Below are 57,399 nucleotides of genomic sequence, written 5' to 3'. Positions count from 1 at the left end.
GCATGCCGTAGCAGATGCCGAGAACCGGCACGCCGGCCTCGACGACGGCATCGGCGACGGTGGGCGCACCGGTACCGGCGGCGGAATCGGGACCGCCCGAAAGGATGATCCCCGCGGGCCGGAACGACGCGATCGCATCGTCCGACACGTCGTGCGCATAGATCTCGCTGTAGACGCCCGCCTCGCGCACGCGGCGCGCGATCAGCTGGGTGTACTGCGAGCCGTAGTCGAGGATCAGAATCCTACATTCCATCGCCGTCCCAAACCGGAAAAGGTGTCAGACACCTTTTTGCTGCGAAAAAAGGTGTCTGACACCTCTTTCGGGCACCCTTTTCGCGGATACCGCCGCGGCCTATTCGACGCGGTAGTTCGGCGCTTCCTTCGTGATCGCGACGTCGTGGACGTGGCTCTCGCGCCGCCCGGCGGCCGTGATACGCACGAAGCGCGGGCGCGTGCGCATCTCCTCGATGTTGCCGCACCCCGTGTAGCCCATCGCGGCGCGCAACCCGCCGATCAGCTGGTGCACGATCGCGACGAGGCTGCCCTTGTACGGCACGCGCCCTTCGATGCCCTCCGGCACGAGCTTCTGAAGCTCCTCGCTCGCATCCTGGAAGTAGCGGTCCGACGAGCCGTGGCGCTGCGACATCGCGCCGAGCGAGCCCATGCCCCGATAGGACTTGTAGGAGCGCCCCTGGTAGAGCTCGACGTCGCCGGGAGATTCCTCGGTGCCGGCGAACAGGCTGCCGATCATCGTCGTGTGGGCGCCCGCGGCGATCGCTTTCGCGATGTCGCCGGAGTAGCGAATGCCGCCGTCGGAGACCACCGGCACGCCGAGATCGGCGACCGCGGCGGCGACCTCGGCGACGGCCGACACCTGCGGCACGCCCACGCCTGCGACGACGCGCGTCGTGCAGATCGACCCCGGCCCGATGCCGACCTTCACGCCGTCCGCGCCGGCCTCCGCCAGGGCCCTCGCGGCCTCGGCCGTGACGATGTTGCCGGCGATGAGCTGCAAGTCGGGATAGCTGCTCTTGATCTCGCGGACGCGATCGATGACGCCCACGTGATGACCGTGAGCGGTGTCCACGATCACCACGTCGACGCCCGCTTCGACCAGCCGTGACACGCGCTCCTCGGTATCGATCCCGGTGCCGACGGCCGCGCCGACCCGCAACGCCCCGTTCACATCCTTGCACGCGTAGGGGTAGTCCTTCGCCTTCTGGAAATCCTTCGCGGTGATCATGCCGCGCAGATTGAACGACCCGTCGATCACGAGCACCTTCTCGATGCGATGACGGTGCAGCAGCGTCAGCACCTCGTCCTTGCTCGCGCCTTCGCGCACCGTGACGAGCCGCTCTTTCGGCGTCATGACGGAGGACACGGGCGCGTCGAGCTGCGTTTCGAAACGCAGATCGCGGTGCGTGACGATGCCGACGAGCTCCTCGCCCTCGACGACAGGAACGCCGGAAATGTTCTTCGCCCGCGTGAGGTCGATGACTTCCTTGATCGTCGCCGTGGGGCTCACCGTGATCGGATCGTTGATGATCCCGCTTTCGAACTTCTTCACGCGCCGCACTTGCGCCGCCTGCTCGCGCGGCGACATGTTCTTGTGAATGATGCCGATGCCGCCTTCCTGTGCGAGCGTGATCGCGAGCCGCGCCTCGGTGACCGTGTCCATTGCCGCCGAGACGATCGGAATGTTCAGCGTGAGCGAGCGCGTCAGCGTCGTGCGCAGATCGACCTCGCGGGGCAGGATCTCGGAGTACGCGGGCTCCAGGAGGACGTCGTCGAAAGTGAGCGCCTCGTGACTGATCCGCATAGGGGCTCCATCCGGGGTGGTGGATGAGGCGGGCAGTTTAATGCCCGCAGGAGGCCCGGTAAATGGCCGGTGGCAGCCCTTATACTTGCGCCATGCAAAGCGGAGAGAACCTCGAGCTCGCGTTCGACGAGCAGCGCCGGATCCTGACGGTATCGGCGCTCAATCGCGACGCGCGCCTGCTCGTGGAGCGCACCTTCGGCACGATATGGGTCGAGGGCGAGGTGTCGAACCTGTCGCGCCCGTCGTCGGGGCATCTGTACTGGTCGCTGAAGGATGCGCACGCGCAGGTGCGATGCGCGATGTTCCGTCTCGCCGCGCGCGGGCTCGACTTTCCGCTCGACAACGGCCTGCACGTGCTCGTGCGGGCGCGTGTGAGCTTCTACGAGGCGCGCGGCGAGTTCCAGCTGATCGTCGACTACGTCGAGGAGGCGGGCGAGGGGCTGCTGCGCCGGCGGTTCGAAGCGCTGAAGCGCCGCCTCGCGGCCGAAGGCTTGTTCGACCCGGCCCGCAAGCGCAAGCCGCCGCGCGTGCCGCGCCGGATCGGCGTCGTCACGTCGCCGACAGGGGCCGCGCTCCGCGACGTGCTGACCGCACTGCGGCGGCGCTTCCCGGCCGTCGACGTCCTGATCTATCCGACCAGCGTGCAAGGCAACGGCGCCGCACAGGAGATCGTGCGCACGCTCGAGCTCGCCGATCGCCGCCGCGAATGCGACGTGCTGATCCTGACGCGCGGCGGCGGCTCGCTCGAGGACCTCTGGGCGTTCAACGAGGAGATCGTGGCCCGCGCGGTCGCCGCGGTCGGCATTCCGATCATCGTCGGCGTCGGTCACGAGACGGATTTCACGATCGCCGATTTCGCCGCGGATCTGCGCGCGCCGACGCCGTCACAGGCCGCGGAGCTCGCCGTGCCGGATTGTACGGAGTGGCGGAGGCGCCTCGCGCGGATCGCGGCGCATCTCGAGCGCGGGGCGCGGCGGCGCGTGCAATCCGACGCGCAGCGCCTGGCCGCGCTCGCTCACCGGCTCTACCGCTGCCACCCCGGCGTGCCGCTGCGTCAGCTGGCACAGCGCGGGGACGAGCTCGAGACGCGGTTGCGGCGCGCCCTCGAGCGGGCGCTCGCCGAGCGGCAGGCGCGCGTCGCGCGGCTCGCCGCCGCCGTTGCCGCCGCGAATCCGAAGCATCGCGTGGCGGCCGCCGCGCAGCGCCGGCGCTTCGCGACCGAGCGCCTCGAGCGGGCGATCGGGCGCCGGATCGAGCGCCTCTCCCACCGCCTCGCGATCACGGAGCGGACGCTGCGCTCGTTGAGCCCGCTCGCGACGCTCGATCGCGGCTACGCGATCGTCTCGCGCCGCGACGACGGCTCGCTGATCACGCAGAGCGCGCTCGTCGAGCCCGGCACGGAGATCCTCGTTCGGCTCGCCCGCGGCCGCCTCGGCGCGACGGTGAGCTCCGCCGAGCCCGAGGCGGACGAGTCGTCCACGACGGCTCCGGACGCGTCACCGTAGACCGAGCGCGAGCGAGTCAGGCGAAGAAGCGCGCGATCAGCGGGCGGTAGTTGTCCATGTCCACGAGGAACGAGTCGTGGCCCTGGAGCGAGTCGAGCTGCACGAACTCGACTTCGCGGCCGTTGCCCGAAAGCCCTTGCGCGAGCTCCCGCTGCTGGTGGATCGGAAACAGAAAATCCGTGGTGACGCCGATGATCATGATCCGCCGCGCCTTGATTCTCGAGAGCCCGGCGGCGACGCTGCCGCCGTGGTCGGCCACGTCGAAGAGATCGCTCGCGCGCGACAGGTACAGGTAGCAATTCGGATCGAACTGCCCGGTGAACTTGTTCGCGTGGTGCTCGAGGTAGGACTCGACCTCGAAGACGATGCCGAACGGATCGCCGTTCGACGGGCCCACCGCCGCCGACACCCGCTCGCGCCCGAACCGCACTCGCCATTCCTCCGCCGAGCGGTACGTGATCATCCCGAGCTTGCGGGCGAGGCGCATGCCGGTCAGCGGCATCGCATCGGGAGTGTAGTTCCCGTCGCGCCAGTTCGGATCGCGCCGAATCATCTCCCGCTGCAACGACCGCAGCGCGATCGAGAACGGCAGCGAGCGCGACCCGGTCGACATCAGGAGCAGACCTTCGGACATGCCCGGGAACATCAGCTCGAAGGCGAGCGCCGTCATGCCGCCCATGGACGGCCCGACGACGGCGTGCACGTGCTCGATCCCGAGATGGCGCAGCAGCTCGAATCCGGCGCGCGCAACGTCCTCGAGCGAGAGCACCGGGAACCGGAGGCGATAGCGCTCGCCGGTCCGCGGATCGATCGACGCCGGGCCCGTCGAGCCGAAGCAGCTCCCGAGCGAGTTCATGCAGATCACGTAGTATCGGCGCGTGTCGATCGGCCGGCCGGGGCCGACGATCTCCTCCCACCAGCCGGGCGACGGGTCGAGCACGCTCGACGCGGCGTGCGCCGACGGGGACATCCCGGTGAAGATCAGAACGGCGTTGCGGCGCTCGGCATCGAGCTCGCCCCAGGTCTCGTACGCGATCGTCGGCTCGAGCAGAGTGCCGCCGCGGTACATCGGGAATTCGCCGGGAACGGTGACGTGTCGGCGTGCTTCGCCCAACGCGGAACCTCCGTTCGGGATGAGAGCGGGAGTGTAAGACCCGGGAACTGCCCGGTCTCGAACTTCTCGTTATGAGATTAGTGCCTAAAGGACGAACCCGGGTCAGCGGCGGCGCGAGTGATCGATCACGCGACGCCTCCGCGCGCGCTGGCGCGGCGTGAGGGTGTTCCGGCGGCCGGCGAACGGGTTTTCGCCGCTTTTCAGCTCGATCCGGATCGGCGTGCCCTCGAGGCGCAGGGCGGCGCGGAACGCGTTCTCGAGGTAGCGGCGGTAGTGCTCCGGCGTGCGCTCCGCCTGCGTCCCGTGCACGACGATGATCGGCGGGAAGCGCCCGCCCTGGTGCGCGTAGCGCAGCCGGATCGGTCGGCCGCGGACGACCGGCGGCGCGTGTGCCCGAGTCATGTCCCGCAGCAGCTCGTTCAGGCGCGGCGTCGGCAGGTCGGCGCCGGCGGCGTCGTACGCGGCCAGGGCCGACCGGACGAGCTCGGCGATCCCGCTGCCGTGCAGGGCCGAGACGTAATGCACCTTCGCGTAGGCGACGAAGTCGAGGTTGCGCTCGACCTCCGCCTCGACGCGGCTGCGCTGCGCCGCGCCGAGACCGTCCCACTTGTTCACCCCGACGACCAATGCGCGGCCGCGATTCACGGCGAGGCCGACGAGGTGCAAATCCTGCTCCGTCACGCCTTCGCGCGCGTCGAGCAGCACGATGACGACGTGCGCTTCCTCGATCGACTTCAGGGTCTGCACGATGCTGAGCTTCTCGACGCCCTCGCTCACCCGCGTACGCCGCCGGATGCCGGCGGTATCGACCAGCGCGAAGCGCCGGCCGTCGCGCTCGCAGGGCACGACGATGCTGTCGCGGGTCGTGCCCGGCTCGGGCGACGTGACGAGACGCTCGTCGCCGAGCAGGCGGTTGATGAGCGTCGACTTCCCGACGTTCGGCCGCCCGATCACGGCGAGCCTCGGACCGAGATCTTCCGTCCTCTCGGGCGCCGCTTCGGGCTCGCCGAACGGCGCGAGCACGGCCGCCATCAACGTCGAGACGCCCTGCCCGTGCAGCGCCGCGATGCGGAACGGGCGGCCGAAGCCGAGGCCGAAAAACTCGGCCTCGGCGATCTCGGCCGGCGCGCCCTCGGCCTTGTTCACGGCGACCGTCACCGGCTTTCCGGAGCGGCGCAGGCGCTCCGCGATCCGCTGGTCCTCGGGCGTGAGCCCGTCGCGGTGATCGACGACGAGCACGACGGCATCGGCCTGCGCCAGCGCCGCGTCCACCTGCCGCTCGATCAGCGTGCGCAGGTCGCCGCCCGCGCCGAGCCCGCCGGTATCGATCACGAGGTAAGCGCGCCCGTCCTGCTCCGCGTATCCGTAGCGGCGGTCGCGCGTGACGCCCGGGTAGTCCGCGACGAGCGCGTCGCGGGTCTGCGTCAGGCGGTTGAACAACGTGGACTTGCCGACGTTCGGACGGCCGATCAGCGCAACGGCGGGAAGCATCGGCTCAACGTGATACGCGCCGCAACGCGGGCTGCGCGGCTCAGTCCTCCTCTTCCTCCTGCTCCTCGACCGTCGTGAACGCCGCGATGCGGCCGTCGCCCGATTGTACGACCAGGCTCGAGCCGACGACGATCGGCGCCTCCGGAATCCGCGCCGACCCGGCACGCACCCGCGCGACGAAGCTGCCGTCGTCCAAGTCGAGCCAATGCAGGTAACCCTCGAAATCGCCGACGACGACCGCGGGGCCGAAGCGCGTCGGCGCCGTCACGTCGCGCAGGCGCAGCCCCTCCTGAGTCCATTGCACGTTGCCGTTCGCCCGGCTCAGCGCGACGACGTAGCCGACGTCGTTCGTGACGTAGACACGGCTGAGATCGACGTCGAGGCCGGCCAGCGACGACATGTCCTGCCGCCAGAGCACGAGCCCGGTGTTCAAGTCGGCCGACACCAGGCTCCCTTGATAGCCGACCGCGAAGACGTCGTTGCCGAGGATCAGCAAGTCGCCGCTCACGTCGACGAGGCGGTCGAGCTCCGTGCGCCCGGTGGGGTTCCCGATCGCGAGCTCCCACAGCGCCACGCCCGTATCGAGCCGGTAGGCGCCGATGCGGCCGTTGTCGAAGCCCGCGACGACGATCTGCCCGGCGATCTCGGGCTCCGTGTCGCCGCGTACGATCAGCGGCGGGGGGCTTTGCTCGACGGTCCAGAGCTCCTCGCCGTTGACGATCGAGAAGCCGCGCAGCCGCCCGTCCGTGCTGCGCAAGGCCACGACGTCGGAGCCGATCGCCGGCGCGGCGAGCACCTCGCTGCCGACTTGCACACGCCAGCGTTCCTCGCCGGTCTCGGCATCGAGCAGCACGAGCTGACCGTCCGTGGTGCCGAAGGCGAGCAGGCCGGCGGCGTAACCGGGCCCGGCCGACAGCGGCAGATCCGTGCGCACGGACCAGATCTCGCGGCCGGTCTCCGCATCGAGCGCCGCGGCCCGGCCGTCGTGCGTCCCGGCGTACACACGCATGCCGTCCGTGGTCGGCCGCAGCCCGAGCCGCAGGTCCTCGGACGAGCCGCCGACGCGCGTGCTCCAGAGCTCGCGCACCTCGAGCGACGCCTCGAAGTCCTGAAGCTCCGCGGGCGGCTCGCCGGTGTTGCGGTCCCGGCCGAACAACGAGCAGCCGCCGGCGAGCGCCGCCGCGGCGACCACGGCGGCCCGCGCGGCGCTCGTCACGCGCCGGACTCCGCGTCGTCGGCCGGCGGCTCCAGCGCCCCGAGCTTCATCTCCACGAAATTTCGGTTCAGCCATTCGGCCCCGGGCGCCGTCAGCGCTTCCGCATAGGCCGTGCGGGCGGCGTCGGCGTCGCCGAGCGCATAGTGCGCGTCGCCGCGGGCCTCCGCGTACTGCGCGGCGAACGCGCCGACGTCGGTCACGTTCAGCAGCTCGAGGGCTTCCTCGTGGGACTCCTGATACATCAGCACGCGGGCGAGGCGCAGCCGCGCGATCAGCGAGAGCTCCCGGTCGTCCGTGCTCTCCATCACGCGGCGCAGCTCCTCGGCCGCCCGGCCCGGCTCGCGCGCGACGTACGCGCTCGCGACCAGCAGCCCGGCCTGGTCGGTATAAGGGCTCGACGGATACTCTTCCCGCAGCTCCGTGAGCAGCGCGTCCGCCGCCTCGCGGTCGTTCTCCTCGAGCTCCTGCTGGAGGTCGAGGTAGAGCGCCGCGGCCTCCTCGGCGCGGTCGGCCTTGTAGGCGCGGTACTGGTTGATCCCGACGATCGCGACGACGCCGAGCGCAACGCCGGCTACGATGAACCAGCCGTTCTCGCGCCACCACTCGCGGATCTGCTCGATTTGCTCCTTTTCGGATAAGAATTCGTCCACGCGTCCTCCGACCGCTTGTCGGCCTGCCCGGCGCCGGGCTCGGGGTGCCTATTCTCGCCGCTCCAGGGCAGATGACAACCTTCGCACGAGCTCTTCCAGGTCGACGGCCTCCTGCGCCTCGTCGCTTCGCAGCGGCTTGAGCCCGAGCCGGCCCGCCGCGACCTCCTCCTCGCCGATGATGACGGCGAAGCGCGCGCCGCTCTTGTCCGCGCGCCGCATCTGCGCCTTCAAGCCGGCCGACGGCGCGCCGATCGATACGCTGATGCCCGGCACGCGCGTGCGAAGCGCCTCCGCGGCCGCGAAGCCGGCACGCCGGCCCGCGTCTCCCGCGCTCACGACGAAGACGTCCGGGGCGCGGGCGACAGGCGCATCCTCCGCGAGGCGCATCAGCTCCACGACCCGCTCCATACCGAGCGCGTAGCCGACGGCCGGCGCGTCGCGGCCGCCGAGCTGCCCGACGAGCCCGTCGTAACGGCCGCCGGCACAGATCGCGCTCTGCGCCCCGAGCCGGTCCGTGAGCCATTCGAAGACCGTGTGCGTGTAATAGTCGAGCCCGCGCACGAGCCGCGGGTTGATCTCGAAGCCGATCCCGGCGTCGCGAAGCAGATCCTGGACGCGCTCGAAATGCGCGCGCGAGGCGTCGTCGAGGTATTCGGTGATGAGCGGTGCCCCGGCGATCACGTCCGCCATCTCCGGATTCTTGCTGTCGAGAATGCGCAGCGGATTGCGCTCGAGCCGCCTCAAGCTGTCGGCGTCGAGCCGGTCGCGACGGGCCGAGAAGTAGCGCACGAGCACGTCCCGATACGCGGCTCTCGACTCCGGCGTGCCGATCGAGTTGATCTCGAGCGAGACGTCCGTCAGCCCGAGACCGCGCCACAGTCGCGACGACATCGCGATCAGCTCCGCGTCGATCTCCGGCTCCGGATAGCCGAGCGCCTCGACGCTGAGCTGATGGAACTGGCGGTAGCGTCCCTTCTGCGGCTTCTCGCGCCGGAACATCGGCCCGCTGCACCAGAGCTTCTGCTGGCGGTTGTGCAGCAATCCGTGAGTAAGGCACGCGCGGACGATGCCGGCGGTCGCCTCCGGCCGCAGCGTCACGATGTCGCCGCCGCGATCCTCGAAGGTGTACATCTCCTTCTCGACGATGTCCGTCAGCTCGCCGATCGATCGCTTGAAGAGCTCGGTGCGCTCGAGGACCGGAATTCGGATGCGGCGATAATCGTAGGCACGAAACAGCGCCTCCGCCGTCGTCTCGAGCTTCTCCCAGAGGGCTTCGTCCTCCGGAAGCACGTCGTTCATGCCGCGGACCGGCTGTATCGGTGAGGCCATCGGGGGCTAGTCCCGAGCGGGAGACAACGTGAACTGCGCGATGTCGCCGCGCCGGCTCCCCGGCGGATACGCGTACGGCTCGCCGTTCACCCGGATCTCGACGCCTTCGGCGTTGCCGAGCAATACCCTGACCGCGGTGCTCGCGCTGATGCGCTCCTGGTCACCCGCGCGTCCGAGACCGTAGTAAAGCCGCTCGTCGTCCGCGCCGGTGATCGTGGTCCACGAATCCTCGAGAAAACGCAGCTCGATCTCGAGCGGGGCGGCGACCGGTGCCGCCTCGGCAACCGAAACCTCCGCGGCCGGAGCGGCCCCACCGGTGAGCCCCGCGACGACGGCCGGCGCGGCCTCCGGCGGTCGCAAGCCCTGATCGCCGGGCTCGGCCGCGGCCGGCGGCACGGCGGCGGAATCGAGCGCGGGCGCCGGTGCGCGAACGGCGCCGGCGTCGGACCCCGCGGCCGGCTCGGCCGCTGTATCGGCGATCGTCTCGTTCGCCGGGCCGTCGGTGGCCGCCTCGACCGCCGGCGCCGCAATCGACCCGCTCGCCGCAGCGTCTGTCGATTTCAGCGCCGCAGCGTCGGTCGACCCGATCACCGCCGCGTCGGCCGCGTCGATCGCCGGCGCGAAGGAAGCCTCGATCGCCGGCGCGTCGGCGGCTGCATCGATCGCCGTTGCGTCCGGCGCCGTCTCGATCGCCGTCGCGTCCGTGGCCGCCTCGATCGCCGTCGTGTCCGCGACCGTCTCGATCACCGCCTCGTCGGGAGCGGCCGGGGAGCCGATTCGGCCGAGCAGGCCCGGAGGCGCCCGCCACAAAAACAGACCGAGCAGCGCGACGGCCGCGGCTCCGAGCAGGAGCGGCGCAATCGGGCGCTCCGGCGCGCGGCCGATCGAGCGCCGCGCCTGCACGATCGGCTCGACCTTGCCGATCCGGTCCGCGTGCGCGTCGAGCAAGCGGGTCGAATCGAGCCCGAGCAGCTCGCAGTAGTGCCTCAGGTATCCCTTGACGAAGACCGGCGGCCCGATTGCGTCGAAGCGCTCTTCCTCGAGCGCGACGAGAAACCTAGCGTCGATCCGCAGCAGCTCGGAAACCTGGTCGAGCGACAGGCGCTGCGCCTCGCGTGCGGCGCGAAGCGTGCCGCCGAGCGGAACCGTCTCGGTCGGCGCGTCCGCCGCGGGCGCGGGCCCGTCCTCACTGACCATCGCGCTCGAGCTCGCGGAGTTGCGCGAGCTCCGCGGACTCCGGGTACTCCTCGCGCAGCCGCGCGGCGCAGCGCTCGGCGGCATCCCGATCGCCCAGCTCGCTCTCGATGTTGAAGCACAGCAGCAACACCCCGGGAGTCGCCGGCCGGACGTCGAGGTAGCGCTGCATGAACGCGCGCGCCTGGAGGTAGCTCTTCTCCCGATAAGAAAGCTCCATCATCCCGGCGAGCGCGTCCGCAAACTCCGGATCGTGGGACAACGCCTCGCGAAAGTGCTCCTCCGCTGCCTCGAGATCCCCGGCGTTGGCCGCGCAAACGCCGGCGTTCGCAAGCGCGGCGGCGGGCGTCCCGTAGCTCGGGTTGTTCGCCGCGCGCTCGAAGTAGGGCTCCGCGTCGCGCCAGCGGTTCTGTCGGCACAGGAACACGGCGTAGCTGTTCGCGATTATCGGATCGGCGGGCGCGAGCTCGACGGCGCGGCGATGGTGGCGTTCCGCCTCGGACGTGTCCCCCAGCTGATCGTACGCGAGCGCGATCGCGCTGTGCGCCGGCGCGAGCCTCGAGTCCTGATCGAGAGCGCGATCGAGGTTCTCGATCGCGAGATCCGGACGGCCTTGGCGAAGGTATGCGATGCCGAGGTTCAGGTTCGCCTGCGCGGCCTCCGCATCCGACAACGTGCCGCTCGTGCCGCCGCACGCCTCGAGCAGCCCGACGGTCACGAGCACGAAAACCGAGCGCAGGACGGTGGTGGGCGCGTTCATGGCGTTCGCTCCGATCTCCGGTCAGCTTCGCTTCTCGCCGAGGCGCACGCGGCGCCGGTCGCGCACGCGGCCCGCGAGCTGGCCGCACGCGGCGGCGATGTCGTCTCCCCGCGGCCGGCGGATCGTGGCGACGATCCCGGCCGCCCGCAGAGTCTGCCAGAAACGGTCGATCGCTTCAGGGCCCGAGCACACGAAACCGGAATCGGGGAACGGGTTGAACGGAATCAGGTTGACCTTCGCGGGCCGCCCGCGCAGCAGCGCGACGAGGCGGCGCGCCTCGGCGACGCCGTCGTTGACACCGGCGAGCATCACGTACTCGAAGGTGATCTGCCGGCTCGCCAAGCACTCGGCGTACTGCCAGCAGGCGTCGAGCAGCTCCGCGATTGGGTGGATTCGGTTGATCGGCACGAGCTCGTCGCGGAGCTCGTCGGTCGGCGCATGGAGCGACACCGCGAGCGCCGTGTTGCAGTCGCCGGCGAGCTTGCGGATCTGCGGCACGAGACCCGCCGTGCTGATCGTGACCCGGCGGCGCGACAGGCCGAATGCATGATCGTCGAGCAGCAGCTTGGCGACGGGCACCACGTTCCGGTAGTTCGCGAGCGGCTCGCCCATGCCCATGAAGACGACGTTCGTGATCTCGACGGGTGCGAGCGCGCGGCTCGCGAGGACGACCTGGCCGAGGATCTCGGCCGACGTCAAATTGCGATTGAATCCCTGCCGGCCGGTCGCGCAGAACGCGCAGTCGAGGGCACAGCCCGCCTGCGAGGAGATGCACAGCGTGGCGCGGCTCGGCTCCGGAATGAATACCGTCTCCACCGCCTGCCCCGCGCCGACGTCGAGCAGCCATTTGCGCGTGCCGTCCGCGGAACGCTCCTCCGACAGCACGGCCGGCGTGCAAAGCTCCGCGACGGCGGCGAGCCGCTCGCGAAGCGCGACGCTGAGATCCGTCATTGCCGCGAAATCGAGCACGCGGCGGCGATAGATCCAGTGCATGATCTGCCGCGCGCGATAGGGCTTCTCGCCGAGCCCCGCGAAGAGCTCGACGAGGCGCTCGGGCGGCATCCCGAGCAGATTCGTCTTGCCCGGGCTTTCCGCCGAGACCGTCAGCGCGTGCGCGGGCAAACCTCGGCCTCGCCGAAGAAGAAGCGGATCTCGGCCGCGGCCGTCTCCGGCCCGTCGGACCCGTGCACGACGTTTTCCTCGATGGACTTCGCGAAGTCCGCGCGAATGGTGCCGGGCGCAGCGTCCGCCGGGTTCGTGGCGCCCATCAGCTCGCGGTTCTTCTGAATCGCGCCCTCGCCCTCCAGGACTTGCACCATGACGGGCCCCGAGGTCATGTACCGGACGAGGTCGTTGAAGAACGGGCGGTCGCGGTGCACCGCGTAGAACCCTTCGGCCTGATCCTGCCGCAGCCGCAGCATCCGGGCGGCGATGATGCGCAGGCCGGCCTGCTCGAAACGGCGATAAATTTCCCCGATCAGGTTCTTTTCCACGCCGTCGGGCTTGATGATGGACAGAGTGCGCTCAATCGACATCGCTCACCTTGAGTGTTGGCTGAGATTTTTCCCTTTCGCGCGCCGGCCGCGCGCGGCGACGGCCCGCAGCGCGTCGCCCTTCAGACGCTGAAGCTTTCGCCGCAACCGCACTCGCCCTTGACGTTCGGGTTGCGAAACTTGAAGGCTTCGTTCAGGCCGTCCTTTACGAAATCCACTTCCGTACCGTCGATCAGCGCGAGGCTCTTGCTGTCGACGACGACCTTGACGCCGGCGTCGTCGAATACGACGTCGTTCGCGTCGATCTCGTCGGCGTAATCGATCTGATACGCCCAGCCGGAGCAGCCGGTGCGTTTCACTCCGATGCGCAAGCCGACTCCGTGCCCGCGGCGCTCCAGGTAACTCTTGACCCTTCGGGCCGCGCTTTCCGTCAACGACACCGCCATTCCGTCATTCCTTCGATCTTTACCGTTCGGGCGACCTCGGCCCGGAGACGCCGAGCCTCTCCGCGCAAGCCGCGAGCGCGTCCTCGATCCGAAGCAGCTTGCCGAGCTTCTCGACGGGCACATCGAGCTCGCGCTCGAGGCGCCGGAGATCCACCTCCGTCAACGCCTCCGGCGGCTTGCCGTGCAGCCGATCCGCGATCCAGCTCGCCGCCGCGATCGTATGCGGGCAGCCGTATACCTGAAACCGGACGGCGCGAATCGTGCCGTGAAGCATTTGGACCTGAAAGCGGACCCAGACGTTCAGGGTCCGATCCTCGGCCTCGCCCGTAGCCACCGTGCCGGACGCTTCCGGGACGAGATCCGCAAGCCCTTCGGCCGATGCGAAGCGCCGCTCGACCTCCGGCCCGTAATCCATAACCGACTCAGTAGTTTAGCCGAAAAGGACCAAGCTGTGGGGCGCGCCCGTTCAAGCTCGGCACCAGGCCGGGGCGGAACGCGCGAGGCGGCGCAGCCGGGTCGCCTCCTCCGCGACGCGCGCCGCGGCCGTCCGGATCTCTTCCGGCGTCGTGAACCGCCCGACGCTGAAGCGGATGGAGCTGCCCGCGGCGGCATCTCCGAGGCCCATCGCTTTGAGCACGTGCGAAGGCTCCGGGCTGTCGGCCATGCATGCGGAGCCCGCGGAGACCGCGATCTCGCGGATCGCGAAGCGCAGGCTCTCGCCGTCCACGCCGGGGAACGCGACGCTCAGAATGTGGGGCGCCGCTCGGGCGGGATCGCCGTTGACCCGCGCGCCCTCTATTCCCTCGAGGAGCGCCCGCAGCTCGTCCCGCAGCGCCGCGAGCCGCGGTCCTTCGTCGGCCGGATCGGCGAGCGCGTAGGCGTGTGCCATGCCGACGATCTGGTGCGTGGGCAGGGTTCCCGGGCGCAGCCCCCCCTGCTGCTCGCCGCCGTGCAGCAACGGCTCGATGCTCGAGCCCGGCCGGACGTACAGCGCGCCGATGCCCTTCGGGCCGCACACCTTGTGCGCGGTGAGCGAGCAGAAGCCGATGCCGCTGCGGCCCACGTCGAGCGGCACCTTGCCGACGCTCTGCGCGGCGTCGACATGAAACGGCACGCCGTGCGCCTTGCAGACGCCCGCGATCTCGAGGATCGGCTGAATCGCGCCGGTCTCGTTGTTCACGTGCATCACGGACACGAGGGCGGTGTCGGGCCGGAGCGCGGCCGCGATCCGCTCCGCCGAAACGACGCCGTCCGCGCCGCACGGGACGTAGGTCACGTCGAAGCCCGCGGCCTCGAGCGCCGCGGCCGTGTCGAGGACCGACTTGTGCTCGATGCGCGTCGTGACGAGATGTCGAGCGCCGTCCGGCGCGGCGGCGAGGACGCCGCGCAGCGCGAGGTTGTTCGCCTCGGTCGCGCCCGACGTGAACACGATACCTTCCGCCTCGCCGCCGATCCGCGCCGCGATCGTCGTTCGCGCCCGGTCGACGAGGCGGCGCGCCTCGGCGCCCATCAGGTGAGCCGAGGAGGGGTTCGCGAACGTCCCGTCCGCCGTGAGGCAGCGGCTCATCTCGGCCGCGACCCGCGGATCGACCGGGCTCGTGGCCGCGTAGTCGAGATAGATCGCCCGCCGCGTCATCCGTCCTCCCCGCGCGCCGAGCGCCTCGCCGGATCGAGCGCCGTGAGCACGCCGCGCAGAATGTTGACCTCGTTTCGGTCGAGGGCCGCGCGCTGGAAGATGCGGCGAAGCTTGAGCTTCAACTGGTGCGGATGATCCGAGCGCAGGAATCCTGCCTGGATCAGCACGCGTTCCAGATGCTCGTGAAAGCCGTCGAGCTCCGCCGCCGTGGCAAGCGGCTCGTGCCTCGGTGCGGCCCGCGCACCGTCGTGCCGGTCCGGCCGCAAGCGGGCCATCCGCAGCTCGTAGCACAGCACCTGCACGGCCATCGCGAGGTTCAGCGATCCGAACCCCGGGGCCGTCGGAATGTGCACCAGCTGCCCGCAGCGTGCGAGCTGCTCGTTCGTCAGCCCCGACCGCTCCGGCCCGAACACGATCGCCGCGCGCGCGCCGTCGTCGACGGCCTGCCAGACGCTCTTCGCGCATTCGCGCGGATCGGCGCTCGGCCACTCCACGGAGCGCGAGCGCGCGCTCGCGCCGGCAACGAATCCGCAGTCGGCGAGCGCGTCGACGAGCGAGTCGAACACGCGCGCACGCGCGAGCACGTCCGCGGCGCCGGACGCGCGGGCGTCGGCCTCCTCGCTCGGGAACGTCTTCGGCCGGACGAGCGCGAGGTCGGTCAGGCCCATCGTCTTCATCGCACGCGCGCTCGCGCCGATGTTGCCGGGATGGGAAGTTTCGACCAGAACGATGCGGACCGGAATTTGCATGAGTGTCGCGACTCGATACGCCCGACGATTTGTCACCGACGCCCGACTATTCTACGCTGCGCCCCGAAATGCACGGCATGGTCAACATCGGCATACGCGCCGCACGGCGAGCGGGCGAGGTGATGATCCGCCAATGGAATCAGCTCGACGCGCTGCAAATCACGGACAAGGGCCGCCACGACTACGTGACGCAGGTGGATCTGATGGCGGAGGAAGCGATCATCGACGTGATTCGCGATCATTACCCGGATCACGCGATCCTCGCCGAGGAACGGGGAGCCGAAGGCGAGCACGAGTTCACGTGGATCATCGATCCCCTCGACGGCACGACGAACTACCTGCACGGCTTTCCGGTGTTCGCCGTCTCGATCGCGATCATGCACCGCAACGAGCTCCAGCACGCCGTCGTCTACGATCCGATGCGCCAGGAGATTTTCACGGCGACGCGCGGCGAAGGCGCGCAGCTCGACGGGCGGCGCATCCGAGTGAGCAAGCGGCAGCAGCTGTCCGGCAGCTTGATCGCCACCGGCTTCCCATTCCGCGGGAATCTGGTTTACGTCGACCGCTACCTCGAGATGCTGCGCGCGGTGATGATCGAGACCTCCGGCGTCCGGCGCCCCGGCGCGGCGGCGCTCGATCTCTGCTACGTCGCCGCGGGCCGGGTGGACGGCTTCTGGGAGCTCGGCCTGAGCAAATGGGACATCGCGGCCGGCGCGTTGCTGATCCGCGAAGCCGGCGGCCGCATCAGCGACTTCCGCGGCACCGACCGCTACCTCGAGACCGGTCACGTCGTCGCCGGCAACCCGAAGGTCTACGCGGCGCTCTCGAAGCTCCTCGCGCCGCACGCCCGGGATATCGAGTAGTCAGACGGGAAAAAGGTGTCAGACACCCTTTTTCAGTAAGGACCTACGGCAGCGCGTCGACCTCCTCGCGCTTCGGCGGCAGCATGTCGGCCGGGGTGACGTTCAGGTGGAGGACCGACGCGCCGCCGATGTAGATCGACGAGTACGTGCCCACCAGAATGCCGACGATCAACGCAATCGAGAAGGCGTAGAGGGTCTCTCCGCCGAGGAAGAGAAGCGCGAACAGCACGAGCAGCGAGGTGGGGCCCGTGATCAACGTTCGCGCCAACGTCTGGTTCAGCGACGCATTCACGATCTCGGCCGTCGTGCTGCGGCGCATTGCGCGGAAGTTCTCGCGGATGCGGTCGTAGATGACGACGGTGTCGTTCAGCGAGTAGCCGATCACCGCGAGGATCGCCGCGAGCGCGGAAAGGTCGACCGTGAGGCCGAACCACGAGAAGAAGCCGACCGTGATGACGATGTCGTGCACGAGCGCGGCGATCGCTCCGACCGAGAACTTCCAGCGGAAGCGGAGCATGACGTAGGCGAAGATCATGATCGCGGCGAATAGCATCGCGAGCGCGCCCTGCTCGGCCAGATCCTCTCCGACCTGCGGACCGATGAACTCGTTGCGCCGCAGCTGAACCGACGAATCCTTGGCCCGCAGAGCGCTCATCACCGCGTTGCCGAGCTGCGTGCTCTCCTCGGCATTCTCCACCGGAGGCAGCCGGATCAGCACGTCCGACGCCGTGCCGAAGGTCTGCACTTGCGTGTCGGTGTAGCCCGCCTCCTCGAGCGTGGCGCGCACCTCGTCGAGCTCGACCGGGCCCCCGTAGGACACCTCGAGCAGCACGCCGCCGGTGAAGTCGAGCCCGAAGTTCAGCCCTCGGACGACGAGGGAGCCGACGGAGGTCGCCACGACGATCGCCGAAAGCACGAGGGCCGGGCGCATGTGCCGGACCCAGTCGATAGTCGGGACCTTGTCAAGTAGCTGCATGGGGAGCACCGATGCCGATCGGCAGGCGCTTGACCTGCGTGCGCCGGCCGTAAATCAAATTCACGATCACTCGCGTGCCGACGATCGCCGTGAACATCGACGTGACGATGCCGAGCGACAGCGTGACGGCGAAGCCTTTGATCGGGCCCGTGCCGAACGCGAACAGCACGATGCCCGCGATCAGCGTCGTGATGTTGCCGTCGGCGATGCTCGAGAAGGCCTTTTCGTACCCCGCGCGAATGCTCGCCTGCGGAGAGTTGCCGTTCTTCAGCTCCTCGCGAATGCGCTCGTTGATGAGCACGTTCGCGTCGACCGCCATGCCGAGCGTCAGCACGATGCCCGCGATGCCGGGCAACGTCAGCGTGGCCTGGAGCAGCGACATCAGGGCGACGAGCATGACGAGGTTCATGAGCAGCGCGATGTCCGCGATCACGCCGAAGACCCGATAGATCAGGATCATGAAGCCGACGACGAGCAGGAAGCCGACGATGACGGCGTTGCGGCCCCGCTCGATGTTGTCCTGCCCGAGGCTCGGCCCGATGGTTCGCTCCTGGACCTTGAAGATCGGCGTGGCCAGCGCCCCGGAGCGAAGCAGCAGCGCGAGATCCTGGGCCTCGAACGGCGTGAGCCCGGTGATCTCGAAGTTGGTGGAGAAGACGCCGCGAATCGTGGCGATGCTGATGACCCGCTCCTCGGTCGTGGTGCGGATCACCTCCTCCCCGCCGCGCACGACGATCTCCGGCGTCTCCTCGACCAGCAGCACGGCCATTGGCCGGTTCAGGTTCTCCTGGGTCGTCTCGAGCATGCGCCGGCCGCCTTGCGAGCTCAGGCGCACGCTCACCGCGGGCTGGCCCTGAGAGTACGTCGAGATCGCATCCACGAGCTGGTCGCCCGACACGATCACCTCGCGGCGGAGCAGCGTCATCCGCCCCCCCTCTCCAGGTGCGCAGTAGGGGGAGTCGGCGATTTGGTCAGCGCACGGCAAAAGCTCCGAGCCGATCGGCGCGCGCCCCTCCCGTGCAGCCGTGAAAACGTCGTTCGTCGTGTCGACGAGCCGGAACTCGAGCGTGGCGGTGGCACCGAGCACGCGCTCGGCCTGCGACGGGTCTTGGATGCCGGGAAGCTCGACCAGAATGCGATCCAGGCCCTGCCGCTGCACGATCGGCTCGGCGACGCCGAGCTCGTCGATGCGGTTGCGCAGCGTGACGATGTTCTGCTCGATCGCGAACCCCTGCCGCTCGCGGACCAGCTCTTCCGTCGGCGTTACGCGGAACCCGGGCCGGCCGTTGATCTGCGTGCGCTCGACGATCAGGCGGTCGGCAAGCGTCACCTGACCGGTATCGTCGAGAGTGCGGATGATTTGCTCGGCGCGGTCGAGGTCGGCCGCGTCCTGGAGCGCGACGGACAGCCCCCTGCCGGTGACGCTCACCTGGTTGCGTATGCCGGCTTCGCGGAGCTGCGTGCGGAGATCCGATTGATATGCCTCGAGCAGCTGCTCCACGGCCGCATCGACGTCCACTTGATAGAGGAAATGCACGCCGCCGCGAAGATCGAGCCCGAGCGCCATGGGCTTCAGCCCGATCGCCGCGAGCCAGGCCGGCGTACGCGCCGCGAGGGTCAGCGCGATCACGTTGTCGGGAAAGGCTTCCTGCAGGATGTCGTTCGCCCGAAGCTGCTCCGCGACCGTCGGGAAGCGAATCAGCGCGGCGCCCGAATCGTCGATCTCCGTGGACAGCGTGTCGATGTCGGCGCTCTCGAGCTTCATGCGAATCTCGTCGAGCCTTGCGGCCTGCACGGGCGCGCCGTCGGGCCGGGACACGTGCAACGCCGGATCGTCACCGAAGAAATTCGGCAGCGCCAACAGCACGCTCGCCAGGGTAACGACGAGCACCAGCACGTTGACCCACATGGGATAGCGGTTCATGGTCGGCTACTGCAGCTCAAGCATTCTTGATCGTGCCCTTGGGAAGCACGGCGCTGATCGTGTTCTTCTGCACCTTCATCGTGACGTTGTCGGCGAACTCGACGGTGACGTACTGCTCGCCGACCTCCTTGATTTTGCCGAGCAGGCCTCCGCCGGTGACGACCTCGTCGCCGCTCCCGAGCGCCTCGATCATCTGGCGATGCTCCTTTTGGCGCTTGCTCTGCGGCCGGATCAGCAGGAAGTAGAACACGACGATGATCAGGAGCAGCGGCAGGAAGCTTATCAGCGGATCGGGCTGGGCGGCCTGGCCTTGCGTTTGCGCCCACGCGCTCTCGATGAAGAAGCTCGTCAGAAATTCCATTCTCGTCCTACCGGGCTGCGCCGGCGCGGCGGCCGGCGGAAAGGGCAGCATTATGACATAGCCCGCCGGCGGGTCGGACAGGAGGACCTGGGGCGGCCTCGGGCCGGCGAGCCGGCAGCGGGCGGCTCGGAGCCTGCCCGGACAGGCTCCTGGAGTCCGAGAGGCGCCGCTCAAGAGCCATCGGGCGCCGTTTCGTCGGAGATATTCGCGGCTTCCCGGGCGAGCGCCGCCAGCTCGCCGCGCTCGATCGCGCCGCGAATCCGCTCCATCCAGTCACCGTAGTATCGAAGGTTGTGGATCGTCGCGAGCCGTGCGCCGAGAATCTCGTTGCACTGCTGCAGGTGGCGCAGGTAGGCGCGCGAGTAGTTTCGGCAGGCGTAGCAGCCGCAGCGCGGATCGATCGGACCGGTGTCCGTGCGAAAGCGGCTGTTGCGGATGTTCAGCACGCCTTCGCTCGTGAAAAGCTGACCGTTGCGGGCGTGCCGGGTCGGGATCACGCAATCGAACATGTCCATGCCGCGCGCGACGCTCGCGACGAGATCGGCCGGCGTGCCGACGCCCATCAGGTAGCGCGGCCGATCCGCCGGCAGATGCGGCTCGAGCGCGTCGAGGACTGCGAGGCGCTCGTCCTCGGGCTCGCCGACGGCGAGCCCGCCGACCGCGTAGCCGTCGAAGCCGACCGCCGCGAGCCCTTCGAGCGATGCGCGCCGCAGGTCCGCGTGCACGCCGCCCTGGACGATGCCGAAGAGCGCCGCGTCGCCGGCGCCGCCCTTCAAGGCGTCGAACGCGCGCCGGGAGCGCACGGCCCAGCGCAGCGAGAGCTCCATCGATGCCCGCGCCTCCGAATGCGTCGCCGGATACGGCGTGCACTCGTCGAAGACCATCGCGACGTCGGCGTCGAGCGCGTGCTGCACCTCGATCGACGACTCCGGCGTCAGCGTGACCGGGGAGCCGTCGACCGGCGACCGGAACTCGACGCCGGATTCGCTCACCCGACGCAGCTTCTCGAGGCTCCAGACCTGAAAGCCGCCGGAGTCGGTCAGAATCGGCCGCTCCCAGTGAGTGAACCCGTGCAGCCCGCCGTGCGCACGCACGACCTCGACGCCGGGCCGCAGCATCAGATGGAACGTGTTGCCGAGGATCATCTGCGCGCCCGCGGCTTCGAGCTCCTCGGGCGTCATCGCCTTCACCGTCCCGTACGTGCCGACCGGCATGAAGGCCGGCGTATCGACGACGCCGCGGCCGAAGATCATCCGGCCGCGCCGCGCGGCGCCGTCCGTCGCGATTACTTCGAAACGCACGTTGTCGCCTTCCCGTCGCCGCCGTTCATGTCGCCCTCCTCCGCGGCTCGCCGCGCCCGCGTGACCGCGCGTCGCCGCCGCCCGACCGCGCCTCGCCGTTGCCCCACCGGGCGTTGCCGCTGCCCGACCGCGCGTCGGCGCGGCCCGGCGGCGCGTCGTCGCCCGCGCCCGGCCGCGCCTCGCCGCCCGCGCCCGGCCGCGCCTCGCCGCCCGCGCTCCGCGGCGCGGCCGGCGTCACGAGCATCGCGTCCCCGTACGAGAAGAATCGGTAGCGCTGCTCGACGGCGTGGCGGTAAGCCGCGAGCGTTCGCTCGCGGCCCGCGAACGCGGCGACGAGCATCAGCAGCGACGACTCCGGCAGATGAAAGTTCGTCACGATCGCATCCGCGACGCGGAAGCGGTAGCCCGGGTAGATGAAGAGCTCGGTCTCGCCCTCGAACGGCTCGAGCCGTCCGCCGGATGCGGCCGTCTCGAGCGCGCGGACCGCCGTCGTGCCCACGGCGATGACGCGGCCCCCCGACGAGCGCGCCCGCTCGACCGCCGCGCAGGCTTCCGGCGGAACGCGCACCCATTCCGCGTGCAGCCGGTGGTCCTCGATCCGCTCCGTTCGGACCGGCGCGAACGTCCCGGCGCCGACGTGCAGCGTCAGGAACGCGCGCTCGACGCCCCGCTCGTCGAGCCGCGCGAGGAGCGTGTCGTCGAAGTGCAGACCCGCGGTCGGCGCGGCGACCGCTCCGGGCGCCCGCGCATAAACGGTCTGATAGCGGCTGCGGTCGGCGTCCTCCGGCGCCCGCTCGATATAGGGCGGAAGCGGGACCTGGCCGTACGCGGCGAAGTAGGGCTCGACTTCGCGGTCGAATCCGAGCACGAAGAGATCGTCCTCGCGCGCCTCGACCACGGCCCGCACGCCGCCCGGCAGCTCGAGCTCGCCGCCCGGCCGAGGGCTGCGGCTCGCGCGAAGCTGCACGACGGCGCGGCGCGGCGCCGTAATGCGCTCGAGCAGGATCTCGACCCGGCCGCCGGTGGCCTTGCGGCCGAGGAGCCGGGCCGGCAGCACTCGCGTGTCGTTCAGCACGAGGAGGTCGCCCGGCGCGAGCAGCTCGATCAGATCGGCGAAGCGGCGGTCCTCGATCCGCCCGCTCGCGCCGTCGAGCACGAGCAGCCGGCTCGCGCTGCGCTCCGGCAGCGGAGCCTGCGCGATCAGCTCCGGCGGCAGGTCGAACGCGAAGTCGCGGCGGTCCATCGGGGCCGCATTCTAGCCTTGCGGCGCTTCGCTTTGCGGCGCGGACGCCGCGCTGTTGTATCCTTATGCGCGCCCCGCGGCCGGGATGGCGGAACTGGTAGACGCGCTGGACTCAAAATCCAGTGGGGTAAAACCCGTGTCGGTTCGATCCCGACTCCCGGCACCATCGCCCCGAGCGCCGGTCGTTCTCTCGAACGGGTCGGCCCCGTCGGCTGCTCCCGCGCCCGAGCAAGGTCACTTCGCCGTCCGCTCGGCGACGTCCTCCGCTATCGTCGGCGGGCGCTTGTGCAGCTGGACCGGCCGCCGCTCCCGCCGGCGCAACCTCAGGTTCAGCATCTCCACCACGACCGAGAAGAACATCGCGAAGTAGATGTAACCCTTCGGGATGTGGAAATCGATGCCTTCCGCGATCAGCACGACGCCGATCAGCACGAGGAAGCTCAGCGCGAGCATCTTCACGGTGGGGTGCGCGTCCACGAAGCGGCCGATCGCGCCCGCCGCGAACATCATGACGCCGACCGCGGCCACGATCGCGATGATCATCACGGCCACGTCCTCGGCCATGCCGACGGCCGTGATCACGGAATCGAGCGAGAACACGATGTCGATGAGCGCGATTTGAACCAGGACCGCGACGAAATTCGCGGCCTTCACCGCATGCCCCTCGCCTGCCACGCCTTCGAGGCTGTCGTGAATCTCGAGAGTGGCCTTGCCGAGCAGGAACAGCCCGCCGGCGATCAGAATCAGATCGCGGCCCGAGATGCCGACGTCGAGCACGTCGAAGAGGTCCGCCTGAAGACGCATCACCCACGTGATCACGAGCAAGAGCAGGATGCGCGTGCCCATCGCGAGGCCGAGCCCCAAGATGCGGGCGCGCTGCCGCTGGGCTTCCGGGAGCCGCCCGACGAGGACGGAGATGAAGACGATGTTGTCGACGCCGAGGACGATCTCGAGCAGCGTCAACGTGGCGAGCGCCGCCCACGCTTCGGGAGACGCGATCCAATCCATGCCGGGCCGGTACGTTTACCGCCGGGAAGGAGCCGCTTGGACGATGGCTATTCCGAGGCTTCGTCGAGCGCCTTGGCGAGCGCCTGCGGCGTCAGGTATCCGCCGAGCAGCTCGCCGTTCTCGGCGAACATGGCGGGCGTGCCCCGCACGCCGATGCGCTGGCCGAGATCGTAATGCTCGGCGACGGGCGTGTCCCCGCACTCGGCATCCGGCACCTCGCCGCCGAGCTTCGCGCGCGTGAGCGCGGTGTTGCGGTCCTTCGCGCACCAGACCTTCTCGGCCTTGAACCACGACTCGGTGTCGGGCCCGGTTCGCGGATAGAAGAGGTAATGGACCTCGATGCCCATCGCCGTGACCTTGTCGATCTCGCGATGGAACTGCCGGCAGTAGCCGCAATCGATGTCCGTGAAGATCGTGACCGTATGCTTGACCTCGCCGCTCTCGGGGCTGAAGACGATCATGTCGTCGGCGTCGACGCCGTTCAGCAGCTCGACGCGGGCCTTGGAACGCGTCTTCTCGGTGACGTTCTCGCGAGTCTGCAGATCGTAGACCTCGCCCTCGATGAAATAGCGGCCGTCCGCGGTGACATAGCCGACGTTCGAGCCCACGGACACCTGATAGACGCCCTCGATCGGCGACTCGGTGATGTCGCCGGCATCGACGCCGTTCAGCTTCGCAGCGAGCTCTTCCTTGGTGAGTGCGGCGGGCTCGTCGGCGACGGCGGCCGACAGTGCGAGCCCAAGCGGCAGGATGATCCACGTCGTCTTCACGGCTTCTCCCGACCTCGAGCGGCGGCTCGAGCTGAACGGACCGATTCTAGCAAAAACCCGCGCCGCCGCTATGCCGCCCGCCGGTCCGTGGACCGCGGCCGCCGGGGCCTCAGCCGCGGGGATGGTGCCGGCTGTGGAGCTCCTTCATGCGCTCGCGGGCGACGTGCGTGTAAATTTGGGTCGTCGACACGTCGCTGTGCCCGAGCAACAGCTGCACCACGCGAAGGTCGGCGCCGTTGTTCAGCAAGTGAGTCGCGAACGCGTGCCGGACCGTGTGCGGAGACAGCTTCTTGTGAATGCCGGCCTTCTTCGCGTAGCGCTTGATGATGTGCCAGAAGGCCTGGCGAGTCATGCGGTCGCCTCGGCGCGTGGGGAACAAGTAGTCGGTCTGCCGCTCGAGCAGGATCTCGCTGCGGGGGCCGGCGATGAACTCGCGCAGCCAATCCTGCGCTTCGTCGCCGAGCGGTATCAGGCGCTCGCGGTCGCCCTTGCCGACGATCCGCAGCACGCCTTGATTGAGGTTGACCTGCCCCATCTTCAGGTTGATCAGCTCCGAGACGCGCACGCCGGTCGCATAGAGCACCTCCAGCATCGCGCGGTCGCGGTGGCCGAGCGGCTCGGTCACGTTCGGGGCGGCGAGCAGGGCCTCGACCTCGTCCTCGGTCAACGACTGCGGGAGCGCGCGCCCGATCTTCGGCATCGCGATCTGTGCCGTCGGGTCCTCGCCGATCAACCCTTCCCGGAGGAGATAGCGATAGAAGCGCCTGAAGCTCGAGAGCTGCCGCGCCGTGGACCGCGGTTTTGCGCCGCCCTCGACGCGCCACGCGATGTACTCGAGCACGTCGGCCCGGCGCGCCCGGCTCAGCTCGACCGCGCGCTCCTCGAGCCTTTGATTCAACGCGAGGAGGTCGGCGCGGTAGGCACCCAAGGTGTTCTCCGAAAGGCCGCGCTCCATCCAAATGGCGTCGAGGAACCGATCGATCAGGGTTTTCGGATCCCTGGCCAGCTTGCTTCCCGCCTCCGCCGGTTCTGTCTGGTAGAAGTTGTGCGCCATCTCGGTCGGTTGCTTCTCGCCGCGGTCCCTTCGCCGAGCGCAGATCGTCGTTACACTCCGGGAGCACGCAGCCGCCGGCGAGGGTCGAGCCCGTTCTTCGTGAAATTCGAGAACGCGATGAAATTCAACGCATTACGAGAAAGCTCCAGGCCTCGGTCCTCGGCTCCAGGGTGCCGATCGAGTATGGTGAGGCCGGCGCGCGCGGTGCGTGACCCCCGTCACAAAACCCCCCGTCGCGTTAACATAAAGAGAAATGTGTCACAGAAAAACGATCCCGCCCCGTTCAGCCTTCGGCGCGCCGCTGAAGCGCCTTTGACATAACCGTGATGGGAACCGCAATTGCGGGCAGGGCTGCCCGCTTCGTCTACGGCTGCCACGCTTGGGCGTCCCTGCTCTTGATCTCGGCCTCGCTCGCCTGCGCGCTCGCGGTCACGCCCGGAGTGGACCGCCGGCGCCGCCTCGCCCGCGCGGCCGCGCGACTGTTCTTTTTCGTGATCGGGAGCCCGGTCAGAGTCGACGGCGCGGTGCCGCCGTCGCAGGCGTGCGTCGTGGTCGCGAACCACTCGAGCTATCTCGACGGCGTCGTGCTGACCGCGGCGCTGCCCCCGCGCTTCACGTTCCTGATCAAGCGCGAGATGACCGCCGTGCCGCTCGCCGGATTCATTCTGAAGCGCCTCGGCTCGAAGTTCGTCGATCGCGGCGACGCCCGCCACCGGAAGGTCACCGCGCGCGATCTCGTGGCGTCGGCCGCGAACGGCGACGCGCTCGCGCTCTTCCCCGAGGGCACGTTCGATCGGGCGCCGGGCCTCAAGCCGTTTCAAACCGGAGCTTTCGCGGCCGCGTGGCGCGCGACGCTTCCGGTCGTCCCGGCCGTCGTGCTCGGCGCGCGGCACAAGCTTCCCTCCGGCGCCTTCCTGCCCGCGCCCGGACCGCTCCGGGTGCGCCTCTGCGAGCCGCTCGACTCCGCCGGATACCGGTCGTCCCGCGAGCTGATGCGGGCGACCCGGGCGGCGATGCTCGCGCATCTCGGCGAGCCCGACCTGGACACGGCGGACGCCGGCGGACGCGCGGACGACGGCACGGCCGCCGAGGACGACGCTCCCGTCCGAGCGGAAACGCCGGCCGCGAGCACGGCCGAGCCTGACTTCCCCGGTCGCGGGGCCTCGGCGCCCGCGGCCTGTCACATTCCGGAGTAGTTCGGGCCGCTGCCGCCTTCGGGCGGGACCCACGTGATGTTCTGGGCGGGGTCCTTGATCTCGCAGGCCTTGCAGTGAATGCAGTTCGCCGCGTTGATCTGGAAGCGGGGCGCGCCGGCGGCATCCGTGACGATCTCGTACACCGCGGCCGGGCAGTAGCGCTGCGCCGGCTCGTCGTACACCGGCAAATTCCGCTCGATCGGGACCGTCGGGTCCGCGAGCTTCAGGTGGCAGGGCTGGTCCTCGTCGTGCTCGGTATTCGACAAATACACCGAGGACAGCCGATCGAACGTGATCGTACCGTCCGGCGGCGGGTACTCGATGCGCTTCGCGGCGTCGGCCGGTCGGAGCCGCGCATGATCCGGGCGCGGATCGCGCAGCGTGAACGGGGTCCGTCCCCGGAGCACGTTCTGCTCGAGAAACGCGAGCGCGCCGCCGCCGAGGCGGCCGAGGCGCGCGAAGCCGGCGCTGAAGTTGCGCGCTCGCGTGAGCTCCGCCCAGACCCAGGACCCGCGCACGCGCTCCGGATAATCGGTGAGCTCGCGCCCGCCGCCGGCGCCGTCGCGAAGGGCCGCGAAAACGCTTTCGGCCGCGAGCATCCCCGTCTTCATGGCCGTATGCGTGCCCTTGATCTTCGCCCCGTTCAGGAATCCCGCGTCGCAGCCGACGAGCACGCCGCCCGGGAACGCGAGCCGCGGCAGCGACTCGAGCCCGCCTTTGTTCACGGCGCGGGCGCCGTAGCCGATCCGCCGGCCGCCGCGCAGAACGGATTCGATCGCCGGGTGGCGCTTGAAACGCTGAAACTCCTCGAACGGGGACAGATACGGATTGCGGTAATGGAGCGCGATGACGAAGCCGACCGACACGCGGCCGTTCGCGGCGTGGTACAGGAACCCGCCGCCGTCCGTGTCGTCCGGCAGCGGCCAGCCCGTGGTATGGAGAACCTCGCCGGGGCGGTGCCGCTCGGCGTCGACCTCCCACAGCTCCTTGAAGCCGAGGCCGTAGTGCTGCGGATCGCGGCCGCGGCGCAGGTCGAAGCGCCGTTCGAGCTCCAGGCCGAGATTGCCCCGGCAGCCCTCCGCGAAGATCACGTACTTCGCGGCGAGCGCGTAGCCGCGCTGGAAGTTGGCCTTCTCCTCGCCGCTTCGCGACCGCCCCATGTCGCCGGTGGCGACGCCCGCGACCCGGCCCTCCGCGTCGTACAGGACCTCGGTCGCCGCGAAGCCCGGCAGCACGTCGCAACCGAGCTGCTCCGCTTGCTCGCCGAGCCACTTGCACAGATCGCCGAGGCTGATCACGTAGTTGCCGTGATTGCGGAGCGGCGCCGGGACGAGGAACGGCGGAACGTCGACGCCGCGGCGCTCGTCGAGCAGCCACCGGACGCGCTCCTCGGTCACCGGGACCGTGACCGGCGCGCCGCGGTCGGCCCAATCCGGGAAAAGCTCGGCGAGCGCACGGGGCTCGAGAATCGCGCCGGAGACGATATGCGCGCCGATCTCGGAGCCCTTCTCGACGAGGCCGACGGAGAGCTCGGCGCCGTGCTCGGCCGCGAGCTGGCCGAGGCGGCACGCGGCCGAGAGCCCGGCCGGCCCACCGCCGACGATGACGACGTCGAAGGCCATCGTCTCGCGCGGCCGAGCTTCGGCCGACTCGCGAGCGGAGGCTCCCTGGTGTGGATTTCCGGCGTGGGACACAGGTGGGGGCGGATTGTAACATTTGCCCTGAGTACGACCTCGAGTCCCGCCGTGTCTCGACCTCTCTGGACGCCGACCGAAGCCCGCGCTTCCGCGAGCCTCCTGCATCGCTTCATCCGCGAGCATGCGCCTCGGCTCGACGGCGCGGGCTACGACGCGCTCCATGCGTGGAGCGTCTCGAAGCCCGACGAGTTCTGGGGCGCGATGGCCGACTTCGCCGGCATCCGCTTCGCGGCGCCGCCGTCGAGCGTGGTCGCCGATTTCGACCGGATGCCTGGAGCGAGATGGTTCGAAGGCGCCGAGCTAGGGTTCGCGGACAACTTGCTGCGGCCGGACTTCGACGGGCCCGCGCTGATCGCGATCGACGAGACCGGCCGGCGCAAAGTGCTCGATCGGCGCGCGGTGCGAGCGCAGGCGGCGGCCGTCGCCGCCTCGCTCGAGGCGCTCGGCGTCGGTCCGGGCGACCGCGTCGCGGGGCTCCTGCCGAACTGCGCCGAGACCGTCGTCGCGATGCTCGCGGCCGCGAGCATCGGCGCGGTCTGGACGTCGTGCTCGCCGGATTTCGGCGCTCGCGGCGTGCTCGAGCGCTTCGGCCAGACCGAGCCGAAGGTGCTGTTCGCCGCGGACGGCTACTTCTACGGCGGAAAGCGGATCGACACGCTCGCGAAGACGGCGGAGGTCGCGGCCGCGCTTCCCGGCCTCCGCGCCGTCGTCGTCGTCGGCTTCTGCGATCCGCGGCCCGAGATCGCGGCGATCCCCGCAGCGCTGCGGTTCGACGAGATCGCCCGGGAGACCGCCCACGGCGCGCTCGCGCCGCGCGCGTTGCCGTTCGCGCATCCGCTCTACATCCTGTATTCGTCGGGCACGACGGGGCCGCCGAAATGCATCGTGCACGGCGCGGGCGGAACGCTGCTTCAGCACCAGAAGGAGCACATCCTGCACTGCGACATCCGCCCGAACGACGTCGTCTTCTACTTCACGACCTGCGGCTGGATGATGTGGCACTGGCTCGCGTCGGCGCTCGCCGCCGGCGCGACGCTCGTGCTCTACGACGGGTCGCCGTTTCACCCGGATCCGGGAGTGCTCTGGCGTGCGGCCGAGCGCGAGAGGATCGCCGTGTTCGGCACGAGCGCGAAGTACCTCGCCGCGCTCGAGCAGAGCGGATACCGGCCGCGGGACCAAGTCGACCTGGCAGCCCTGAAATCGGTGCTCTCTACCGGCTCCCCGCTCGCGCCGTCGAGCTTCGACTACGTGTACGACGCGATCAAAAAAGATCTGCAGCTTTCGTCGATCTCGGGCGGGACCGACATCATTTCGTGCTTCGCGCTCGGCAACCCGATGCTTCCGGTGTATCGCGGCGAGCTCCAGTGCCGGGGGCTCGGCATGGACGTGCAGGTCTACGACGACGCGGGGCGGCCGGTGCAAGGCCGCAAGGGCGAGCTCGTCTGCGCTTCGCCGTTTCCGTCGATGCCGCTCGGCTTCTGGAACGATCCGGACGGCGCGAAATACCGCGCGGCCTACTTCGAGCGCTTTCCGGGCGTCTGGTGCCACGGCGACTACGCGGAGCTCACGCCGCACGGCGGGCTGATCATTCACGGCCGTTCGGACGCGGTGCTGAACCCGGGCGGCGTGCGCATCGGCACCGCGGAGATTTACCGGATCGTCGAGCAGTTTCCGGAGGTCGCCGAATGCGTCGCCGTGGGGCAGGAGTGGGACGGTGACACGCGGATCGTGCTGTTCGTCCGGCTGATGGAAGGCCGAGCGCTCGACGGCAGGCTCGTCGATACGATTCGCGCGGCGCTGAAGCGCGAAGCGAGCCCGCGGCACGTGCCGGCGAAGATCCTCGCGGTCACGGACATACCGCGCACGCTGAACGGCAAGATCTCCGAGACGGCGGTCCGCGACGCCGTGCACGGACGCGACGTGCCGAACCGCGACGCGCTCGCCAATCCCGAGGCGCTCGATCAGTACCGCAATCGCCCCGAGCTCGCCTCCTGATGACACCGCTCGACGACTATCGGCGCCGGGTCGCCGCCGGGGAGCTCACGCCCGACCCGGCGCAGCAAGAAGCGTTGTCCTCGCTCGAGAGGCTGCGGGCCGAGCTGGTCGCGGCCGGCGCGCCGCCGCGGGGGTGGCGCCGCACGCTCGCCCGCACGCTGCGCCGGCCCATCGTTCCGGTCCGCGGCGTCTATCTCTGGGGCGGCGTCGGGCGCGGCAAGACGATGATGATGGATCTCTTCTGCGCGTCGCTGCCGTTCGACGACAAGCTGCGGCTTCATTTCCACCGCTTCATGGCCGAGGTGCACGCGGGCCTCAAGCGCCACCGCGACCGCCCGGACCCGCTCGAGCTGGTCGCCGACCGGCTGGCGGACCGTACGCGGATCCTCTGCTTCGACGAGCTCGCCGTCACCGACATCGCCGACGCGATGATCCTCGGGAATCTGCTCAGGGCGCTGTTCGCCCGCGGCGTGGCGCTCGCGGCCACGTCCAACCTCGAGCCGGGCGAGCTCTATCGCGACGGGCTGCAACGGCAACGCTTCGTGCCGACCATCGGTCTGATCCGGGATTACACCGAGGTCGTGCGTGTCGCGGGCACCCACGACTATCGCCTGCAGTTTCTCGAGACCGCGGACGTCTACCTCTATCCCGACGACGACGCGGCGCACCGGCGCCTCGAGAGCTACTTCCGGGCGATCGCGCCGGACTCGGCGAGCTCGGGCGGACGCATCGAGGTGCTCGGCCGGCCGATCGAGTACCTGCGGGCGTCTGACGGCATGATCTGGTTCGACTTCGCCCAGGTCTGCGACGGCCCGCGCAGCCAGGACGATTACATCGAGCTGTCGCGGCTATACGGGACCGTGCTCGTCTCCGGCGTGCCGCGCTTCAGCCCGGCGCTCGAGAACCAGGCGCGCCGTTTCATCGCGCTCGTCGACGAGTTCTACGACCGCCGCGTGAAGCTGATCCTGTCGGCCGATGCGCCGGTCGACGAGCTCTATCGCGGCAACCGGCTGAGCCACGAGTTCCTCCGCACGCGCAGCCGCCTCGTCGAGATGCAGAGCCACGACTACCTCGCGGCCGCCCACCGGCCCTGAAAAAGGTGTCAGACACCTTTTTCTGGCCGTAGCCGGCGAAAAAGGTGTCAGACACCTTTTTGAACCAGTCAGGCGCCGATCCGCGTGCGAACTTCGATCAGCTCCGGGAAGAACGAGATGTCGAGGGCCTTCTTCAGGAAGGTCACGCCGGCGGTGCCGGCGGTGCCCGCCTTGTAGCCGATGATCCGCTCGACCGTCTTCATGTGCTGGAAGCGCCAGGCCTGGAAGTCGATCTCGATGTCGACGAGGCGCTCGCACACCTCGTAGGCGGCCCAGTACTCGTCCGGATGCGCGTAGATCACCTCGAACACGTCGACGACGCCGGGGTGATGCTCATAACGCTCCGTCCAGTCCCGCTCCACGCGCTCGAGCGGCACCCGATGTCCGACGCGGTACAGGTAGCGCAGGAACTCGTCGTAAAGGCTCGGGCTCTCGAGCGCGCGCTTCAGCGCGCGGTAGTACTCCAGGTTGTGGCGGAACACCTGGAGCATCTCGCGCGATTTGTTCCCGAGCTTGAACTCGAGCAGACGATACTGCGGCGATTGGAAGCCCGATGCGGTCCCGAGCGCATCGCGGAACGCCGCATATGCGCTCGGCGTGAGCGTCGCGAGCACCTCCCACTGCGCGGTCAGCTGCTTCTGGACGCGGGTCACCCGCGCCAAGGTCTTGATGCTCCCAGCGAGCTCGTCCTGCTTGAGGCACTCGACCGCGGCGTCGAGCTCGTGCAGCACGAGCTTGAACCAGAGCTCCGCGACCTGATGCTGAATGATGAACAGGACCTCGTCGTGATGGCCCGTCAGCGGGCGCTGCGCGCCGAGGAGCTTGTCGAGCTGAAGATAGATATCGTAGCGAACGGCGGAGGCGTTCTCCTTGTCGTTCGTCCGCTCGGCGCCGCTCGCCGCGCGGTGCTCGTCCTTGCCGGTCTTGCTCGTCATTTCGTCACTTCTCGCCGCTCGTTCGCGGCGCAGAGTGTAACCCGGCTTCGGGCGGCGGAAGAAATCGTGCACCGGGCGCTGCGCAGAGCATAAGGATATGCTTTCGCGTTCGCTCGACCGACAATAGGGCGGGAACCGTCACGATGCGAGCCAAGACCGGAACACAAGCGGAGCGTTTGGATGCCGTCGCGGCCAGCGCCGACCGGATGGAGCCGGCCAAGACGCTCCCGGGCGACGCCAAGCGCTTCATCCGGCAGTACTACGCGCAGGTGGCCGTCGAGGACCTGACCGCCGAGCCGGCAGTGCTCGCGGCCGCGGCGCTCGACCATCTCCGGTGGGCGCGGACGCGCCGGCCGGGCACGCCGAAGATCCGCGCCTTCAACCCCACGCTCGAGAAGAACGGCTGGACGTCGCCGCACACGATCGTCCAGATGGTCAACGACGACATGCCGTTTCTCGTCGACTCCACGACGATGACGCTCGACGCGCTCGGCCACGCGATTCACATCACGATCCATCCGCTCCTGCCCGTGACGCGCAACGGCCGCGGCGTATTGACCGACATCGCGAGCCCGAAGATCGCGACGCGCGCCCGGATCGAATCCTTCATCCACATCGAGATTTCGCGGTGCACGGATACCCGTGTGCTCCGCCGCATCGAGGACGAGCTCGCAACGACACTGCACGACGTGCGCCGCGCGGTCGAGGATTGGCGCCCGATGCTCGAGCGGCTCGACGCGGCCAGGAAGGAGCTCGCGGCCGCGAAGGGTCCGCCGCCCGACCTGCAGCGCGAATCATGCGAGCTCCTCGCGTGGCTCGGGGACGATCACTTCACGCTGCTCGGCTACCGCGAATATCGGTTGGAGCGCGGCCGCAACGCCGACCTGCTGCACGCGATCCCGGGCACCGGCCTCGGGATTCTCCGCGAGGGCGGGCGCCCGCTCGAGCCCACTCGCCTCACCGGCCCCGCGCGCGAGGAGGCCCGATCCACGGATCCCCTCGTGATCACGAAGACGAACGCGCGCTCGCGCGTGCATCGTCCGGTGCCGATGGACTACGTCAGCGTGAAGGTCTTCGACACGCGCGGACGCCCGACGGCCGAGCGCCGCTTCCTCGGCCTCTATACCTCGTCGGCTTACAACGAGCTTCCGCGCGACATCCCGCTGCTGCGGCTCAAGGCGCGGCAGCTGATCGCGCAGTCCGGCGTCGATCCGCGCAGCCACCGCGGCAAGATGCTCCAGCACATCGTCGACACGTTTCCGCGCGACGACCTGTTCCAAGCGTCGATCGAGGAGCTTCGCCGGATCACGAACGGCATCCTCGCTCTTCAGGAGCGCCGGCGCGTGCGGCTCTTCCACCGGCGCGACGCCTTCGGGCGCTTCTATTCGTGCCTCGTCTACCTGCCGCGCGACCAGTACAACCGCCGCGCCCGGGAGCGCGTCGAGCAGATTCTGCTGCGCGGACTGGACGGCACGTCGGCCGAGACGGACGTGATGGTCTCGGAGTCGCCTCTGGCGCGCCTCGCCGTGACGGTGCGGACGGATCCGAGCAAGCCGACCTCGCCGGACATGACGGCCCTCGAGCGCGAGATCGCGCAAGCGGTCAGAAGCTGGCAGGACAAGCTTCGCGAGGCGCTCGCGGCGTCGCGGCCCGAGGACGAGGCGCTCGAGCTGGCCGGCCGCTTCGCCGACCACTTCTCGGCTTCGTACCAGGACGAGGTGCCGCCGGAGCGCGCCGCCGACGACATCGATCGCGTGGCGCGGATCGCGGACGGCGCGAGCACGCTCGAGATGACGCTGCGCCAGCCGCAGGGCCCGGGAACCGGGCTCGAGTTCTGGACGTTCACGCCGCGGGAGCCGATCCCGCTCTATGTCGCGCTGCCGATCTTCGAGAACATGGGCCTGCGCGTCCTCGGCGAGGGCATCTACGCCGTACGTCTCGATGCCGGCCCGATCTGGATCCAGGACTTCAAGCTCGAGACCGCCTCCGGAAAGCCCGTCGACGCGGCCGCGGTCGCCCCGCGTTTCGAGGACTGCTTCGCGCGCGTGCTGTCCGGCGACGCCGACAACGACCGCTTCAACGCGTTCGTCGTCGCCGCCGGCCTCGATTGGCGGGAGGCGGCCCTGCTTCGTGCATACGGCAAGTACCTCGCGCAAACCGGCATGCGTTTCAGCCAGGCTTACATGCAGGAGGTGCTCGCGCGCTACCCCGCGTTCTGCGCGGCGCTCGTCGGCCTCTTCAACGCATTGTTCGACCCGGACGTCGAAGCCGAAGCTCGTGCCGAGGCGTGTGCCCGCCACGAGCGGGCGCTCTCGGACGAGATCAACCGCACCACGAGCCTCGACGAGGACCGAATTCTGCGCGCTTTCGCGGCTACGGTCGGCGCGACGCTGCGCACGAATTTCTTCCAGGAAGCGAACGGCGCGCGGAAGCCGTATCTGTCGTTCAAGCTCGACTCGTCGAAAGTCCCCGAGCTCCCGCGGCCGCGGCCGATGTTCGAAATCTTCGTGTACTCGCAACGCGTCGAGGGCGTGCACTTGCGCGCAAGCCGGATCGCGCGGGGCGGCATCCGCTGGTCGGACCGCCGGGAGGACTTTCGCACCGAGATCCTCGGCCTGATGAAGGCGCAGCAGGTGAAGAACGCCGTGATCGTGCCGAACGGCGCGAAAGGCGGCTTCGTCTGCAAGCGCTTGCCGGAAGGCGACCGCGACGCCGTGCGGCGCGAGGTCGTCGCATGCTATCAAACGTTCATCCGCGGGCTCCTCGATCTCACGGACAACATCGTCGGCGATTCGATCGTGACGCCGCCGCGCGTGCGCCGCCGCGATGGCGACGACCCTTATCTCGTCGTCGCCGCCGACAAAGGCACGGCGACGTTCTCCGACATCGCGAACGCGCTCGCCGCCGAGTACGGCTTCTGGCTCGGCGACGCGTTCGCGTCCGGCGGCTCCGCCGGCTACGACCACAAGAAAATGGGCATCACCGCCCGGGGCGCCTGGGAATCGGTGAAGCGCCACTTCCGCGAGCTCGGCATCGACGTGCAGAGCGAGGATTTCACGGTCGTCGGCATCGGCGACATGTCCGGCGACGTCTTCGGCAACGGCATGCTGCAGTCCGAGCACATCAAGCTCGTCGCCGCGTTCGATCACCGGCACATCTTCGTGGATCCCGACCCCGATCCGGCCGTGAGCTTCGCCGAGCGCAAGCGGCTGTTCGAGCTGCCCGGCTCGAGCTGGGACGATTACGACCGCAGCAAGCTCTCGCCGGGCGGAGGCGTCTACTCGCGTCAGAGCAAGTCGATCGAGCTGCATCCCGCCGCGCGAAAGGCGCTCGGCATCGAGGCCGCGAGGATCACGCCTCCCGAGCTGATTCGTGCCGTGCTGACGGCGCCCGTCGACCTTCTCTGGAACGGCGGGATCGGCACGTACGTGAAGGCGAGCGACGAGCCGCACGCGAGCGCCGGCGACCCGGCGAACGACGCGCTGCGCGTGAACGGCAACGAGCTTCGCTGCCGGGTCGTCGGCGAAGGCGGAAATCTCGGCTTCACACAGCCCGGGCGCATCGAGTACGCGCTCCGCGGCGGCCGGATCAACACCGACTTCATCGACAACTCCGGGGGCGTCGACTGCTCCGACCGCGAGGTCAACATCAAGATCCTGCTGAACGGCGCCGTCGCCGCGGGCCGCCTCACGAAAGCGGCGCGCAATCGGATGCTCGCGGCGATGAAGGACGACGTCGCGCGCGGAGTCCTCGCGAACAACTACGGGCAGACGCAGGCGCTGTCGATCGCGGCAGCACGCTGCGCAGAGCGCCTCGGCGAGCACATTCGCCTGATCCGGATGCTCGAGACGCAGGGGCACCTCGACCGTGCCGTCGAGCACCTGCCCCCCGACGACGAGCTCGAGGCGCGCCGCCGCGGCGGCTTCGGGCTCACGCGGCCCGAGCTCGCCGTCATCCTCGCGTACGCGAAGATCGAGCTCACGGCCGAGCTGATCGCGAGCGATATCCCGGAGGATCCCTACTGCGCGCGCGAGGTCATGCTCTACTTTCCGCAGCTGATCCAGGAGCGCTTCGGCGAGCTGATCGGCACGCATCGGCTGCGGCGCGAGATCGTCGCGATGCTGATCTCGAGCAGCATGATCAACCGAATGGGGCCGTTCTTCGTGCTCCGCGCCCGCCAGGAAGTGGGCGCCACCGCCGCGCAGGTCGCGCGCGCGTACTCGATCGCGCGCGAGGTATTCGACGTGCGCCGTCTGTGGCGGCAAATCGAGGCGCTCGACTATCGGATTCCGGCCGCGGTGCAGTACGACACGATCTTCCAGATCAGCCGGATGATGCGTCGCGCGGTGTACTGGCTTCTGCAGCGCTACCCGGAAGAGCTCGACATCGAGCCGATGGTCGAGCGGTTTCGCCCCGGCGTCGCGCGCATCACGGAGTCGCTGCCGAGGCTTCTCGGCGGCGGCACCGGGCGGCGCTTCGACGGCGATGCCGAGCAATTCGAGCAATGGGGCTTGCCGCTCCCCGTGGCAAAGCGAGTCGCTTCGCTGCAGGTGATGACCCAGATGCTCGAGATCGTGCAGCTCGCCGACGAGCGCGGCCTCGAGCCGAAGGAGCTCGCGCGCCTCTACTTCGAGCTCGGGCGCAAGCTGCGGCTCGACTGGGTGCGCGAGCAGATCGAGGCGCTGAAGGTCGACGGGCACTGGCATGCCCTCGCGCGCGCGCATCTCCGCGAGCGCCTCGCTCGCGAGCACCGCGCGGTGCTGACGCAAATCCTCGACGCGCACGGCGAGGAGGATCTGCGCGCGGCGCTCGCCGAATGGCTCGCGGACTCTGCGGCGCGGATCGCGCCCGTGCAGGCGGTCCTCGACGAGATGCGGGCCGGTCCCGGCGCGGATTTCGCGACGCTCTCGGTAGCGCTGCGGCAGATCGAGCGGCTGACGCAGTAGCGATTGCGCGGCATCCGCGTCCGCGCCGCGCGGGATTCGCGTCCACGCCCTCGCCCACCCGCGGTTGAATTGCGGCTTCCGACCCCGAACAATAGCGCCATGAATTCTCGAACTCGGGCGGAGCTCGGCAAGCTCGTGCTCGTCCGCCACGGCCAAAGCGACTGGAACCTGAAGAACCTTTTCACCGGCTGGACCGACGTCGATCTCACGGAGCAAGGCATTCGTGAGGCGCGCGACGCGGGCCGCACGCTCGCGGACGCGCGGATCGTTTTCGACATCGCGTTCACGTCCGTTCTCGTGCGCGCGATCCGCACGCTCTGGCTGATCCTGGACGAGATGAAGCTCATGTGGATCCCGGTGGAGCGACATTGGCGCCTGAACGAGCGCCACTACGGCGCGCTCCAGGGGCTCGACAAGGCCGAGACGGCCGCGAAGCACGGGGCGGAGCAGGTCAAGATTTGGCGGCGCAGCTACGACGTGCCGCCGCCGCCGCTCGCGCCCGACGACCCGCGTCACCCGCGGCACGACGCGCGCTACGCAGGGCTTCCGCCGTCCGCCGTGCCGTCCACCGAGTCGCTGAAGTCGACGCTCGACCGCGTGCAGCCGTACTGGGAGGACCGCATCGTTCCGGAGCTTCGTGCCGGGCGCAACGTGCTCGTCGCCGCGCACGGCAACAGCCTGCGCGCGCTCGTGAAGATGCTCGAAGGCATCTCCGATCAGGACATCGTCGGCCTCAACATCCCGACCGGCGTTCCGCGCCTCTACGAGCTCGACGCCGAGCTCAATCCGACGCGCGCGGAATACCTCGGCGATCCCGCGGCCATCGCCGCCGCCGCGGAAGCCGTCGCGAACCAAGCGGCGGCGCCGCGCGGCTGAAGATGCTCTACGACCTCGGCGAGCATCGAGTGGCAACGGCCGACGACGCGTGCTTCGTCGCGCCGAGCGCGTCGGTCATCGGCCGCGTGCAGCTCGGCCGCGACGTCAGCGTCTGGTTCAGCGCCGTTCTCCGCGGGGACAGCGCGCCGATCACGATCGGCGACCGCACGAACGTGCAAGACACGGCGGTCGTGCACGTCGACGGCGACGCACCGGCGGAGATCGGCGCGAACGTCACGATCGGCCATGCGGCCGTCGTGCACGGTTGCCGCGTCGGCGACTTCTGCTTGATCGGCATCGGCGCGACGATCCTGAGCCACGCGGTGCTCGGCCGCTACTGCATCGTCGGCGCGAACGCGCTGATCACCGAGCGCAAGTCGTACCCCGACCGTTCGCTGATCGTCGGCGTGCCGGCGAAACGCGTGCGGGAGGTCACGGACGACGAGGTCGCCATGCTCGAGGCGAGCGCCGCGCACTACGTCGAGATGGGCCGCCGCTACGCCCGCGAGCTCAAGCCGCGCTGACGCTCGCGCGGCCGCGCTGCGCGAGCGCGAGTCGTCCGCCGCGTCACTCCGGCAGCGCGAGCGCGATCAGCTCCGCCGGGCCCGGTCTTCCGACCGACAGCACGATGAACTGCCGCCCGCCGACCATGTAAGTCATCGGCTTGCTCCCGACCTGCCCCGGCAGCTCGATCTCGGCGACGATCTTCCCGGTCGCCTTGTCGTACGCGCGCAGGACCGGATCGCCGCCCCAGCCTTCGCCGGCGAAGAGAAGCGTCTTCGTGACGAGCAGGACGGGCCGCGCCGGCTTGCCGGTCGGCGGGATGTCGAGCCCCTCGAGCGCCGGGTTGTTCTTCACGTCGTCCGGCGTATCCCCGTTCGGCACCATCCAGAGGTGCTCGCCGGTGTTCATGTCGATCGCGGTGATACGGCCCCAGGGCGGCTTGACGAGCGGCAGATCGAGCGGGCTCGGCACCTGTCCTCCGGAGAACACGTAGCTGATGTCCGTGAGGTCGGGCTCGGCGCGCACCGAAAGCACGGCCGGGTTCGTCGTCGAGCCGACGTAGAGGATCCCGGTCTCCGGGTCCGCGGCCCCGCCTTCCCAGTTCGAGCCGCCGCCGAAGCTCGGCAGCATCAGCGTGCCGTGCGTCCCGTCCGGCGCCTCGGCGAGCGACGGCGGCGTGAAGATCGGGCCGAGGCGCAGCCCCTCGATCGACTCGATCGCCGCGGCGCGGATCTCCGGCGTGAAATCGATCAGGTCGTCGATGCTGACGCCCTGCCGGTCGTACGGGGCGGGCTTCGTCGGGAACGGCTGAGTCGGCGACGTCCACTCGCCCGGCACGTCGGACTTCGGGACCGGGCGCTCCTCGATCGGCCACAACGGCTCCCCGGTCACGCGGTCGAACGCGAAAGCGAATGCGTGCTTCGTCAGCTGCACGACGGCCTTGACGTCCCGGCCGCCGACGGAGACGTCCAGCAGGATCGGCGACGTCGGGTTGTCCCAATCCCAGATGTCGTGGTGGATCAGCTGCTGGTGCCAGATGCGTCGGCCGGTGGCGGCGTCGAGCGCGACGAGGCTGTTGCCGAAGAGGTTCGCGCCGGGCCGCTCGCCGCCGTACATGTCGCTCGTCGGCGCTTCGACGGGCAAATACACGATGCCGAGCTCGGGGTCCGCCGCCATCGGCGCCCAGACGCCCGCGTTGCCGGTATACGCGGCGGAGCCTTCGAGCCAGGTGTCGTATCCGAGCTCGCCGGGCTCGGGAACCGTGTGAAACGTCCAGACCAACTTTCCGGTGCGCGCGTCGAACGCGCGGACGTCGCCCTTGACCTGGGTCTTCGATCGCGGCCGCGCGCCGACGCCGTGCGCGGGCCCGACGATGACGAGGTCGCCGATCACGAGGGGCGGCGACGACGAGCCGATGTCGAGGTTGTCCTCGGGACCGCGCAGCCCGATCTTCATGTCGACGATCCCGGCCTCGCCGAACTCGCGCTTCGGCAGTCCGGTCTGGGCATCGAGCGCGACCAGGTGAAAGCCCGGCGTGACGGTGAAGATGCGCTCGTCGCCTTCGCCGTCGGTCCAGTACGCGACGCCTCTACCTGACGATTTCCGCGGCGCCTTCTCGAAGCGCTCGCCCTCGTCCGGCCGCCAGACCCAAAGCGTCTGGCCCGTGGCCGCGTCGATCGCGACGACGTTGCGCGTGACGCCGGCAGTCGCGTAAAGGACGCCGCCGATCATCAGCGGTGTGGTCTCGCTGCGCGCCTCCGGCCGCGGTCCGAAATTCGCGGCGTACCAGCGCCACTCGACGCGCAGATCGCCGACGTTCGATGCGTCGATCTGGTCGAGCGGCGAGTAATGCTGAGCGGCGAGGCTGCCGCCGTAAACCGGCCACTCGACGAGCCCGGCGTCGGTCTTCTCGCCCTGAGCGAGAGCCGCGGATGACAGAGCCGCCGCCAGCGCGGCGCAGATCGACGATCGTCGCAGTCGACGCATGATGGACCTCCCGCAGAAATCGCGCCGCGTCCGACCGGGCCGGCGCGGTTCGTTCTTGTCGCCCAAGAGTAGCGCGATTCGGCCCGCGCCATAACCCGCAGGCGAGATCAGGCGTTCGGCCAGATCCGGATCAGGCCCTCCTGAGCCGTCGAGGCCACGAGGCGGCCGTCCGCCGTGAAGAACCGGCCGAACGCGAGTCCGCGCGCGCCCGACGCGTTCGGGCTGCGCATCGAATGGAGCAGCCACTCGTCGGCGCGGAACGGGCGGTGGAACCACATCGCGTGGTCGAGGCTCGCCATCTGCACGTTGCCGTGCTCGAAGCGGATGCCGTGCGGCAGGGTTGCCGTCGCGACGAGCTGGTAGTCGGAAATGTAAGCGAGGAGCGTCCGGTGCAGGCTCGGGTCGTCCGGCAGCCGCTCGATCGTGCGGACCCAGATATGCCGCAACGGCGGAGCCGGCTCCGGCGAGAAGACGTGGATCGGCTCCACGGGGCGAAGCTCGAAAGGCCGCGCCCTCATCACGAAGCGGCGCATCTTCTCAGGAATCCGCTCGAGCAGCTCGGCCGGGACCTGGCTCAAGTCCGCGAGGCCTTCGGGCCCCGGCACGTTCGGCATGTCCGCCTGATGCTCGATGCCGGCCTCCGGCACTTGGAACGACGCGGTCATGTTGAAGATCGGCCGGCCGTGCTGGATCGCGACGACGCGGCGGTTGCTGAAGCTGCGGCCGTCGCGAGCGCGGTCCACGTCGTAGACGATCGGCGCGTGCACGTCTCCGGGGCGGAGGAAATAGGCGTGCAGCGAATGCACGTCCCGGCCCTCGACCGTGCGGCTCGCGGCCTCCAGTGCCTGCCCGAGCACCTGCCCGCCGAACACGCGGTCGCTGCCGATGTCGCGGCTCTCGCCGCGAAACAGGTTGTCCTCGATCCGCTCGAGCTCGAGCAGCCGCAGCAGATCCGCGAGCACCGCCTGCATCACGCGCCCGTCATGCACTGCGTGCGTTGGTGCCGGACGTGCACTGCATGCCTTCACTGCCGGACATGCACTGCATGCCTTCGGTGCCGGTCATGCATTCAGCACGTTCGGCGCCGCGCACCCGATGCACGGAATGCTGGTCCGGCACCGAGCGCACGGACACGGCGCTCACGGCCCGCTCCGGTTCAGGCGGGCGATCAGGCTCGAGGTGTCCCACCGTCGACCGCCCATGCCGACGACGTCGGCGTAGAACTGGTCGACGAGCGCGGCGACGGGCAGCTCCGCGCCGTTGCGCCGCGCTTCGTCCAGGCAGATGCGCAGGTCCTTGCGCATCCACTCGACGGCGAAGCCGAACTCGAACTCGCGGTCGACCATCGTCCGCCAGCGGTTCTCCATCTGCCAAGACTGCGCGGCGCCCTTCGAGATCACGTCGACGACCGCGGCCGTGTCGAGCCCCGCGCGCTGCGCGAAGTTCAGCGCCTCCGCGAGCCCCTGCACGACGCCGGCGATCGCGATCTGGTTGACCATCTTCGTGAGCTGCCCGGACCCGGGCGGGCCGATCAGCCGTACGCTGTGCGCATAGCTCCGGATCAGGGGCTCGGCCCGATCGAACGGCGCCTTCTCGCCGCCGACCATCACGGTGAGCTTGCCCTGCTCCGCGCCGGACTGCCCCCCGGAGACCGGCGCGTCGAGGCAAAAGACCCCGCGCGCTTCTCCGGCCGCGGCGATCTCCCGCGCGATGTCCGCGGAGGCGGTCGTGTGGTCGACGAAGACCGCATGCTTCTTCATGCCGGCGAGCGCTCCCTCCGGCCCGAGCACGACCTCGCGCACGTCCGGGTCGTCGCCCACGCAAGTGAAGACGAAGTCGGCGCCGTCGACGGCATCCGCGATCGAGCCGGCGACTCGCCCCCCATACTGCGCGCCCCAGCGTCGCGCCTTTTCGGCCGTGCGGTTGAACACGGCCACGTCGTGGCCCGCGCGTTGAAGCCATCCGGCCATGGGGAAGCCCATCACGCCGAGCCCGATGAATGCGATACGTTCCGTCATGCCGAGAATCCGCTCCGAGTTGCCGGCGGCGGACCACCGCCGCGCACGCGCCACATGGTATCGCAAGCCCCGGTCGTCCGGTCCGCGCTGGCCGAACGTCGGCCGGGAATCGGCGGCGCGATCCGTCTCGCCCGGCGCACCGCGGGGTCGCCGCGAACGAGGGCCGCGCCGCGCTCGATCAGTCGAATTTGCCGGCGAGGCGCTCGCCGAGCCGCTCGAACGGCGCCGGATCGGCGACCGTCCGCGCCGCCGCGAGCGCCCAGAAGTAGCCGGTCAGCGCGACCAGCCGCACGACCTTGTCGAGCTCCGCCGGCGTGAACGGCACGGCGCGGCCTGCGTAGTACGCTTCGGCGAGCTCCCACGCCTCCGCCCGCGAGCGGCCGTTCATCGCGGCGAGCCCGGCGATGTCGAGCACCGGCGACGCCGTGACCGCGTACTCGAAGTCGATCAGCCAGAGCCTGCCGTCCTCGTCGAGGACGTTCGACGCGATCAGATCGTTGTGGCACAACGCGACCGACGGATAGCGGGCACGGTAGTCGCGCGCGAGCGCGCGCAGATCGGCCGCGAGCCGGCGCTGCCGTCCGCTCAGATCGCCCGCCCCTTCGAGCGGCGCGAGGTATTGCGCGGCGAAGCCTTCGGGATCGAACGGACGCAGCGCGGGACGAATGGCGTGCAGCCGCCGCAACAGCGCCGCCAGCGCCTCCACGCGCTCCGGCCGCCCCAGGTCGTCGCTCGCGAGCGGACGCGCGCCCGCGCGGTATTCGGTGACGAGGAGGCCCGCGCGCGCGTCGGCCGCGACGACCGGCGGCGCGACGCCGATCGCCGCGGCTTCGGACATGATCGCGCTCTCGACCGCGAGGTCGAGCGCGCCGCCGGTGCCGTCGACGCCCGCCCGAACGACCCAAGCCCGTTCGCCCGCGGACGCGAGGTACGTCCGCCGTCCGATCCCGCCGTCGAGCGGCTCCAGCCGAAGCTCGTGCCGAGCGCGGATCGCGTCGAAACCCGAGTCGGCCAAGACATCGCGCAGCGCACGCAGCACCCCGGCGCGCACTTCGTCTTCAATATTCAATAACCGCCACTCGGAATCTCGACCGCCGCGCGCTCGCCCTCACGCTGCCGGATCCAGGCCCGAAAGCCGATGACGATCAGCACGAGGTAGCCGACGAAGAGCGCGGCAAACAGGAACAGCTCCCGCGAGACGTACAGGTAGATCGACACGCTGTCGATGACGAACCAGTAGATCCAGTTCTCGAGCACCTTCTTCGCGACCATGTACGTCGTGAACAGCGCCCCGATCGTCGTGAACGAATCGAGGAACGGCATCGCGGCGTCGGTGCGGGCCCGAAGCACGGCGCCGGAGGCGGCCGTCAGGACGAGGATCGCCGCGATGACGGCCGCGTGGCGCCGCCAGGGCCATACGCAGATCGCGACGCCTTTGCCTTGATCTCCGCCGTACAGCCACTGGTACGCGCCGTACACGGCCATCGCGGCGTAGAAGACCTGCAACGCCGATTCCATGTAGAGCTTCGCGTCGAGGAACACGACGAGGGACAGCAGGGTTCCGACGAATGCGGCCGGCCAGCACCACGCGCTCTCGCGGATCACGAGCACCAGGTACAGCACCGCAAGCACGACCGCGGCCGCCTCGAGCGCGGACACGGCGGCGGTCAGCGCAAGCCGGGGAGCGGCGGAGGCTCGCCGACCGGCAAGTCGATGTTCAGGAACTTCGCGACCAGCACCTTCTTCGCGCCGGTAGTGAACGATTTCCGCATCGCGGCCGTGACCACGCGCATCACGTCCTCGAGCTCGCCCGAGAGCTGCGTGCTCATCTGATTGACGGCGGACTCGAAGCGCTCGTCGTCGATCACGTCCTCGATGAACTCCACGATCTGATCGATCGTATCGCCGCCCATCGGATAAAGGCTGAGCTCCACGCTGATTCTCACGTTACGCCTCCCGGTCAGAGCCTGTACTCGAGCGTCAGTCCGACGTGGCGCGGGTCGCCGAGCCGGATGTAGAGCTCGTTCGGAAAGTCCGGCGGCTCGTTGCCGAAGAAGAATCCGCGCACGGCGTATTCCTCGTCGAGAACGTTCCGCGCCCAGAGCGTCGCCTTCCACGGGCCCCACTCGCGGCCGACCCGCAGATTCACGAGCGCATAGTCCTCGGATTTCTGATCGTGCCCGTAATCGAAGTAGAAGTCGTCCCGGCCGCTGACCGCCAAGCGTCCGAACCACCCGTTGCCGTTCTCGTAATCGAAGCCGACGGTGTAGCTGCGGTTCGGCGCATGCGCCTGCTCACGGCCCTCGAGCGCCGGGAACACGGAAAACTCGACGATCTCGGTGTCGAGGAAGCCGAGCGATGCGAAGACGTCGACCCGATCGGTGGCGAGCCACTCGAGGCTCGCCTCGACGCCGCGGTGGCGCCCCTCCTCGGCATTCTCGGTCAGAAACAGGAACGACGAGGGGTCGCCGAGGCGCAGCTGCATCGGTATCTTGATCTGCTGATCGTCGCGGCGCGCCTCGAACACGCCGGCGTCGACCCGCAGGCGCCCGTCGAGCCACTCGCCCTTCACGCCCGCCTCGAGGCTCAACAGCGCTTCCGGGTCGAACTCGATCTGCTCCGGCGTGACGTTGTCGACCTCGTCGAAATCGACGCCGGCGAACGACACGTTGAACCCGCCCGCCTTGTAGCCGCGCGCGAGCCGCGCGTAAGTCATCCATCCGCCCGTGATGCGCCACGAGAGCGCGAGCTCGCCGCCGATCATCCGATCCTCCGGCGAGAAGAAATTGCCGTAGGTATCGGTGTAGTCCGCGGTCCGGCGCTCCCACCGCAGGCCCGCCGTCAAGTCCAAACGATCGGTCAGCGCAAAGTCGAGCTGGCCGAACAGCGCGACGTTCTCGGCGTCGTAGTCGGTTTCGGCCGGCTGATCGAGCAGACACGGGTCGCAGAAGGCGTCGTCGTCGAGGATGCCGGCGTCGCTCCGGTCGTTCGACTCGTCGAGCTCGAGCAGGTAGACGCCGACGAGCCAGTCGCCGCGCCCGTTCGCGACGGCGCCGGGCTCGGACAGGAGCCGCACCTCCTGATTGAAGGTATCGCGGCGCCGGTCGATCTCGGTGAAGAAGTCGTAGACGACGGGCGCCCAGAGCTCGGGATTGCCCCAGTCCGCATCGAAGCTGAACGTCGCGTCGGTGTCGTTCAAGCCGGTGATGCTGACGAGATCGAAGCGCGGGAGGTCGGCCTGCACGCGGACCGATGCGGCCGCGGAGCGCTGCGCGTCGCGTCCCGGGTGATCGGAATAGACGTTGAATCCGTTGTCAATCGCCCACGCATCGTAGCCGTTATCCATGTCGAGATAGAGCGCCGTGGCCTCCACGTCGACGCGCTCGCCGGGCGCCCATGTGAATTTCGCGCGGGTCGAGAGCTCGTCGCGGCGGTACGTGTCGTCGCGGTCGAGAAACACGTTCTTACGGAAGCCGTTGCTCTCGTATTGATGGACCGAGACACGGTAGCCGGCGGCGTCGCCGATGGGTCCGCCGACCGCGGCGCCGAGCGCCGCCGTGCCGTCGGTGCCGCCCGTCAGCTCGAAGTCCGCCGAGAGCGTCTCCGTCGGCTCCGCGGAGCGCATGTAGACGAGGCCGCCGATCGCGTTCGCGCCGTAGCGCGTGCCCTGCGGGCCGCGCAGCACCTCGACCCGGTCGACGTCGAACAGCGTCGCGACGCCGCCGAGCGAGGAGAAGTCGATGTCGTCGATCAAGAAGCCGACCGAAGGATTCGGCGCGCCCTCGTACTGCTCGAGCTCGCCGATCCCGCGGAGCTGAAAATAGCGCGCGCGCGAGCCCTCGCCCGACCAGTTCAGGTTCGGCACGAGCAGCGTGAGCTCCTCGAAATGCTGGACGGTCGCCGACTCGAGCGTGTCCGCATCGAGGACGGTGACGCTCCTCGGCAGATCGAGGGCGTCGGTCTCGCGGAACTCGGCCGTGACGACGATTTCTTCGAGCTGATCGCCTTGGGCATGCGCGGGTGCACCGGGCGCGAGCGCCGCGAGGGCGGCGAGCGGGAGCACCGAACGCGCAGGCCTCGCGCAAGGCCCAGCGGCGGCGACGGAAACGTGCATGGCGGATCTCCTTGACGGCGAGATCCGGCGTGTAGCGCGATCGGGGATGAGGAGAATTCTTCCAGTCCCTACGCCGGCACTAACCGGATCAGGTTCAAAGGGTTAGCCGGCGAATCGAGCCGGCTTCTCAGGCCGCTTCCGCGACCACCCCTCGGATGACGAAACGCCCACAATGATAGCAAAGGCCGGAGCGCGCGGAAGCGCGCTCACTCCTTCAGCCGGGGCAGCAGCTCGGCGAAATTGCACGGCCGCGTGCGACGGTCGAGCTGCGCGGCGAGAATCTTGTCCCAGCCGGTCGCGCACGCGTGGGAGGAGCCGGGCAGACAAAAGACGAACGTGCCGTTCGCGACACCCGCGAGGCAACGCGACTGCAGGCTCGACGTGCCGATCTCCTCGTACGACACCATTCGGAACATCTCGCCGAAGCCTTCGATCTCCTTGTCGAGCAGCACGGCGACCGCCTCCGGCGTGCCGTCGCGCCCGGTGACGCCGGTGCCGCCCGTCGTGACGACGACGTCGATGCCGGGATCGGCGATCCACGCGGACACGGCGGCGCGGATCGCGTAGATGTCGTCGCGGACGATCCGGGTCGCGACCACCTGATGCCCGGCGGAGGCGGCGCGCTCCGCGAGCAGCTTGCCCGACGTGTCGGTCGCCTGCGTGCGCGTATCCGACACCGTCAGGAGCGCGATACGGAGCGGAACGAAGGTTGCGTCGCTCTCCGCCATCGAACCCGGGTTACGCGTTCGACGTCGGCTGGACCGTCAGATCGTGCGTCATCAGGAGCGCGTCCTCGCGCCCGCAGTAATACGCGCGGCGCCAGCCGGCCTCGCGATATCCGACCTTCGAGTAGAACGTGCGCGCCGCGTCGTTGCCGGCCCGCAGCTCCAGACGGACGAGAAAGATGCCGGCCGTGCGGGCGGAGGACTCGAGCCATTCGAGGAGACGCCGGCCCACGCCGCGCATCTGGTATCCGGGCCGCACCGCGAGCAGGCTCAAGTGCGCGTCGCGATCCAGAAACTCCATGATCGCGAAGCCGGCGATGCGCCCTCGGTCACGCGCGACGACCACGCAGCATTCGGGATGCTTGATGTAGCGGGCGACGCGGGCTTCGGTCCACGACCACGGCAGCCCGTGCTCGATCAGCAGGCGCGACATCTCGGCGATCGCGGCCGCGTCGTCGTGTCTCGCAAGGCCCAGGCGGATGTTCATCGAGCCCGAGTATAGTGCCAACATGGCTCGGGCGACACGGCGCACCGACGGGTTGGTTTGCGTGATCCTCGCGGCCGGCGGCTCCTCGCGGCTCGGCGCCCCGAAGCAGCTCGTGCGGCATCGCGGGCGCGCGCTCGTACGGCGTGCGGCGGACGCGGCGGAAGCCGCGGGCCTGCCCCCGGTCGTCGTCGTCGGGGCGGATGCCCTGCGGGTCCGGGCGCTGCTCGCGCGCTCGCACCCGCGGGCCGTCGTCGTCGGCAACGCGCGCTGGGCGGACGGGCTCGCGACGTCGCTGCGGCGAGCCCTGACCGCGGTCCCGCGTGACGCCCGCGCGGTCCTCTTCATGCTCGCGGACCAGCCGCTCGTCGATGCCGGGAGCCTCGCGCGGCTGATCGAGGCGTGGCGCCGGAGGCCGTCGCAAGCCGCGGCGGCGCGCTATGCCGGGAGGCTGGGCGTGCCCGCAATCATCCCGCGGCGCGCGTGGGCGGAGCTCCGCGCGCTCTCCGGCGACGTCGGTGCCCGGCGGCTGCTCGAGCGCGCGCCGCGCGTCACGGAAGTCGACCTGCCGGAAGCGGCTTTCGATGTCGACACGCCCGAGGATCTCGCCCGCCTCGCGTCGGGCCGCCATGAAGGCGCGCTCGCCCGCTAAAAAAAGGTGTCAGACACCTTTTCCGCGCTGCAAAAGGTGTCAGACACCTTTTCCGCTCCGCGGCGGGCGCGCCTCGCCCCGCGGGGCGCCCGTGGCGCAGTTCACCCAGCCGCTCGCGCCGTCGGCGTAGTGCTCTTTCTTCCAGATCGGCACGCGCTGCTTGATCTCGTCGATGATGAACCGGCACGCGTCGAAGGCCGCACCGCGGTGCGCGGCGGTGACGCCGACCCAGACCGCGCAATCGCCGATCGCGAGCACGCCGACGCGATGCTCGGCGTGCGCCGCGATGACGTCGAATCGGCGCATGGCCTCGGCGAGGATCTCGCGGCCCTCGGCGACCGCGACCGGCTCGTATGCCTCGTACTCGAGCGCGGTGACCGCCTCGCCTTCGTTATGATCGCGAACCCAGCCTTCGAACGTGGCGCATGCGCCCGCGCTTCGGTGCTCGAGTCGCCGCTTGAGGCTCTCCGGATCGATCGGATCGTGGCGGATCTCGAAGGTCATCGCCTTCCTCGGAGCGGCGGCGGACCGGCGCCCGTCAGCCGCCGGCGACGGGCGGGAAGAAGAGCACCGTGTCGCCGTCGGCCAGCTCCGCGTCCCAATCCCTGAGCTCGTCGTTGATCGCGACCTTGCAGCGCCCGCGCGCGTCCACGAACCCATGGCGAGCCGCAAGCTCGCCGAAGAGCTCGCCGGCCGTGCGCGCCCGCGTCGACACGCTCTCGGCCTCGGCGCCCGCCTTGTCGCGAAACGCGGCGAAATAGCGTGCGGTGACGTCGATCACTTCCCCTTCTCCTCGGCGCCGATCCGATAGTCGCGCTTGCCGCCCGTCTTCGAGACGAGCGCGACCTCGCGAATCCGGATGCCGTGCGTCAGCGCTTTGCACATGTCGTAGATCGTGAGCGCGGCCGCCGCGGCGCCGGTAAGCGCCTCCATCTCGACGCCGGTCTTGTGCGTGGCCCGCACGGCGCAGCTCACGACGATTTCGCCGGCATCGCTCCAGCCGATCGAGATCTTGCAATCCTCGAGCGCGATCGGGTGGCAGAACGGAATCAGCTCGTGGGTCCTCTTCGCGGCCATCACGCCCGCGACGATCGCGGTGTCGAACACCGGGCCCTTCTTCGTGCGGAGCGTTTCGCCGGCCGCGACGCCGGCATCGGGCGGAAAGACAACGATCGCGCGCGCTTCCGCCGTGCGCCGCGTGACGGCCTTGTCGCCGACGTCGACCATCGTCGGCCGGTCCGCGGTGTCGACGTGCGTCAGCATCAGCCGCCCATCCTGTACATCTCGACGCGAGCGCGGTCGCCGGAGCGGCGCAGCTCGGCGCGCAGCTCGCTGTAGCGGTCGGCGCGCGCACGCCAGACGTTCTGCAGCAGCCCGATCAGCTCCGCATCGCTCGCGCCGGCGCGCAGCGGAGCGCGCAAGTCGGTGCCGTGCGCCGCGAAGAGGCACGTATAGAGCCTCCCCTCCGCCGACAGCCGCGCGCGATGGCAATCCCCGCAGAACGGCTCGCTGACGGACGAGATGAAGCCGATCTCGCCGCCGCCGTCCGTGAACGCATACCGCGTGGCGACCTCCCCGCGGTAGTTCTTGTCGAGCGGCTCGACCGGCCAGCGGGCCGCGATCCGTTCGAGCAGCTCCTTCGACGATACGACGTCCTCCGCGCGCCAGCCGTTCAGGGTGCCGACGTCCATGTACTCGATGAAGCGCACGATCACGCCGGTGCCGCGGAAGCGCTCCACGAGGTCGAGGACGCCCTCCTCGTTCTTGCCCCGCTGGACCATCACGTTGATCTTGACGGGCGAGAAGCCTTCGGCGAGCGCAGCCTCGATTGCGGCGAGCACGGTGGCGACGCCTCCGCGGTTGCCGTTCATCACGCGGAAGACGGCGTCGTCGAGGCTGTCGAGGCTGACCGTCACGCGCTTCAAGCCTGCGGCCCGGAGCGCCTTCGCCTGCTCCTTCAGCCGCGTGCCGTTCGTCGTCAGCGCCAGGTCGTCGACGCCCGGCAGCGTCGCGAGCGCGGCGACGATCTCGACGATGTCGCGGCGCAGCAGCGGCTCACCGCCGGTCAAGCGCAGCTTCGTGACGCCGAGCTGCAGAAACAGGCCGGCCACCCGCTTGATCTCGCCGGGCGTGAGCCAGTGCGAGCGCGGCAGGAATCGATGCCCCTTGCCGTAGATCTCGGCCGGCATGCAGTACGGACAGCGGAAGTTGCAGCGATCGATGACGGAGATGCGTAGATCGCGCACGGGCCGGTTCAGGCGGTCGCGGACCGCGCCTTCCCCTTGCCATGGCTTTACGCTGCTGCTCATCGATCGACTCCTTTCGGTGCGCTATCTTAACCCACCGGCCACGGCGGTGCCGGTCCGCGTCAGGCCGGCGGCGCCGGAACCGCTGCGACTTCAACGACCTGCGTCGCACGGTAATTTCAAGTCTCGAATCGCCCATGGCACAATACCCGCGGGCCTGCCGGCTCGGAACCTGTCGACAAGCGCGAGCAAGCCCGCTTCTCGGGGATCGCCGAAAGCGCTCGGCTCCGCCGCCTCGTCGGCCGTCCGGCCGCCTCGCCCGGCGTGCTGCAGCGGAGAACGAGCGAAAATCAAGATGAACAGGAGTCGCCTGGAGCCCCTCGGCGTCCCGAATGCCGGGTACGGAGCGGATTCGACCGTGCGCGCCCGCGCGGGTAACGGCCCGAGCGGATTCGACCGCTGGCTTCTCGCGCAGGTGACCGCGAGGCTCGGCGACACGCCGATCCGGGTCCTGCTCTGGGATACGCCGCCGCTCGAGGCCGGCGCACCCGCGGACGGAACGATCACCGTGCGCATCGCGGATCGTAAGGCGCTCTGGCAGCTCCTGATCAATCCCGAGCTCCATTTCGGCGACCTCTACAGCGCCGGGCGCGTCGAGCTCCGCGGGGATCTGCTCGCGTTCCTCGAGCACGCGTACCGCTACGCCGACGAGAGTGCCCGCGCGGCGTGGGTCGAGCGGGGCCGCCGGCTCGCGCCCGATCTCTCCGAGTCGCGTCGCAACATCCATCACCATTACGACATCGGCAACGACTTCTACCGTCTCTGGCTCGACCGCGACGCGCTCCAGTACACCTGCGCCTACTACGCCGATCCGGCGATGACGATCGAGGAGGCGCAGCAGGCGAAGATGCATCACGTGTGCCGCAAGCTGCGCCTGCGGGCGGGCGAGCGTGTCATCGAGGCCGGCAGCGGCTGGGGCGGGTTCGCGCTGTTCATGGCGAAGCACTACGGCGCGCGTGTCCGCAGCTTCAACATCTCGCGCGAGCAGGTCGCGCACGCGACCGAATGGGCGAAGCGCGAGGGCCTTTCGGAGGCCGTCGAGTTCGTCGAGGACGACTATCGCAACGCGGCCGGCGTCGGAAGCCGCTATGACGTGTTCGTCTCGATCGGCATGCTCGAGCACGTCGGGCCGGGCAACTACCGGGCCCTCGGCAAGCTGATCGGCGATTTGATCACTCCGGAAGGCCGCGGGCTGATCCACAGCATTGGCCGCGATCGCCCCGAGCGGTTGAATCCCTGGATCGACAAACGCATCTTCCCCGGCGCCTACCCTCCGACCCTGCGCCAGATGATGGACATCTTCGAGCCGAACGGCTTGTCGGTGCTCGACGTCGAGAACATTCGCCTGCACTACGCGCAAACGCTGCGGCACTGGCTCGAGCGCTACGAGGCGAACGTCGACCAGGTACGGGCGATGTTCGACGAGACCTTCGTGCGGGCCTGGCGCCTGTACCTCGCGGGCTCGATCATGGCCTTCGTGCGCGGCAAGCTTCAGCTCTTCCAGGTGGTGTTCGCACGCTCCGGAATGAACGACGTGCCGCACACCCGCGCGCACGTCTACGAGACCGCGGAGTAGCGGAAAGAAGGGGGGCGGCCCCTTTTGCCGCGAAAGGAGCGCCGTGCGCGACAGCCTCAAAAATCGTGTGAGACACCTTTTCCGGGAAAATCGTGCCTGACACCTTTTTCGAGTACGAGCGGAAGAAGGCACGGCTCGAGAGCGCATGGCGCGACGCGCCGGGGCAGCTGCAGCTCGCGAAGTCGACGATCTCGAACCTGTTCCGCTATCGCCCGCGCGAGGCCGCGCCGCGCCGGCTGGCGCTCGGCGAGTTCAATCGAGTGATCGTAGTCGATCAGGATGCCCGCACGGCCGACGTCGAAGGCTTGACGACCTACGAGACCGTCGTCGACTGCACGCTCGAGCACGGCTTCCTGCCGCTCGTGGCCCCGGAGCTGAAGCACATCACCGTGGGCGGGGCAACGGTCGGGATCGGCATCGAAAGCACGTGCTTCCGTTACGGCTTCGTGCACGACGGCCTGCTCGAAGCCGACGTGCTGCTGCCCGGCGGGCGCATCGTCACGGCGAGCCCGTCGAACGAGCACGCGGATCTGTTCCGCGCGCTGCCCAATTCGTACGGGACCCTCGGCTACATCCTGCGCGCGCGAATCGCGCTGCATCCCGCCCGGCCGTACGTGCATTTGCACGTCGAGCGCTTCGGCGCCGCGGCCGCGTATCTCGATGCGATGCGGAGGGCTGCGGAGACGCCCGACATCGACTTCGTGGAGGGTCTCGTTTTCGAGGACGGGCGGTACCTGCTGATGACGGGGCGCTTCGCGGAGCGGACGCCGCACGTCGACGACATTCTGCGCCGCCATGTGTTCTACAAGCTCGTGCAGGAGCGCGACGACGTTTATCTCACGACGCGCGACTACATCTTCCGCTACGACCCCGAGTGGTTCTGGAACCTCCCGGACGGCATCGCCTATCGGCTGTTCCGCCGTTACGCGCCGGCTCGTTATCGCAACTCGAGCTTCTATACCCGTTACGTCGCGCTGAAGGAGAGCCTCGCACGGCGCATTCCCAGGGCTTCCGAGCCCGACACGGAGCCGTTGATCCAGGACTGGGAGGTGCCGTGGGACCGGGCGGAGGCGCTGCTCGAGTTCGCGCTTCGCGAAGTGCGCCTCGACGGGCGGCCGTGGGCCGCGGTGCCGATCAAGACGCCGCGCAGCCCCACGCTCTACCCGATCGAGCCCGATACGCTCTATTTCAATCTGGGCTGCTATCTGCAAGCGCGCCGGCCGCCCGGCCGGGAACGGTACTACTACACGAAGATCATGGACCGCCAGTGCTTCGAGCTCGGCGGCCTGAAGATGCTCTACTCGTCGTCGTTCATGACCCGCGAGGAGTTCGACGCGCGCTACAACGGCGCGGCCTACCGCGAGCTGAAGGCGAAATACGATCCCGAAGGCAAGGCGCGCACGCTCTACGAGAAAGTCGTGCTCGCGCCCGCGTGAGCTGCGCCTCCCGCCGCCGCGTGTCGCGCCCGGTCAGCGGGCCGCCGCCTGCTCGATCTTCGCCCAGCTGTCGCGCAGCGTGACCGTGCGGTTGAACACCGGACGCCCGGGCGCGGACAGGACCGGGTCGACGAAGAAGTAGCCGAGACGCTCGAACTGAAAGTGCTCCTCGGCCGCGGCATCGCCGAGCGCGGGCTCGACTGCCGCTTCGACGATCTCGAGCGACGCCGGATTCAGCTCGCGGTCGAGGTCCTCGCCTTCCGGATACGGCACGGCGAACAGCCGATCGTAGAGCCGCGCCTCGACCCGGGCCGCATGCCGCGCGGACACCCAGTGAATCGTGCCCTGAACCTTGCGCGTGGCATCGCCCGAGCCGCTGCGCGTGGCCGGATCATAGCTGCAGCGCACCTCGACGACGTTGCCGGCCTCGTCCTTGACGACGTCCTCGCACTTCACGATGTAGCCGTATCGCAGACGCACCTCGCCGCCCGGCTTCAGGCGGTAGAACTTCTTCGGCGGATCCTCCATGAAATCGGATCGCTCGATCAGGATGTCGCGCGAGAACGGCACCTTGCGCGAGCCGAGCTCGGGGCGGTTCGGATGGTTCGCCGCGTCGAGCCATTCCTCGCGATCCTCGGGATAGTTCTCGATCGTGAGCCGCAACGGATCGAGCACCGCGAATCGGCGCGGCGCGCGCTCGTTCAGGTCGTCGCGGACCGAGCTCTCGAGCAGGCCGAGCTCGATCACGTGCTCCTTCTTGGTCACGCCGGTGCGGCGAATGAAGTCGCGGATCGCCTGCGGCGTGTAGCCGCGCCGCCGCATCGCGGAGAGCGTCGGCATCCGCGGATCGTCCCAGCCCTCCACACGGCCTTCCTCGACGAGCTGGCGCAGGCGCCGCTTGCTCATCTGCGTGAACATGAGGTTCAGCCGCGAGAACTCGATCTGCTGCGGGCGGTGAGGCACCGGCAGGTTCTCGAGGAACCACTCGTAGAGCGGGCGATGATCCTCGAACTCGAGCGAGCACAGCGAATGCGTCGTCCCTTCGAGCGCATCCGACAGCGTATGCGCGAAGTCGTACATCGGATAGATGCACCACGCATCGCCGGTGCGCTGGTGGGGCACCTTGCGGATGCGGTAGAGCGTGGGATCACGCAGGTTGATGTTCGGCGACGCCATGTCGATCTTCGCGCGCAGCACGCACTCGCCCTCGTCGAGCTCGCCGCGGCGCATCGCCTCGAAAAGGCGAAGATTCTCCTCGACGGAACGGTCGCGGTACGGGCTGTTGCGGCCCGGCTCCGTGAGCGTCCCGCGGTAGGCACGGATCTCCTCGGCCGTCAGGTGGTCGACGTACGCCTTGCCGTCGCGAATCAGCTGCAGCGCGAGCTCGTAGAGCTGCGGAAAGTAATCGGAGGCATGGGTCAGCCGGTCTTCCCAGTCGAACCCGAGCCAGCGCACGTCGCGCTTGATCGCCTCGACGAACTCCGGATCCTCCCTGCCGGGGTTCGTGTCGTCGAAGCGCAGGTAGCACTTGCCGCCGAACTCCTCGGCGATGCCGAAATCGAGGCAAATGGCCTTCGCGTGGCCGATGTGGAGATAGCCGTTCGGCTCGGGCGGAAAACGCGTCTGCACGCGGCCGCCGTGCTTCCCGCTCGCGACGTCGGCAGCGACGATCTGCCGGATGAAATCCGCTCCTGCGGCACGTTCGGTATCCATTCCGGCGATTGTAGTCGATGGGCGGGAGCGAGCGTTGCGCCGCTCAGCCGCAACCGGCGAGCGATGCAATCCACTCGCGAATCAGCGCGGCGCCTTCGGCGTCGACGACGTTGCTCGCGAGCGGCGGCATCGCGTAGGCGTCCCGCCGCTCGAGCCGGCCGAGCAGCACCGAGCGTTCCGGCTCGCCGGGGGCGATGATGCGTGCACCGGCGCCGAGCCCGAGGTCGCCGGCTTGCGGCAGGGCATCGCACGCGCCGGTCTCGGCGAGCCGGACGTCGTACCTCAGGTCCAGCGCGACCGGCGCCAGGCCGCCCTCCCGGTGGCACTGCGCGCAGTTCGTGTGGAGGTACGCGCGAGCGCGGGCGTCGAGCGGGGCGGCCGCGTCGTAGGGGTCTGCGAGCGCCTCGCCGCTGCTCGGCGCGAGCGGCGAGGCGAAGAGCGCGATGGCATCGAGCGTCTCGAGCTGGTTCGCGGTGCGGCCGGTAGCGGGATACGTGAAATCATTGTCGAGCTGCGCCGTCTCGAGCCCCAGCGTGAACCCGGCGGCGCTCGTATGGCACGCGAGGCAGTCGTCCGAGGACGGGAAAATCCACTGCCTGCCGCCGATCTCTGCGACGGCCCCGCCTTCGACGAGCGTCGCATCGGTCTGCGCGTCGTTCCAGCGATAGCTGTAGCCGGCCCAGCCCGCCCGCGGATGGTGCATCAGGAGGCGAGTCTCGACGAGACGGCCGTCGAGCCGGAAGTGCTTCATCAGCACCGCGCCCTCCGGGAACGCGAAGTCGCCGTCCGCGCCGACCGCGATCGTCGTGCCGTCGGGGACCGCGAGCCAGCGCTCCTTGTCGGCGCCGTCCGACCAGAAGGGTGCGGCGACGTCGTACGGAATCAATCCCGCGGCGGGCCGCGCCGGGTCGGCGGAGTCGACGCAGCCCGTGGCCGACAGGCTTTCCGGAACCGGCGAGCCGGAAGGCCGGTCGCCGGCCGCGACGATCCGGTAGAGCCCGCCGCCAACGAGGTCGACGACATAGAGCTCCCGGTCGAGCCCCTCGGCGAACGACGAGATCGCGAGGTTCGTGTCGAGCAGAAGCTCGGCCGTGTAGCCCCCCGCGCCGTCGCCGGCGAGCCGCCAGATCCGACCGCTTCCGTAATCGCCGAACACGTAGCTTCCGACGAGCGCCGGGATCGCCGTGCCGCGATAGACGTAGCCGCCGGTGACGGAGGTTCCCTCGCTGCGCGGATAATCGTGCACCGGATCGATGAGCCCCGTCGCGTCGGCGCATGCCGGAGAGTGTGTGCCGGGATACGCGATCCGGCCCTCGCGGCAATTCCATCCGTAGTTGCCGCCGCGCTCGACCACGTCGATTTCCTCGCGCGTGCCCTGGCCGACGTCGCCGACCCAAAGTGCTCCGGTGTCGGCGTCGAAGCTCCAGCGCCACGGGTTGCGCAAGCCCCACGCGTAGATCTCCGGGCAGTCCGCGGCGGCCGGGACGTTCGGATCCGGCCCACACGTCGGATTGCCCGCGAACGGATTGTCCGCCGGGATCTCGTACGGCGCGTCGCCCGCGACGTCGATCCGCAGCATCGAGCCGAGAAGGTCTTTCGTGTTCTGCGCATGCCCTTGCGGATCTCCGCCGGAGCCGCCGTCGCCGAGGCCGATGTACAGGTATCCGTCCGGCCCGAACCCGATCTGGCCGCCGTTGTGATTCTCGAAGGGCTGATTCACGCGGAGCACGTCCTCGGCCGCGGGATCGAGCGTCGTGCCGTCCGGGCTCGTGAAGCGCTTGACCACGGAGACCATCGGCGTGCCTTCGGTGAACGACAGATACACGGTGCCGTTCTCGGCGAAGGCGGGGTCGAACGCCATGCCGAGCAGGCCGCCCTCGGATGCGTCGTTGACATCCAAGAACGCATCGACGTCGAGAACGGTCTCGGCAGCGGTGACGTTCGGGTCGTTATCGATGACGAGAACGCGGCCGGGCTTCTCGAGCACGAACCAGCGCGAGTCGTCACCGGGCGCTTGGATCATCGCGAGCGGCTGCGTGAAGCCGACGTGCGGAAACGCTTCCTCGAGTGCGATCTCCGGCGACCCTGCGGCCGGCGCGGACGGTGCGACGCACGTGAGGTTGACCGGGCGCGCATCGAGCCCGGCGGTCGGCGGCGGCGGGCCGGGCGTCGGACTCCGGTCGTCGGACGAGGATCCCCCGCAGCCGGCCGCCGCGGCCGCGGCGCAGACCGCGGCGCAAAGAA

Annotated in this window: 51 protein-coding genes, 1 tRNA gene, 1 pseudogene and 1 riboswitch (1 of these 54 only partly in view); of the genes and pseudogenes, 12 read left to right on the top strand and 41 right to left on the bottom strand. The window is 69.4% G+C overall.

Going from position 1 to position 57,399, the window contains the following annotated elements:
* Both guaA and guaB read right to left on the bottom strand, forming a co-directional pair.
* A protein-coding gene (guaA, locus tag VF329_10410) for a glutamine-hydrolyzing GMP synthase (protein ID HEX7081415.1) crosses the window boundary here: on the bottom strand, window positions 1-253 show its beginning. The gene continues 1,295 nt to the left of window position 1, outside the view; 253 of the gene's 1,548 nt are visible here — the first part of the coding sequence; its start codon is at window positions 251-253; its stop codon lies beyond the left edge, outside the window.
* 99 nt (window positions 254-352) lie between these two features.
* Complete coding sequence (guaB, locus tag VF329_10405; protein HEX7081414.1) at window positions 353-1,819, bottom strand: IMP dehydrogenase; 1,467 nt, start codon at window positions 1,817-1,819, stop codon at window positions 353-355.
* A gap of 62 nt (window positions 1,820-1,881) precedes the next feature.
* Here guaB and xseA point away from each other — a divergent pair, with 62 nt between their 5' ends.
* Window positions 1,882-3,324, top strand: coding sequence for an exodeoxyribonuclease VII large subunit (xseA, locus tag VF329_10400; GenBank protein HEX7081413.1), 1,443 nt, complete (start codon window positions 1,882-1,884; stop codon window positions 3,322-3,324).
* 16 nt (window positions 3,325-3,340) lie between these two features.
* On the opposite strand, the gene VF329_10395 is transcribed toward xseA, so the two are convergent.
* The 13 genes from VF329_10395 to VF329_10335 all read right to left on the bottom strand — a co-directional run bounded on the left by VF329_10395 (window position 3,341) and on the right by VF329_10335 (window position 15,402).
* Entirely contained in the window at window positions 3,341-4,438 is a 1,098-nt protein-coding gene (locus VF329_10395; GenBank protein ID HEX7081412.1) for a homoserine O-acetyltransferase, read from the bottom strand.
* A 102-nt stretch (window positions 4,439-4,540) separates the two neighbouring features.
* Entirely contained in the window at window positions 4,541-5,929 is a 1,389-nt protein-coding gene (gene der, locus VF329_10390; GenBank protein HEX7081411.1) for a ribosome biogenesis GTPase Der, read from the bottom strand.
* Window positions 5,930-5,969: 40 nt separating this feature from the next.
* The gene (bamB, locus tag VF329_10385) at window positions 5,970-7,145 is read right to left on the bottom strand and encodes an outer membrane protein assembly factor BamB (GenBank protein ID HEX7081410.1); all 1,176 of its coding nucleotides are present in this window, start codon (window positions 7,143-7,145) and stop codon (window positions 5,970-5,972) included.
* Window positions 7,142-7,795, bottom strand: a complete 654-nt coding sequence (locus tag VF329_10380) for a tetratricopeptide repeat protein (protein HEX7081409.1) — start codon at window positions 7,793-7,795, stop codon at window positions 7,142-7,144. Before VF329_10380 ends, bamB begins: the two co-directional genes overlap by 4 nt.
* 48 nt (window positions 7,796-7,843) lie before the next feature.
* Window positions 7,844-9,124 carry a histidine--tRNA ligase gene (gene hisS, locus VF329_10375; GenBank protein ID HEX7081408.1) on the bottom strand — a complete coding sequence of 427 codons (1,281 nt, stop codon included), beginning with the start codon at window positions 9,122-9,124 and terminating at the stop codon, window positions 7,844-7,846.
* Between the two features lie 6 nt (window positions 9,125-9,130).
* A complete protein-coding gene (locus tag VF329_10370) occupies window positions 9,131-10,321 on the bottom strand; it encodes a RodZ domain-containing protein (GenBank protein HEX7081407.1) in 1,191 nt (396 codons plus the stop codon).
* Window positions 10,311-11,078, bottom strand: a complete 768-nt coding sequence (gene pilW / locus VF329_10365) for a type IV pilus biogenesis/stability protein PilW (protein ID HEX7081406.1) — start codon at window positions 11,076-11,078, stop codon at window positions 10,311-10,313. The genes VF329_10370 and pilW overlap by 11 nt, the downstream gene beginning before the upstream one ends.
* Before the next feature lie 21 nt (window positions 11,079-11,099).
* A complete protein-coding gene (gene rlmN / locus VF329_10360) occupies window positions 11,100-12,149 on the bottom strand; it encodes a 23S rRNA (adenine(2503)-C(2))-methyltransferase RlmN (GenBank protein HEX7081405.1) in 1,050 nt (349 codons plus the stop codon).
* Between the two features lie 32 nt (window positions 12,150-12,181).
* Window positions 12,182-12,613, bottom strand: coding sequence for a nucleoside-diphosphate kinase (gene ndk, locus VF329_10355; GenBank protein HEX7081404.1), 432 nt, complete (start codon window positions 12,611-12,613; stop codon window positions 12,182-12,184).
* Between the two features lie 80 nt (window positions 12,614-12,693).
* A complete protein-coding gene (iscA, locus tag VF329_10350; GenBank protein HEX7081403.1) occupies window positions 12,694-13,017 on the bottom strand; it encodes an iron-sulfur cluster assembly protein IscA in 324 nt (107 codons plus the stop codon).
* Between the two features lie 19 nt (window positions 13,018-13,036).
* Window positions 13,037-13,432 (bottom strand): iron-sulfur cluster assembly scaffold protein, encoded by a 396-nt coding sequence (locus VF329_10345; protein ID HEX7081402.1) that lies wholly within the window; start codon window positions 13,430-13,432, stop codon window positions 13,037-13,039.
* Between the two features lie 51 nt (window positions 13,433-13,483).
* Window positions 13,484-14,653 (bottom strand): cysteine desulfurase family protein, encoded by a 1,170-nt coding sequence (locus VF329_10340; protein HEX7081401.1) that lies wholly within the window; start codon window positions 14,651-14,653, stop codon window positions 13,484-13,486.
* Window positions 14,650-15,402 carry an RNA methyltransferase gene (locus VF329_10335; GenBank protein ID HEX7081400.1) on the bottom strand — a complete coding sequence of 251 codons (753 nt, stop codon included), beginning with the start codon at window positions 15,400-15,402 and terminating at the stop codon, window positions 14,650-14,652. Before VF329_10335 ends, VF329_10340 begins: the two co-directional genes overlap by 4 nt.
* 2 nt (window positions 15,403-15,404) lie before the next feature.
* Here VF329_10335 and VF329_10330 point away from each other — a divergent pair, with 2 nt between their 5' ends.
* Complete coding sequence (locus tag VF329_10330; protein ID HEX7081399.1) at window positions 15,405-16,265, top strand: inositol monophosphatase family protein; 861 nt, start codon at window positions 15,405-15,407, stop codon at window positions 16,263-16,265.
* A 43-nt stretch (window positions 16,266-16,308) separates the two neighbouring features.
* Here VF329_10330 and secF read toward each other — a convergent pair whose 3' ends face one another.
* From secF to queA, 5 genes and pseudogenes are all read right to left on the bottom strand, one after another.
* On the bottom strand, window positions 16,309-17,241 hold the full coding sequence (secF, locus tag VF329_10325) for a protein translocase subunit SecF (protein HEX7081398.1): 933 nt from the start codon (window positions 17,239-17,241) through the stop codon (window positions 16,309-16,311).
* The gene (secD, locus tag VF329_10320) at window positions 17,228-19,165 is read right to left on the bottom strand and encodes a protein translocase subunit SecD (protein ID HEX7081397.1); all 1,938 of its coding nucleotides are present in this window, start codon (window positions 19,163-19,165) and stop codon (window positions 17,228-17,230) included. Before secD ends, secF begins: the two co-directional genes overlap by 14 nt.
* Before the next feature lie 16 nt (window positions 19,166-19,181).
* Window positions 19,182-19,526 carry a preprotein translocase subunit YajC gene (yajC, locus tag VF329_10315; GenBank protein HEX7081396.1) on the bottom strand — a complete coding sequence of 115 codons (345 nt, stop codon included), beginning with the start codon at window positions 19,524-19,526 and terminating at the stop codon, window positions 19,182-19,184.
* Window positions 19,527-19,696: 170 nt separating this feature from the next.
* A complete protein-coding gene (gene tgt / locus VF329_10310; protein HEX7081395.1) occupies window positions 19,697-20,827 on the bottom strand; it encodes a tRNA guanosine(34) transglycosylase Tgt in 1,131 nt (376 codons plus the stop codon).
* Window positions 20,828-21,062: 235 nt separating this feature from the next.
* Window positions 21,063-22,070 (bottom strand): annotated as a pseudogene (gene queA / locus VF329_10305) (tRNA preQ1(34) S-adenosylmethionine ribosyltransferase-isomerase QueA).
* Between the two features lie 79 nt (window positions 22,071-22,149).
* Here queA and VF329_10300 point away from each other — a divergent pair.
* A tRNA-Leu gene (locus VF329_10300) sits at window positions 22,150-22,236 on the top strand.
* A 68-nt stretch (window positions 22,237-22,304) separates the two neighbouring features.
* On the opposite strand, the gene VF329_10295 is transcribed toward VF329_10300, so the two are convergent.
* The 3 genes from VF329_10295 to xerD form a co-directional block, all read right to left on the bottom strand.
* The gene (locus tag VF329_10295; GenBank protein ID HEX7081394.1) at window positions 22,305-23,078 is read right to left on the bottom strand and encodes a TerC family protein; all 774 of its coding nucleotides are present in this window, start codon (window positions 23,076-23,078) and stop codon (window positions 22,305-22,307) included.
* Window positions 23,079-23,125: 47 nt separating this feature from the next.
* Window positions 23,126-23,848: a DsbC family protein gene (locus VF329_10290; protein HEX7081393.1), complete on the bottom strand. Its 723-nt coding sequence runs from the start codon at window positions 23,846-23,848 to the stop codon at window positions 23,126-23,128.
* Between the two features lie 109 nt (window positions 23,849-23,957).
* On the bottom strand, window positions 23,958-24,902 hold the full coding sequence (xerD, locus tag VF329_10285; protein ID HEX7081392.1) for a site-specific tyrosine recombinase XerD: 945 nt from the start codon (window positions 24,900-24,902) through the stop codon (window positions 23,958-23,960).
* Window positions 24,903-25,228: 326 nt separating this feature from the next.
* Between xerD and VF329_10280 the strand changes: the two genes are divergently transcribed.
* A complete protein-coding gene (locus VF329_10280) occupies window positions 25,229-26,098 on the top strand; it encodes a lysophospholipid acyltransferase family protein (GenBank protein HEX7081391.1) in 870 nt (289 codons plus the stop codon).
* On the opposite strand, the gene VF329_10275 is transcribed toward VF329_10280, so the two are convergent.
* Complete coding sequence (locus VF329_10275) at window positions 26,083-27,720, bottom strand: electron transfer flavoprotein-ubiquinone oxidoreductase (protein HEX7081390.1); 1,638 nt, start codon at window positions 27,718-27,720, stop codon at window positions 26,083-26,085. The two genes, VF329_10280 and VF329_10275, sit on opposite strands and share 16 nt — an antisense overlap.
* 123 nt (window positions 27,721-27,843) lie before the next feature.
* Between VF329_10275 and VF329_10270 the strand changes: the two genes are divergently transcribed.
* Window positions 27,844-29,790, top strand: coding sequence for an acetoacetate--CoA ligase (locus tag VF329_10270; GenBank protein HEX7081389.1), 1,947 nt, complete (start codon window positions 27,844-27,846; stop codon window positions 29,788-29,790).
* On the top strand, window positions 29,790-30,884 hold the full coding sequence (gene zapE / locus VF329_10265; GenBank protein HEX7081388.1) for a cell division protein ZapE: 1,095 nt from the start codon (window positions 29,790-29,792) through the stop codon (window positions 30,882-30,884). The genes VF329_10270 and zapE overlap by 1 nt, the downstream gene beginning before the upstream one ends.
* Window positions 30,885-30,952: 68 nt before the next feature.
* Here the strand turns inward: zapE and VF329_10260 are convergent, their stop codons facing one another.
* Window positions 30,953-31,819 (bottom strand): tryptophan 2,3-dioxygenase family protein, encoded by an 867-nt coding sequence (locus tag VF329_10260; protein HEX7081387.1) that lies wholly within the window; start codon window positions 31,817-31,819, stop codon window positions 30,953-30,955.
* Window positions 31,820-31,962: 143 nt separating this feature from the next.
* Here VF329_10260 and VF329_10255 point away from each other — a divergent pair, with 143 nt between their 5' ends.
* From VF329_10255 to VF329_10245, 3 genes are all read left to right on the top strand, one after another.
* The gene (locus VF329_10255; GenBank protein HEX7081386.1) at window positions 31,963-36,765 is read left to right on the top strand and encodes an NAD-glutamate dehydrogenase; all 4,803 of its coding nucleotides are present in this window, start codon (window positions 31,963-31,965) and stop codon (window positions 36,763-36,765) included.
* Window positions 36,766-36,864: 99 nt separating this feature from the next.
* The gene (gene gpmA, locus VF329_10250; GenBank protein ID HEX7081385.1) at window positions 36,865-37,641 is read left to right on the top strand and encodes a 2,3-diphosphoglycerate-dependent phosphoglycerate mutase; all 777 of its coding nucleotides are present in this window, start codon (window positions 36,865-36,867) and stop codon (window positions 37,639-37,641) included.
* 2 nt (window positions 37,642-37,643) lie between these two features.
* A complete protein-coding gene (locus VF329_10245; protein HEX7081384.1) occupies window positions 37,644-38,165 on the top strand; it encodes a gamma carbonic anhydrase family protein in 522 nt (173 codons plus the stop codon).
* A gap of 43 nt (window positions 38,166-38,208) precedes the next feature.
* Here VF329_10245 and VF329_10240 read toward each other — a convergent pair whose 3' ends face one another.
* The 10 genes from VF329_10240 to rimI form a co-directional block, all read right to left on the bottom strand.
* Complete coding sequence (locus VF329_10240) at window positions 38,209-40,131, bottom strand: pyrroloquinoline quinone-dependent dehydrogenase (protein HEX7081383.1); 1,923 nt, start codon at window positions 40,129-40,131, stop codon at window positions 38,209-38,211.
* A gap of 107 nt (window positions 40,132-40,238) precedes the next feature.
* The gene (gene tesB / locus VF329_10235) at window positions 40,239-41,102 is read right to left on the bottom strand and encodes an acyl-CoA thioesterase II (GenBank protein ID HEX7081382.1); all 864 of its coding nucleotides are present in this window, start codon (window positions 41,100-41,102) and stop codon (window positions 40,239-40,241) included.
* A gap of 10 nt (window positions 41,103-41,112) precedes the next feature.
* On the bottom strand, window positions 41,113-41,274 hold the full coding sequence (locus VF329_10230) for a hypothetical protein (GenBank protein ID HEX7081381.1): 162 nt from the start codon (window positions 41,272-41,274) through the stop codon (window positions 41,113-41,115).
* On the bottom strand, window positions 41,271-42,149 hold the full coding sequence (locus VF329_10225; protein HEX7081380.1) for an NAD(P)-dependent oxidoreductase: 879 nt from the start codon (window positions 42,147-42,149) through the stop codon (window positions 41,271-41,273). Before VF329_10225 ends, VF329_10230 begins: the two co-directional genes overlap by 4 nt.
* A 178-nt stretch (window positions 42,150-42,327) precedes the next feature.
* Complete coding sequence (locus VF329_10220) at window positions 42,328-43,218, bottom strand: choline kinase family protein (GenBank protein HEX7081379.1); 891 nt, start codon at window positions 43,216-43,218, stop codon at window positions 42,328-42,330.
* Window positions 43,215-43,808: a nicotinamide riboside transporter PnuC gene (gene pnuC / locus VF329_10215; GenBank protein ID HEX7081378.1), complete on the bottom strand. Its 594-nt coding sequence runs from the start codon at window positions 43,806-43,808 to the stop codon at window positions 43,215-43,217. The genes VF329_10220 and pnuC overlap by 4 nt, the downstream gene beginning before the upstream one ends.
* Before the next feature lie 8 nt (window positions 43,809-43,816).
* Window positions 43,817-44,095 (bottom strand): YkoF family thiamine/hydroxymethylpyrimidine-binding protein, encoded by a 279-nt coding sequence (locus VF329_10210; GenBank protein ID HEX7081377.1) that lies wholly within the window; start codon window positions 44,093-44,095, stop codon window positions 43,817-43,819.
* A 14-nt stretch (window positions 44,096-44,109) separates the two neighbouring features.
* Window positions 44,110-46,212, bottom strand: a complete 2,103-nt coding sequence (locus tag VF329_10205; GenBank protein ID HEX7081376.1) for a TonB-dependent receptor — start codon at window positions 46,210-46,212, stop codon at window positions 44,110-44,112.
* A 98-nt stretch (window positions 46,213-46,310) separates the two neighbouring features.
* Window positions 46,311-46,425, bottom strand: a riboswitch (TPP riboswitch).
* A 44-nt stretch (window positions 46,426-46,469) separates the two neighbouring features.
* Entirely contained in the window at window positions 46,470-46,991 is a 522-nt protein-coding gene (gene moaB, locus VF329_10200; GenBank protein ID HEX7081375.1) for a molybdenum cofactor biosynthesis protein B, read from the bottom strand.
* A 10-nt stretch (window positions 46,992-47,001) separates the two neighbouring features.
* Complete coding sequence (gene rimI / locus VF329_10195) at window positions 47,002-47,499, bottom strand: ribosomal protein S18-alanine N-acetyltransferase (GenBank protein HEX7081374.1); 498 nt, start codon at window positions 47,497-47,499, stop codon at window positions 47,002-47,004.
* On the opposite strand from rimI, the gene VF329_10190 reads away from it, so the two are divergent.
* Window positions 47,498-48,124, top strand: a complete 627-nt coding sequence (locus VF329_10190; GenBank protein ID HEX7081373.1) for a nucleotidyltransferase family protein — start codon at window positions 47,498-47,500, stop codon at window positions 48,122-48,124. The two genes, rimI and VF329_10190, sit on opposite strands and share 2 nt — an antisense overlap.
* A gap of 39 nt (window positions 48,125-48,163) precedes the next feature.
* On the opposite strand, the gene VF329_10185 is transcribed toward VF329_10190, so the two are convergent.
* From VF329_10185 to moaA, 4 genes are read right to left on the bottom strand one after another with little or no spacing between them, the layout of a single operon-like run.
* On the bottom strand, window positions 48,164-48,628 hold the full coding sequence (locus tag VF329_10185; GenBank protein ID HEX7081372.1) for a molybdenum cofactor biosynthesis protein MoaE: 465 nt from the start codon (window positions 48,626-48,628) through the stop codon (window positions 48,164-48,166).
* A 34-nt stretch (window positions 48,629-48,662) separates the two neighbouring features.
* Complete coding sequence (locus VF329_10180; protein HEX7081371.1) at window positions 48,663-48,905, bottom strand: MoaD/ThiS family protein; 243 nt, start codon at window positions 48,903-48,905, stop codon at window positions 48,663-48,665.
* Window positions 48,902-49,387 carry a cyclic pyranopterin monophosphate synthase MoaC gene (moaC, locus tag VF329_10175; GenBank protein HEX7081370.1) on the bottom strand — a complete coding sequence of 162 codons (486 nt, stop codon included), beginning with the start codon at window positions 49,385-49,387 and terminating at the stop codon, window positions 48,902-48,904. The genes VF329_10180 and moaC overlap by 4 nt, the downstream gene beginning before the upstream one ends.
* On the bottom strand, window positions 49,387-50,433 hold the full coding sequence (gene moaA / locus VF329_10170; GenBank protein HEX7081369.1) for a GTP 3',8-cyclase MoaA: 1,047 nt from the start codon (window positions 50,431-50,433) through the stop codon (window positions 49,387-49,389). The genes moaC and moaA overlap by 1 nt, the downstream gene beginning before the upstream one ends.
* A gap of 292 nt (window positions 50,434-50,725) precedes the next feature.
* Between moaA and VF329_10165 the strand changes: the two genes are divergently transcribed.
* Window positions 50,726-52,006 (top strand): cyclopropane-fatty-acyl-phospholipid synthase family protein, encoded by a 1,281-nt coding sequence (locus tag VF329_10165; protein HEX7081368.1) that lies wholly within the window; start codon window positions 50,726-50,728, stop codon window positions 52,004-52,006.
* A gap of 92 nt (window positions 52,007-52,098) precedes the next feature.
* A complete protein-coding gene (locus VF329_10160) occupies window positions 52,099-53,442 on the top strand; it encodes an FAD-binding oxidoreductase (protein HEX7081367.1) in 1,344 nt (447 codons plus the stop codon).
* A gap of 33 nt (window positions 53,443-53,475) precedes the next feature.
* Here VF329_10160 and VF329_10155 read toward each other — a convergent pair whose 3' ends face one another.
* Window positions 53,476-55,155, bottom strand: a complete 1,680-nt coding sequence (locus VF329_10155) for a glutamine--tRNA ligase/YqeY domain fusion protein (GenBank protein HEX7081366.1) — start codon at window positions 55,153-55,155, stop codon at window positions 53,476-53,478.
* Window positions 55,156-55,198: 43 nt separating this feature from the next.
* Window positions 55,199-57,399, bottom strand: a 2,201-nt coding sequence (locus VF329_10150; protein ID HEX7081365.1) for a PQQ-dependent sugar dehydrogenase, incomplete at its 5' end; no start/stop codon positions are given.

Source organism: Gammaproteobacteria bacterium, from assembly GCA_036381015.1.
In the GTDB taxonomy this organism is placed as follows: Bacteria; Pseudomonadota; Gammaproteobacteria; order Steroidobacterales; family Rariloculaceae; genus ZC4RG20.
The sequence above is the reverse complement of the archived record's forward strand: the minus strand, read 5'-3'. Positions and strand labels throughout refer to the sequence as shown.

Excerpts from the sequence above, each read along its gene's own strand:
- VF329_10335 (HEX7081400.1), bottom strand. The coding sequence starts at position 15,402 with ATGCAAATTCCGGTCCGCATCGTTCTGGTCGAAACTTCCCATCCCGGC.
- moaB (HEX7081375.1), bottom strand. The coding sequence starts at position 46,991 with ATGGCGGAGAGCGACGCAACCTTCGTTCCGCTCCGTATCGCGCTCCTG.
- VF329_10345 (HEX7081402.1), bottom strand. The coding sequence starts at position 13,432 with ATGGATTACGGGCCGGAGGTCGAGCGGCGCTTCGCATCGGCCGAAGGG.
- VF329_10370 (HEX7081407.1), bottom strand. The coding sequence starts at position 10,321 with ATGGTCAGTGAGGACGGGCCCGCGCCCGCGGCGGACGCGCCGACCGAG.
- zapE (HEX7081388.1), top strand. The coding sequence starts at position 29,790 with ATGACACCGCTCGACGACTATCGGCGCCGGGTCGCCGCCGGGGAGCTC.
- VF329_10240 (HEX7081383.1), bottom strand. The coding sequence starts at position 40,131 with ATGCGTCGACTGCGACGATCGTCGATCTGCGCCGCGCTGGCGGCGGCT.
- xerD (HEX7081392.1), bottom strand. The coding sequence starts at position 24,902 with ATGGCGCACAACTTCTACCAGACAGAACCGGCGGAGGCGGGAAGCAAG.
- secD (HEX7081397.1), bottom strand. The coding sequence starts at position 19,165 with ATGAACCGCTATCCCATGTGGGTCAACGTGCTGGTGCTCGTCGTTACC.
- VF329_10280 (HEX7081391.1), top strand. The coding sequence starts at position 25,229 with ATGGGAACCGCAATTGCGGGCAGGGCTGCCCGCTTCGTCTACGGCTGC.
- VF329_10260 (HEX7081387.1), bottom strand. The coding sequence starts at position 31,819 with ATGACGAGCAAGACCGGCAAGGACGAGCACCGCGCGGCGAGCGGCGCC.
- VF329_10275 (HEX7081390.1), bottom strand. The coding sequence starts at position 27,720 with ATGGCCTTCGACGTCGTCATCGTCGGCGGTGGGCCGGCCGGGCTCTCG.
- VF329_10255 (HEX7081386.1), top strand. The coding sequence starts at position 31,963 with ATGCGAGCCAAGACCGGAACACAAGCGGAGCGTTTGGATGCCGTCGCG.
- VF329_10295 (HEX7081394.1), bottom strand. The coding sequence starts at position 23,078 with ATGGATTGGATCGCGTCTCCCGAAGCGTGGGCGGCGCTCGCCACGTTG.
- yajC (HEX7081396.1), bottom strand. The coding sequence starts at position 19,526 with ATGGAATTTCTGACGAGCTTCTTCATCGAGAGCGCGTGGGCGCAAACG.
- secF (HEX7081398.1), bottom strand. The coding sequence starts at position 17,241 with ATGCAGCTACTTGACAAGGTCCCGACTATCGACTGGGTCCGGCACATG.
- VF329_10225 (HEX7081380.1), bottom strand. The coding sequence starts at position 42,149 with ATGACGGAACGTATCGCATTCATCGGGCTCGGCGTGATGGGCTTCCCC.
- VF329_10190 (HEX7081373.1), top strand. The coding sequence starts at position 47,498 with ATGGCTCGGGCGACACGGCGCACCGACGGGTTGGTTTGCGTGATCCTC.
- pilW (HEX7081406.1), bottom strand. The coding sequence starts at position 11,078 with ATGAACGCGCCCACCACCGTCCTGCGCTCGGTTTTCGTGCTCGTGACC.
- VF329_10340 (HEX7081401.1), bottom strand. The coding sequence starts at position 14,653 with ATGACGCGGCGGGCGATCTATCTCGACTACGCGGCCACGAGCCCGGTC.
- VF329_10185 (HEX7081372.1), bottom strand. The coding sequence starts at position 48,628 with ATGACCTTCGAGATCCGCCACGATCCGATCGATCCGGAGAGCCTCAAG.
- VF329_10245 (HEX7081384.1), top strand. The coding sequence starts at position 37,644 with ATGCTCTACGACCTCGGCGAGCATCGAGTGGCAACGGCCGACGACGCG.
- VF329_10155 (HEX7081366.1), bottom strand. The coding sequence starts at position 55,155 with ATGGATACCGAACGTGCCGCAGGAGCGGATTTCATCCGGCAGATCGTC.
- xseA (HEX7081413.1), top strand. The coding sequence starts at position 1,882 with ATGGCCGGTGGCAGCCCTTATACTTGCGCCATGCAAAGCGGAGAGAAC.
- guaB (HEX7081414.1), bottom strand. The coding sequence starts at position 1,819 with ATGCGGATCAGTCACGAGGCGCTCACTTTCGACGACGTCCTCCTGGAG.
- VF329_10165 (HEX7081368.1), top strand. The coding sequence starts at position 50,726 with ATGAACAGGAGTCGCCTGGAGCCCCTCGGCGTCCCGAATGCCGGGTAC.
- hisS (HEX7081408.1), bottom strand. The coding sequence starts at position 9,124 with ATGGCCTCACCGATACAGCCGGTCCGCGGCATGAACGACGTGCTTCCG.
- gpmA (HEX7081385.1), top strand. The coding sequence starts at position 36,865 with ATGAATTCTCGAACTCGGGCGGAGCTCGGCAAGCTCGTGCTCGTCCGC.
- moaA (HEX7081369.1), bottom strand. The coding sequence starts at position 50,433 with ATGAGCAGCAGCGTAAAGCCATGGCAAGGGGAAGGCGCGGTCCGCGAC.
- iscA (HEX7081403.1), bottom strand. The coding sequence starts at position 13,017 with ATGGCGGTGTCGTTGACGGAAAGCGCGGCCCGAAGGGTCAAGAGTTAC.
- ndk (HEX7081404.1), bottom strand. The coding sequence starts at position 12,613 with ATGTCGATTGAGCGCACTCTGTCCATCATCAAGCCCGACGGCGTGGAA.
- tesB (HEX7081382.1), bottom strand. The coding sequence starts at position 41,102 with ATGCAGGCGGTGCTCGCGGATCTGCTGCGGCTGCTCGAGCTCGAGCGG.
- rimI (HEX7081374.1), bottom strand. The coding sequence starts at position 47,499 with ATGTTGGCACTATACTCGGGCTCGATGAACATCCGCCTGGGCCTTGCG.
- der (HEX7081411.1), bottom strand. The coding sequence starts at position 5,929 with ATGCTTCCCGCCGTTGCGCTGATCGGCCGTCCGAACGTCGGCAAGTCC.
- moaC (HEX7081370.1), bottom strand. The coding sequence starts at position 49,387 with ATGCTGACGCACGTCGACACCGCGGACCGGCCGACGATGGTCGACGTC.